Origin of the sequence: Caballeronia sp. SL2Y3 (assembly GCF_022879575.1) — a bacterium.
Classification (GTDB): Bacteria; Pseudomonadota; Gammaproteobacteria; order Burkholderiales; family Burkholderiaceae; genus Caballeronia.
This window is the reverse complement of record NZ_CP084263.1, coordinates 567016-623257: the sequence shown is the minus strand read 5'-3', so window position 1 is coordinate 623257 and position 56242 is coordinate 567016. Positions and strand designations below refer to the sequence as shown.

Annotated in this window: 56 protein-coding genes (1 of these 56 cut by a window edge); 18 read left to right on the top strand and 38 right to left on the bottom strand. The window is 63.4% G+C overall.

The annotated features are described in order from the left end of the window. Positions 1-33 precede the first annotated feature (33 nt). The 9 genes from LDZ26_RS25230 to LDZ26_RS25190 form a co-directional block, all read right to left on the bottom strand. Positions 34-1341: a hypothetical protein gene (locus tag LDZ26_RS25230; RefSeq protein WP_244851447.1), complete on the bottom strand. Its 1308-nt coding sequence runs from the start codon at positions 1339-1341 to the stop codon at positions 34-36. A 305-nt stretch (positions 1342-1646) separates the two neighbouring features. Then, positions 1647-3593 carry a bifunctional diguanylate cyclase/phosphodiesterase gene (locus tag LDZ26_RS25225; protein WP_244851446.1) on the bottom strand — a complete coding sequence of 649 codons (1947 nt, stop codon included), beginning with the start codon at positions 3591-3593 and terminating at the stop codon, positions 1647-1649. Then, positions 3590-4030, bottom strand: a complete 441-nt coding sequence (locus LDZ26_RS25220; RefSeq protein ID WP_244851445.1) for a YfiR family protein — start codon at positions 4028-4030, stop codon at positions 3590-3592. The genes LDZ26_RS25225 and LDZ26_RS25220 overlap by 4 nt, the downstream gene beginning before the upstream one ends. An 83-nt stretch (positions 4031-4113) precedes the next feature. After that, a complete protein-coding gene (locus tag LDZ26_RS25215; RefSeq protein WP_244851791.1) occupies positions 4114-5985 on the bottom strand; it encodes a TonB-dependent siderophore receptor in 1872 nt (623 codons plus the stop codon). Positions 5986-6342: 357 nt separating this feature from the next. Further along, positions 6343-7041, bottom strand: a complete 699-nt coding sequence (locus LDZ26_RS25210; RefSeq protein ID WP_244851444.1) for an SDR family NAD(P)-dependent oxidoreductase — start codon at positions 7039-7041, stop codon at positions 6343-6345. A gap of 45 nt (positions 7042-7086) precedes the next feature. Continuing rightward, positions 7087-7431, bottom strand: a complete 345-nt coding sequence (locus LDZ26_RS25205) for a PleD family two-component system response regulator (RefSeq protein ID WP_244851443.1) — start codon at positions 7429-7431, stop codon at positions 7087-7089. 414 nt (positions 7432-7845) lie between these two features. Then, the gene (locus tag LDZ26_RS25200) at positions 7846-8958 is read right to left on the bottom strand and encodes a hypothetical protein (protein WP_244851442.1); all 1113 of its coding nucleotides are present in this window, start codon (positions 8956-8958) and stop codon (positions 7846-7848) included. 197 nt (positions 8959-9155) lie between these two features. Next, a complete protein-coding gene (locus LDZ26_RS25195; RefSeq protein WP_244851441.1) occupies positions 9156-10655 on the bottom strand; it encodes a SulP family inorganic anion transporter in 1500 nt (499 codons plus the stop codon). A gap of 176 nt (positions 10656-10831) precedes the next feature. Then, positions 10832-11836 carry a serine protease gene (locus tag LDZ26_RS25190; RefSeq protein ID WP_370650769.1) on the bottom strand — a complete coding sequence of 335 codons (1005 nt, stop codon included), beginning with the start codon at positions 11834-11836 and terminating at the stop codon, positions 10832-10834. A gap of 424 nt (positions 11837-12260) precedes the next feature. Between LDZ26_RS25190 and LDZ26_RS25185 the strand changes: the two genes are divergently transcribed. The 3 genes from LDZ26_RS25185 (at position 12261) to LDZ26_RS25175 (ending at position 13706) form a co-directional block, all read left to right on the top strand. Next, a complete protein-coding gene (locus LDZ26_RS25185; RefSeq protein ID WP_244851440.1) occupies positions 12261-12542 on the top strand; it encodes a hypothetical protein in 282 nt (93 codons plus the stop codon). Positions 12543-12583: 41 nt separating this feature from the next. Continuing rightward, on the top strand, positions 12584-12883 hold the full coding sequence (locus LDZ26_RS25180) for a hypothetical protein (protein ID WP_370650768.1): 300 nt from the start codon (positions 12584-12586) through the stop codon (positions 12881-12883). 100 nt (positions 12884-12983) lie between these two features. Further along, positions 12984-13706: a TetR/AcrR family transcriptional regulator gene (locus LDZ26_RS25175; RefSeq protein WP_244851439.1), complete on the top strand. Its 723-nt coding sequence runs from the start codon at positions 12984-12986 to the stop codon at positions 13704-13706. Between the two features lie 45 nt (positions 13707-13751). On the opposite strand, the gene LDZ26_RS25170 is transcribed toward LDZ26_RS25175, so the two are convergent. Then, positions 13752-14624: a LysR family transcriptional regulator gene (locus LDZ26_RS25170; RefSeq protein WP_244851438.1), complete on the bottom strand. Its 873-nt coding sequence runs from the start codon at positions 14622-14624 to the stop codon at positions 13752-13754. A 96-nt stretch (positions 14625-14720) separates the two neighbouring features. Between LDZ26_RS25170 and LDZ26_RS25165 the strand changes: the two genes are divergently transcribed. Beyond that, complete coding sequence (locus LDZ26_RS25165) at positions 14721-15920, top strand: YbfB/YjiJ family MFS transporter (protein ID WP_244851437.1); 1200 nt, start codon at positions 14721-14723, stop codon at positions 15918-15920. A gap of 47 nt (positions 15921-15967) precedes the next feature. Here LDZ26_RS25165 and LDZ26_RS25160 read toward each other — a convergent pair whose 3' ends face one another. The 5 genes from LDZ26_RS25160 to LDZ26_RS25140 form a co-directional block, all read right to left on the bottom strand. Then, positions 15968-16486 (bottom strand): DUF2934 domain-containing protein, encoded by a 519-nt coding sequence (locus tag LDZ26_RS25160; protein ID WP_244851436.1) that lies wholly within the window; start codon positions 16484-16486, stop codon positions 15968-15970. Positions 16487-16644: 158 nt separating this feature from the next. Further along, the gene (locus tag LDZ26_RS25155; RefSeq protein ID WP_305038326.1) at positions 16645-17064 is read right to left on the bottom strand and encodes an organic hydroperoxide resistance protein; all 420 of its coding nucleotides are present in this window, start codon (positions 17062-17064) and stop codon (positions 16645-16647) included. 47 nt (positions 17065-17111) lie between these two features. After that, positions 17112-17330, bottom strand: a complete 219-nt coding sequence (locus LDZ26_RS25150; RefSeq protein ID WP_244851435.1) for a DUF4148 domain-containing protein — start codon at positions 17328-17330, stop codon at positions 17112-17114. Between the two features lie 69 nt (positions 17331-17399). Then, positions 17400-17618, bottom strand: a complete 219-nt coding sequence (locus LDZ26_RS25145) for a DUF4148 domain-containing protein (RefSeq protein ID WP_244851434.1) — start codon at positions 17616-17618, stop codon at positions 17400-17402. Positions 17619-17687: 69 nt separating this feature from the next. Then, positions 17688-17906, bottom strand: coding sequence for a DUF4148 domain-containing protein (locus tag LDZ26_RS25140; protein ID WP_244851433.1), 219 nt, complete (start codon positions 17904-17906; stop codon positions 17688-17690). Between the two features lie 397 nt (positions 17907-18303). Here LDZ26_RS25140 and LDZ26_RS25585 point away from each other — a divergent pair, with 397 nt between their 5' ends. The 3 genes from LDZ26_RS25585 to LDZ26_RS25130 are packed head-to-tail and all read left to right on the top strand — an operon-like array spanning position 18304 to position 20514. Then, positions 18304-18426: a hypothetical protein gene (locus tag LDZ26_RS25585; RefSeq protein ID WP_255775099.1), complete on the top strand. Its 123-nt coding sequence runs from the start codon at positions 18304-18306 to the stop codon at positions 18424-18426. 7 nt (positions 18427-18433) lie between these two features. Further along, complete coding sequence (locus LDZ26_RS25135) at positions 18434-19174, top strand: response regulator (RefSeq protein ID WP_244851432.1); 741 nt, start codon at positions 18434-18436, stop codon at positions 19172-19174. Further along, complete coding sequence (locus tag LDZ26_RS25130; protein WP_244851431.1) at positions 19171-20514, top strand: HAMP domain-containing sensor histidine kinase; 1344 nt, start codon at positions 19171-19173, stop codon at positions 20512-20514. The genes LDZ26_RS25135 and LDZ26_RS25130 overlap by 4 nt, the downstream gene beginning before the upstream one ends. 770 nt (positions 20515-21284) lie before the next feature. On the opposite strand, the gene LDZ26_RS25125 is transcribed toward LDZ26_RS25130, so the two are convergent. Together LDZ26_RS25125 and LDZ26_RS25120 are read right to left on the bottom strand one after the other, a co-directional pair. Continuing rightward, a complete protein-coding gene (locus LDZ26_RS25125; protein WP_244851430.1) occupies positions 21285-21581 on the bottom strand; it encodes a DUF4148 domain-containing protein in 297 nt (98 codons plus the stop codon). Between the two features lie 162 nt (positions 21582-21743). After that, on the bottom strand, positions 21744-23513 hold the full coding sequence (locus LDZ26_RS25120; protein WP_244851429.1) for a cytochrome c biogenesis protein DipZ: 1770 nt from the start codon (positions 23511-23513) through the stop codon (positions 21744-21746). Positions 23514-23720: 207 nt separating this feature from the next. Between LDZ26_RS25120 and LDZ26_RS25115 the strand changes: the two genes are divergently transcribed. Continuing rightward, positions 23721-24284, top strand: coding sequence for a thioredoxin family protein (locus LDZ26_RS25115; RefSeq protein ID WP_244851428.1), 564 nt, complete (start codon positions 23721-23723; stop codon positions 24282-24284). Between the two features lie 61 nt (positions 24285-24345). On the opposite strand, the gene LDZ26_RS25110 is transcribed toward LDZ26_RS25115, so the two are convergent. From LDZ26_RS25110 to LDZ26_RS25085, 6 genes are all read right to left on the bottom strand, one after another. Beyond that, positions 24346-24792, bottom strand: a complete 447-nt coding sequence (locus LDZ26_RS25110; protein WP_244851427.1) for a hypothetical protein — start codon at positions 24790-24792, stop codon at positions 24346-24348. Further along, positions 24776-25441, bottom strand: coding sequence for a M35 family metallo-endopeptidase (locus LDZ26_RS25105; protein WP_244851426.1), 666 nt, complete (start codon positions 25439-25441; stop codon positions 24776-24778). Before LDZ26_RS25105 ends, LDZ26_RS25110 begins: the two co-directional genes overlap by 17 nt. A 553-nt stretch (positions 25442-25994) precedes the next feature. Then, positions 25995-26786, bottom strand: a complete 792-nt coding sequence (locus LDZ26_RS25100; RefSeq protein WP_244851425.1) for an SDR family oxidoreductase — start codon at positions 26784-26786, stop codon at positions 25995-25997. A gap of 58 nt (positions 26787-26844) precedes the next feature. Then, positions 26845-27585 carry a 3-oxoacyl-[acyl-carrier-protein] reductase gene (fabG, locus tag LDZ26_RS25095; protein WP_244851424.1) on the bottom strand — a complete coding sequence of 247 codons (741 nt, stop codon included), beginning with the start codon at positions 27583-27585 and terminating at the stop codon, positions 26845-26847. A gap of 22 nt (positions 27586-27607) precedes the next feature. Beyond that, on the bottom strand, positions 27608-28957 hold the full coding sequence (locus tag LDZ26_RS25090) for an MFS transporter (RefSeq protein WP_244851423.1): 1350 nt from the start codon (positions 28955-28957) through the stop codon (positions 27608-27610). 76 nt (positions 28958-29033) lie between these two features. Further along, complete coding sequence (locus tag LDZ26_RS25085) at positions 29034-29972, bottom strand: 3-keto-5-aminohexanoate cleavage protein (protein ID WP_244851422.1); 939 nt, start codon at positions 29970-29972, stop codon at positions 29034-29036. Positions 29973-30119: 147 nt separating this feature from the next. Here LDZ26_RS25085 and LDZ26_RS25080 point away from each other — a divergent pair, with 147 nt between their 5' ends. After that, positions 30120-31145: an AraC family transcriptional regulator gene (locus LDZ26_RS25080; protein WP_244851421.1), complete on the top strand. Its 1026-nt coding sequence runs from the start codon at positions 30120-30122 to the stop codon at positions 31143-31145. 15 nt (positions 31146-31160) lie between these two features. Here LDZ26_RS25080 and LDZ26_RS25075 read toward each other — a convergent pair whose 3' ends face one another. From LDZ26_RS25075 to sdhC, 5 genes are all read right to left on the bottom strand, one after another. Then, entirely contained in the window at positions 31161-32042 is an 882-nt protein-coding gene (locus LDZ26_RS25075; protein WP_244851420.1) for a LysR family transcriptional regulator, read from the bottom strand. A 319-nt stretch (positions 32043-32361) separates the two neighbouring features. Beyond that, on the bottom strand, positions 32362-33063 hold the full coding sequence (locus LDZ26_RS25070) for a succinate dehydrogenase iron-sulfur subunit (RefSeq protein WP_244849783.1): 702 nt from the start codon (positions 33061-33063) through the stop codon (positions 32362-32364). 21 nt (positions 33064-33084) lie between these two features. Continuing rightward, positions 33085-34860 carry a succinate dehydrogenase flavoprotein subunit gene (gene sdhA, locus LDZ26_RS25065; protein ID WP_175940908.1) on the bottom strand — a complete coding sequence of 592 codons (1776 nt, stop codon included), beginning with the start codon at positions 34858-34860 and terminating at the stop codon, positions 33085-33087. A 5-nt stretch (positions 34861-34865) separates the two neighbouring features. Next, positions 34866-35234, bottom strand: a complete 369-nt coding sequence (gene sdhD / locus LDZ26_RS25060) for a succinate dehydrogenase, hydrophobic membrane anchor protein (RefSeq protein ID WP_175940907.1) — start codon at positions 35232-35234, stop codon at positions 34866-34868. 1 nt (position 35235) lies between these two features. Further along, positions 35236-35646, bottom strand: a complete 411-nt coding sequence (sdhC, locus tag LDZ26_RS25055) for a succinate dehydrogenase, cytochrome b556 subunit (protein WP_244851419.1) — start codon at positions 35644-35646, stop codon at positions 35236-35238. Positions 35647-35871: 225 nt separating this feature from the next. Between sdhC and LDZ26_RS25050 the strand changes: the two genes are divergently transcribed. Together LDZ26_RS25050 and LDZ26_RS25045 are read left to right on the top strand one after the other, a co-directional pair. Continuing rightward, positions 35872-36774 carry a LysR family transcriptional regulator gene (locus tag LDZ26_RS25050; RefSeq protein WP_244851418.1) on the top strand — a complete coding sequence of 301 codons (903 nt, stop codon included), beginning with the start codon at positions 35872-35874 and terminating at the stop codon, positions 36772-36774. Positions 36775-36848: 74 nt separating this feature from the next. Next, on the top strand, positions 36849-37220 hold the full coding sequence (locus LDZ26_RS25045; protein WP_244851416.1) for a hypothetical protein: 372 nt from the start codon (positions 36849-36851) through the stop codon (positions 37218-37220). A gap of 48 nt (positions 37221-37268) precedes the next feature. On the opposite strand, the gene LDZ26_RS25040 is transcribed toward LDZ26_RS25045, so the two are convergent. The 4 genes from LDZ26_RS25040 to LDZ26_RS25025 form a co-directional block, all read right to left on the bottom strand. Next, positions 37269-38210, bottom strand: a complete 942-nt coding sequence (locus LDZ26_RS25040; RefSeq protein WP_244851414.1) for an ABC transporter substrate-binding protein — start codon at positions 38208-38210, stop codon at positions 37269-37271. A gap of 67 nt (positions 38211-38277) precedes the next feature. Next, complete coding sequence (locus tag LDZ26_RS25035; RefSeq protein WP_244851413.1) at positions 38278-39303, bottom strand: ABC transporter permease; 1026 nt, start codon at positions 39301-39303, stop codon at positions 38278-38280. A gap of 17 nt (positions 39304-39320) precedes the next feature. After that, positions 39321-40832 (bottom strand): sugar ABC transporter ATP-binding protein, encoded by a 1512-nt coding sequence (locus LDZ26_RS25030; RefSeq protein WP_244851412.1) that lies wholly within the window; start codon positions 40830-40832, stop codon positions 39321-39323. Positions 40833-40884: 52 nt separating this feature from the next. Beyond that, the gene (locus LDZ26_RS25025; RefSeq protein ID WP_244851410.1) at positions 40885-41643 is read right to left on the bottom strand and encodes a GntR family transcriptional regulator; all 759 of its coding nucleotides are present in this window, start codon (positions 41641-41643) and stop codon (positions 40885-40887) included. 142 nt (positions 41644-41785) lie between these two features. Here LDZ26_RS25025 and LDZ26_RS25020 point away from each other — a divergent pair, with 142 nt between their 5' ends. The 6 genes from LDZ26_RS25020 (at position 41786) to LDZ26_RS24995 (ending at position 49545) form a co-directional block, all read left to right on the top strand. Next, complete coding sequence (locus tag LDZ26_RS25020) at positions 41786-43087, top strand: L-fuconate dehydratase (protein ID WP_244851408.1); 1302 nt, start codon at positions 41786-41788, stop codon at positions 43085-43087. Positions 43088-43145: 58 nt separating this feature from the next. After that, on the top strand, positions 43146-43928 hold the full coding sequence (locus LDZ26_RS25015; RefSeq protein ID WP_244851407.1) for an SDR family NAD(P)-dependent oxidoreductase: 783 nt from the start codon (positions 43146-43148) through the stop codon (positions 43926-43928). Between the two features lie 112 nt (positions 43929-44040). Further along, complete coding sequence (locus LDZ26_RS25010) at positions 44041-45333, top strand: sugar efflux transporter (RefSeq protein WP_244851405.1); 1293 nt, start codon at positions 44041-44043, stop codon at positions 45331-45333. Between the two features lie 113 nt (positions 45334-45446). After that, positions 45447-46913: an esterase-like activity of phytase family protein gene (locus LDZ26_RS25005; RefSeq protein ID WP_244851403.1), complete on the top strand. Its 1467-nt coding sequence runs from the start codon at positions 45447-45449 to the stop codon at positions 46911-46913. 24 nt (positions 46914-46937) lie between these two features. Next, positions 46938-48608, top strand: coding sequence for a metallophosphoesterase family protein (locus LDZ26_RS25000; RefSeq protein WP_244851401.1), 1671 nt, complete (start codon positions 46938-46940; stop codon positions 48606-48608). A gap of 112 nt (positions 48609-48720) precedes the next feature. Next, the gene (locus LDZ26_RS24995; protein WP_244851399.1) at positions 48721-49545 is read left to right on the top strand and encodes a CHAD domain-containing protein; all 825 of its coding nucleotides are present in this window, start codon (positions 48721-48723) and stop codon (positions 49543-49545) included. A 51-nt stretch (positions 49546-49596) separates the two neighbouring features. Here the strand turns inward: LDZ26_RS24995 and LDZ26_RS24990 are convergent, their stop codons facing one another. The 6 genes from LDZ26_RS24990 to LDZ26_RS24965 form a co-directional block, all read right to left on the bottom strand. Continuing rightward, positions 49597-50553: a TauD/TfdA family dioxygenase gene (locus LDZ26_RS24990; protein ID WP_244851397.1), complete on the bottom strand. Its 957-nt coding sequence runs from the start codon at positions 50551-50553 to the stop codon at positions 49597-49599. A 54-nt stretch (positions 50554-50607) separates the two neighbouring features. Continuing rightward, positions 50608-51621 carry an ABC transporter substrate-binding protein gene (locus tag LDZ26_RS24985; protein WP_244851396.1) on the bottom strand — a complete coding sequence of 338 codons (1014 nt, stop codon included), beginning with the start codon at positions 51619-51621 and terminating at the stop codon, positions 50608-50610. Positions 51622-51748: 127 nt separating this feature from the next. After that, positions 51749-52009, bottom strand: a complete 261-nt coding sequence (locus tag LDZ26_RS24980; protein ID WP_244851394.1) for a hypothetical protein — start codon at positions 52007-52009, stop codon at positions 51749-51751. Positions 52010-52110: 101 nt separating this feature from the next. Further along, complete coding sequence (locus tag LDZ26_RS24975) at positions 52111-52656, bottom strand: DUF4142 domain-containing protein (RefSeq protein ID WP_244851392.1); 546 nt, start codon at positions 52654-52656, stop codon at positions 52111-52113. 8 nt (positions 52657-52664) lie between these two features. Beyond that, the gene (locus LDZ26_RS24970) at positions 52665-53552 is read right to left on the bottom strand and encodes an ATP-grasp fold amidoligase family protein (protein WP_244851788.1); all 888 of its coding nucleotides are present in this window, start codon (positions 53550-53552) and stop codon (positions 52665-52667) included. Positions 53553-53716: 164 nt separating this feature from the next. After that, positions 53717-54844, bottom strand: a complete 1128-nt coding sequence (locus LDZ26_RS24965) for a hypothetical protein (RefSeq protein ID WP_244851390.1) — start codon at positions 54842-54844, stop codon at positions 53717-53719. 503 nt (positions 54845-55347) lie between these two features. Between LDZ26_RS24965 and LDZ26_RS24960 the strand changes: the two genes are divergently transcribed. Then, positions 55348-56242: the 5' portion of a glycosyltransferase gene (locus LDZ26_RS24960; RefSeq protein WP_244851389.1), read on the top strand. 299 nt of this gene lie beyond the right edge of the window; 895 of the gene's 1194 nt are visible here — the first part of the coding sequence; its start codon is at positions 55348-55350; the stop codon falls past the right edge of the window.

Here is a 56242-nt window from a genome sequence, read left to right as displayed (position 1 = left end):
GACGTCTAGCTTTTCTTCTTCTCGTATTCGTCTCTATAACGTATCGACCTCGGTGCAGTATGGCGCAATCGCAGCTTCCTCGCTACGAACCAATGTTGCCCGCGGCATTGGTCTAAGGGTTGCGATCACGTCAGCCGCCGCAGCGGTTACGCCCGTCCATCGTCGCTGTCCCTTCCGTGCAGCGTCTCTAGACCGCAGAGGCGCGTCCGGCGCGCGTCCATAAAAGCTCATGAATGGGCCTAAGTCGGCTCGGGCCTGCGCATACATTCTTCCTTTCTCCGTCAGCGTTTGCAGCTTCTTATCATTGACGGAACCTGCACTTCGCCGCAATCGATCGAGAGCGACATTGGCCGCGATCAGTGACTGGGCAAGCACAGGTAAGCCGCGCCCGAGTCCGACGTCCAGCAATCGAATCACCTTCGGAAGATCAGTTGTGCCTTCCGCAATGGCTCGCGTCGCCAGAAGAATGGCCGCGTCAGAGGAACCGCGCGCCATTTCGAAAAGACATTCCGCGTCCACCTGGGAGAAGAGATCCAACGCACTGAGCCTTAACGCGGCATAGCCCAACGCACATCCGCTTAGCGTGTCCTGTCCGATGGCGGCCCAGTCGAAGTTGTTCGAGAGTTCCCTTGCCACATCGGCCGAGTATATGTTCTGGTTTATAGAAAGAAGAGTCAGCAGTACATTCGTCGAGGGAGACGAACATCGAGTCACGACGATTCGCAGTGGCTCCTCGGTGGCGGTACATTCGCTGTTTACCGTGAGCAGTACCTTGCTCCGTCCCTCGGGAAGCGCGATGAACATTGAACGAAGCTCTGGACCACCGATTTCCAGGACCGCTGGCTCGGATACGGTCAATTCAAACTGCGCCGCGTATGCATTTCGCTTTTCACGCTCGATGTTTAGGCTGCCTGGGCGCCATGCAGTCAATCGCCGCGTCCAGAGGCGTCCCCAAACGTCGTGCGCACGGGTGTCGATGAAGCGCGCCCTTGCCCGTTCCGACAAATCGATCTCGCCCGCCGCCCACTGTAGCCAGCAAGGAAGATCATCGGGCGGGAGCCGTACTGTGTGTGTGACGAACTGACCAATGAGAGGGATTCGATATGAAAAGCGACTGCCGTCTCGTCTGATCAGTTCGAGCGATAGGTACGTCAAGGCAGACGAACACGGGATCGCACCGCGAGACGCTTGAGTTAGCGTAATGCGTTTGGTCCGCTTCGAGGAGAGAAGCCCTTGATCTACGATTGATCCGCTCTCATCGCTCAATCGAAAGGGAATGGCGCAATCCCCGTCGGTGTCTTCGGTTAATCTCGCAAGGCTCAGAATGACTACATGGACCATAGCCAAAACCTCCGCGCGCCAACTTCATTTCATAAGATGAGCAAGTGGAATAGCGATGTTTCACTTCTGGCTTTCGGGGACGAAAGCTGACGCAGGACGGACGGTATCAACGAGAGGTGACAGCAAACAAGCAGTGACGCATTAGCATAACGCCAGCGCTTGTCCTGAATGTAAGCTATCCAAAAAAATTTGTCGGTTCATCCGTGACTGTCGACAGCTTACGAGTTCAAGGTCGAATCCCAATGTCGTTCGCAGTCTGAAGCAAAACATCGTATTGTTTCTGCGCCAATACGAGTTTCCAACAGTCAGCCAACGACAATTCCGGCGCTCCGTGCATCGGGCACGCACACAAGCGAATCCCCCCGAGCACGCCCCTCGCCCTCCCTCGCCACCAGCTCACGAAACTGCTGCAACGACATGGGCCGCCCCGTCAGGAAACCCTGCACCACATCGCAACCCGCATCGACGAGCCACTCGAGTTGCTTCGGGTCCTCGACTCCTTCGGCCACCGCGTCCAGCCCGAAGCTATGCGCCATCGAAAGAATCGCGGTCACGATCGGCTGACCGTCTTCGGGTAGCCGCTCGATGAAGGAGCGGTCGATCTTGAGTGCGTTCACCGGAAACGCATGCAGATAAGAAAGCGACGAATAGCCCGTGCCGAAGTCGTCGATCGAGAGCAGCACGCCCGCTGACCGAAGACGATTCATCACGGCAATGCCCGTCTCGCGATTCGCAATCAGATGGCTCTCGGTCAGCTCCAGTTCGAGCAGTGCCGGCGTAAGGCCGCTCTTGGCAAGCGCCGCCATCACGTCGCCGACGAAGGCCGGATGCCGCAACTGACGCGCCGACACGTTCACCGCCACGCGCACGGCAACGGCGGGGCACGCGGCATTCCACGTCGCGGCTGCAACGCACGCGCGCTGCAGCACGGAGCGCCCAAGCAGCACGATGAGGTCGCTGTTCTCCGCAATCGGTATGAATTCGCCCGGCGACACCGCGCCCTCTTTCTTGTGCGTCCAGCGAGCCAGCGCCTCCGCGCCCACGAGCGTGCCGCTGCGGCAATCGAACTGCGGCTGAAACACGAGTTCGAGCGCATCGCTGTCGACAGCCTTGCGCAACTCCGCTTCGAGATACGCGCGCCGCTGCGCGGCGTGCATCATCTCCGGCGAGAAGCCGACCACCGTATTCTTACCAAGCGCCTTTGCTTCGTACAACGCAATATCCGCGCTCGTGATGAGACTGCCGCTGTCGTCGCCCGCATCGGGAAAGCTCGCATACCCCACGCTCGCCGTCACGTTGATCTCGCGGCCGAAGAAGGTCGCCGGGCGGCACAGCGCCGTGCCGATCTCGCGCGCCAGTTCCGCGACCGCCGTGCGCTTCCAGGAGGTCGCGAGGGTCACCGCGAACTCGTCGCCGCCCATGCGGCTCACGATAGCGCGGCCTCCTACCGTGTCGCACAGCACGCGCGCGACGTGTTGCAGCAGTTCATCGCCCGCGCCGTGACCGAGCGTGTCGTTCACTGTCTTGAAGTCGTCGAGGTCGATCAACACGATGCCGAAATAACGGCTCGGGTCCTTCGCGCTGGCAAGGCGCTCCTCCAGCATTTCATAAAACGTGCGACGGTTCGGCAGATTCGTGAGCGGATCGGTGCGGGCGAGACGCTCCAGTTCGCGCTCGGCTTCGCTCACGCGCCGCCGCATCCGGTTCATCACGAGCGACGAGATCCACATCGCGCCGAGACAGGCAACGCCGAGAAAGCACGCGTATTGCGCGAGGTGCCGGTGCACGAGGTCGCTCGTCGCGACGAGCACCACATGTCCCAGCACGTGGCCGTTGTGTTCGATGGGCGCGCGCACGAAAGCGTCGCCGAGCGAAAGCGCGGGACGATGCTCCGTCGACTGCAGCGTGCCTTCCTCCTCTTCCTCCGGGGTGATGCCCGCGCGCGCATAGCGTGTGTAGAGCCGTCCGTCGCTCTTGTAGACACTGAGAGATTCGACATAAGGAACGCGGCCGAGCGAGCGCAAGACGTCCTGCATCGACGCTTCGTCGTCAAACATCAGCGACGCGCTTACGTTCTCCGCAATCACCGACGCCTGCAAGGACGCATCGTCGTAAAGCGCGCTGCGAAAGGCCACGGCCTGATACAGCAGCAGCACCACGCTCGCGACCACGAGCGCGATTCCCACGCTCACCAGATTCGCGCGGACAGTGAGGCGGCTCGTGTTGCCACTGCGCATTTTGATGGCGGTCACTTGAGCCTCCTTGCAAGCCGCAGCAGTTTGGAACTGAGCACGAGCTTGCGGCGCAGCGCCTCGGTATTGTTGATGTCGAACCGCAGGTGATCGTCCTGCGCGATCAGCACGACGACCGGCTCGCCCGGCGGGGTGGCGCCCACGCCCGCGACGACGAGCAGCGCATCGTCGGATGCGAGCGCATCGCGGAGCGCCGCGTTCATGTTGTCGCCGTCGTCGAGGGCGAGCACGTCGCAATCAGCCAGGCGCTTTTCCGCGAGCGCGATGAAGCGCCACACGCGCGCGCCGACCGCGCGCCCGTCGAGTGCGGCGAGCGCCTCGCGCATCGAACTGCGCGCGCTCGCGCAGACGCGCAGCTCGCCGTTGTGCATGCGGTCGGCGGGCCATTGCGTGAACTGCGTGAAGTTGAAGATGTACGCGCTCTCGAGCTTACGCATGTCCGCCTGTGCGTGCGCGTGCCATGCCGCGACCGATCCGGCCGTGCAGAGAGACAACGCTATGCAGCGACGCATCCACATCATCAGAACCCGTAGACCATTTTGGCGAGCAACGTGCGGCTCTGCTGCGCGATCACGTTCTGCACGAAGCCCGGACTGGCGGGATCGGCATAGCGGCGATCGAACACGTTATAGACGGACAAGGACAGGTCCGCGCGAGGCACGAGCTTGCGGCTATGAACGGACACGTTCGCCACGCAGTAGCCGCCAGCCGAACCGGCTTGTGCGAGCCGCGACGAGATGCACTGCGCTTCCGCGCCCACGCGCGCCCACTTCGCGAACAACGGTGCGCTGACGTTGAGCTTGCCCATGTGGCGCGGCGAATTCTGCAATGCGCCACCGCTGATGGAATCGCGCGAGAACTGATACGAGTAGCTCATGCGGGCGCGCACGCCCGAGGCGAACTGCTGCTGCCACGCGAGTTCCGCCCCGCGTGCCTGCGCGCGATCGACGTTGCGAAAGACGTAGAGGCCCGTGTCGGGATCGACCGACTCCGTGATCAGGTCGCGCAGCCTGTAGCGAAAGAGCGTGACGGTCGCGCGTCCCAGAGTGCCGAGCGCGCGCTCGTAGACGATCTCCTGCGTGTCGATATGTTCGGACTTCAGCAACGGATTCGCGAGCTGGCCGCCATCGCCGGGAAACGCGTAGTACATCTCGTACGCGTTGGGCGCGCGATAGGCGCCGCCATAGATCAGCTTGAGCGTATCGCTCGCGGTCGGCTGCCAGATCAGCGCAATGCGCGGGCTGAAGTTGCCGCCCACGTGCGTCTCGGTATCGAAGCGCCCGCCGATATCGAGCGTGAGCGGTTCGGCGAGCTTGATTTCATCGTCGATATAGAAGCCCGCGCGCTGGCTCACGCGATGATCGTCGAGCAGTTTGGCGTACGGCGCGACGTTGTAGTTCCATTGATCGCGCGCCGCGTTCATCGTGTAGTCGACGCCCACCATGATGCGATTGCGCGGCACGGTGCGCACGGTTGCGTGGACATCGCCGCCATACCAGGCCGCGTGATCGCCGTCGACGTTGGCGGTTCCGGGCGCTGGCGGCTGTAACGCGCGCGTCGAGTAATCGTAGCGGCCCGCATAGAGTTCGTAGTCGATCGCGATGTCGTCGCGCACGGTCTGCGTGTACGTGGCATCGGCGAAGGAATGCGTGTCGCTCACGCTGAACGGCGCGTTGAACAAGGCGTCATACGGCGCGCCGGGCACGTCTTTCGTCCGGTTGCCGTAGCCCGCGCTGATGCGAAAGCCGCCCATGCCGAACTTGGCGAAGACCGTCTGGTTGCGCTCGCCGTCGAGATTCTGCGCGACGCCGTGGTTCTGGTCCGGCGTATCGAACTCCGGATAGTAGAGGTCTTGCCCGTGGCGTTCGTAGGCCGTGGCGGACAGCACGAGATCGGCGCCGTTCGCGCCGTGCCAGCCGTATGTGCCGCGCGCTTCCTTCTCGCCGAAGCTGCCGACCGCGCCCGCGACCTGCACGCCGCCGATTGCGCTGCCCTTCTTCGTGATGACGTTGACCACGCCGAACAACGCGTTCGAGCCGTATACGGCCGATCCGGGACCGGGTATGTACTCGATGCGCTCGACGAGATCCATGTCCACCGGAAAATCGAGTCCGACGGGCGCCTGGCCATAGACGGCATCGTTCACGCGCATGCCGTCGATCAGCAGCAGGAAGCGGCTGTTGTAGTCGCCCGGACGCTGGAAGCCGCGCGCACCGAGATACGAGTACATGCGGTCCGAACTGACATAGAGCCCCGGCAGCGTCGCGAGTGCGTCGGCGAGCGTGCGCCAGCCGTAATCGCGGATGTCGGTCGCGGTCAGGACCATCACGGCGGCAGGCGCGCTCGACGCGGACTGCTCGATGCGCGTGGCGCCGCTCACGGTCAGGTTCATCAGCGATTCGAGCGGCAGCGACGCGAGGTCATCGCTCGCGCCGCCGTCGGCCTGTGCGGAAGCGCCCGCCAGCGATGCCGCGGACGCGGCATCGACGGGCGAGGTCCATGCGCTCAATGCTGCGGCCAGGACGGTTCCGGCAAGCAAAGGCACCGACGCTGCGGCGAGGCAAGCGCGTCGCGATGGGGCACAGGGGATCAACATCTCTTGCGGCTTTCTTATGAACGTTTCCGTTCGTTTTTATCGGCAAGGATGCGGGGGCGCTTTAGCGGGATCTGCTTGTGCCGCCTGGCGCGCCACGTCGAATCGGCAATTCTTCCCTGAACCTGCGCGTATGGCTGCGCAGGGCCGTTCGCTTCAGAACCGCTCGACCCACGGCCTCAGTTCGATCTCCCATGTCCAGGCACTGCGATGCTGCCGATGAACGTGAAGATATTCCCGCGCGATCGCATCGGGGTCGAGCAGCGCGTCGTGCGCATCCGCGCGGTCGCGCTGCATCGCGCCGCTCGCAATGCCGCCGTCGATGACGAAGTGCGCGACGTGAACATTCTTCGGAGCCAGTTCCCGCGCGAGGCATTGCGCCATGCCGCGCAGCGCGAACTTGCCCATTGCGAACGGCGTCGAGCCGGGCAGGCCCTTGACGCTCGCGGTTGCGCCGGTCAGAAGGATGGAGCCGCTTGCTCGCGCCAGCATGCCCACGGCCGCCGCCTGGGCGACCAGCAGCCCGCCTATCGCTGTGACGTCGAGCGCATCGCGCAGCCGGCCGGCGTCGATCTGTCCGATGGGCGAACGATAACGGCCGCTCGCGTTGTACACGACGAGGTCCGGAACACCCAGCTTGCCGCTCACTTGTGCGAAAAGATTCTCGACGTCGCCCGCCCGGCTCGCGTCGCACGCGACGGCGAACGCGCCGGTTTCATCGACGAGTGGCGCGAGCTTGGTCGTGTCCCGTGCGGCGAGCGCGACCTGCATGCCCTCGTTCGAGAAGAGCCGGGCCAGCGATGCGCTCAGGCCCTGCCCGGCGCCGACGATCAGCGCCGTTTCCGTTCGATTCATGGCGTCTTCTCCGTTTCGACACATCGGGCCGCGACGAACGTTCGACTAGAACCGCCGGAAGATCGGTTCGAGCAGGCGAAAGTCCAGCGGCTTCTTGAGGAATACGTCCCACGCTTGCGGGCCATCGGCAGGGCGCATTTTTCCGGACGTAAGAACGACAGGAATGCGCGCCAGTCCCGGAACGGAGCGCAGTCGCTCGCACAGCGTCACGCCGTCGAAAAGGGGCATTTCCCAGTCGGTCACGACCAGGTCCGGCAGCGTGCGAATAGCGGTGGCGAGCGCGTCGACGCCGTTTCGCGCCAGAAGCACGTGAAAGCCGCGCGACTCGAAGACCGCTTCGAGCGCGTGAAGGGAGAGTGTGTCGTCATCGACCAGAAGAACGCAAGTCATGAGGCCGCCGGCGTGAAAGTCATCTCGGCTTACGCAACCCTTGTGCCGCGACTCGGGCGGCTCGTTGCGGCTTTCGGAAAGCAGCGTCGCGCTTTCGCCAGCGGCTTGCGCAGGATGACTGCGTTGCCAATTCAATCGTGTGCGAGGGTATTTCGGTTGCCGGTAGGGAGCGTGATCGGGGTGGCGTTGCAATCGAAGCTGTAATCACCGCGAGCGCGATGCGCGTCGGTAGCGCAAGCGCGGCAATTGCACGGCCGCTACGCGTCCACCTTCTGACCTTTCTTGCCGCTTGCATCGGCGACCGTGAGCGTCGACAAGGTAGCTCGATGCGCGCAGGCGGCGGACATCATCAGTCCAACCGCCGCCCATGTCGCCACCGCTCGGGATTCAGTCCGGCGCCGCGACGTTTTGCAATCAGACGTTGGGCGTGCCGCTTTGCGGATCGGCCGGCGTGGCCGGGTCGGCCGTGGTAGCCGCAGGCGCGTAGTTGACGATGTTGGGCAGTCGCGGGCTGCTCGAATTCGTGCTGTCGAGTATGCGTGATTGAATCGTCGTGTTGTCCGTCACGCCCCAGAAGTTGTTCGAGAAGTCGAGCGTATGGATCGTCGACGCGTTATACGTGCCGTGCGCCGCGATGACCTGGCGATTGAGATTCGGCGAATCCTTCTTGAACAGGAAAGAATTGTTCTTCGCGATGCCGGTGGGCGCGCCCGTCGCCGGGAAATCGTCGATCAGCACGAGTCCGTCCACCATGTTCACGAACACGTTGTTCTGCATGACGACCGAAGGATCGAATGCAAACGCGGCCGAGTCGACGAACGTGTTGTACTTCAACGTGGCGTTCTTGAAGCTCGGATAGCCGTTCGTTCCGGCCTGATAGGTGGTGACGCCCGCGCGAACGATTTGCGTGACGTTCATCCGGTACGCCTGGCTGTAGGTCATCGAGAACGGCGCTGCGGGGCTGATCTGCACGAACGCGTCTTGCAGCAGCGTGTGCTGAATGCTGACCGTGCCGCCGCCCACGGTGCCGTCCACGTTGCTGACGGTCACGCCGAGCAACTGCGCCTGATTGCTGCCGCCGACGTTCAGTTGCCCCGCCACGTCGATGATGCCTGTGTTCGGCACCGTGCCGATGCAGTCGGCCTTGCAAGGCACGGGCTTCAGGCCCTCGACGACGACGCCATCCGGAATCGTGAGCGTCGCGCCCTTGGCGACCTGCACCGTTCCCGCGATGTAGTACGGCGAGCCGCTCGCGGGCCACGTCGTATTGGCGGAGATGATGGTGCCATCGGCGATGACGGTTTGCGGCTGCGCGTACACGTAGGCCGTGACGACCTTGCCGGACGCATCGGAACACACTTTGGTCGCGTCCGCGGTGAAAGGACCGCCCGAGCAGACCGTAGCCGTGGAACCGGACGCAGGCGCGGCCGACGCCGCCGTCGTTCCACCGTTCGATGCACCCCCGCCGCCACCGCCGCCGCACGCAGCCAACACGACACTCAACGCAACCGCTGCACGTGATTTCATTTGCTTCCCCGTATGTGTTTTCGCTTGTTCCGCCTCTCGAGTCGGGCGGTGAGGGAGAACAGTACACGCTGGGCAAATGCGCAATTGTGCGGTGTTTAACGTATCGAACGAATTCGTCTTACCTTTGACTTCGGCGTGTCATTCGACGGCGGATCGCACGCCTTTCATGCGGCATTCAACCGGTATTCAACCGGCATTCAACCGGCATTCAGGTTCCCGCTCAACCGCGCATGAAATGCCCGGCTGCGCTCGTCCAGGCCGACGAACTGCACGGCTGCATCGCGCTGCCGATACTTGTTCTGGATGGAATCCAGCACCGCGACGGTCGATGCATCCCAGACCTGCGATTTCGCGAAGTCGATGACGACCGAGCGCGGATCGGCCTCGTACTCGAACTGGTCCACGAGATCGTTGCTGCTGCCGAAGAAAAGCGGTCCGTGCACTTCGTAACGCACGCTTTCGCCGTCGTCCGATACGGCGCGCGTCGTGCGGATCACGTGAGCGACGCGGCGCGCGAACAGGACCGTCGCCAACAGCACGCCGCCGACCACGCCGATGGCGAGATTGCCTGTGTACACGGTCAGCGCAATGGAAGTGAGCATGACGGACGTCTCCATGAGCGGCATGCGGCGCAGCGTGGCCGGGCGCAGGCTGTGCCAGTCCACCGTCTTGACCGCGACGACCATCATCACGCCGGCGAGCGCGACCATCGGGATGCGCGCCATCACCGAACTCAGGCCGGTGATGAGCAAAAGCAGCGTGGCCGCCGCCGCGAGCGTGGACACGCGCGTGCGCGCCCCGCCGATCTCCACGTTCACGACCGTCTGCCCGATCATCGCGCAGCCGGCAATGCCGCCGAACGCGCCCGCGCCGAGATTCGCGAGCCCGAGCGCCCACGATTCGCGCGACTTGTGCGAACGGGTCGCGGTCACTTCGTCGACGAGCTTCGCGGTCAGCAGCGTCTCCAGCAAGCCGACGAACGCAATCGATACCGCCGTCTGCCAGACGATCTTCAACGTGCTCAGATCGAACGGCGCGGACCAGAGCGTGAGGCCGGGCAGGTCCGACGACATGGGCCGGTCGCCGCCGACCGTCGGCACCGACCAGTGCAACGCAATGGCGAGCACGGTGGCCACGATGATCGCGATGAGCGGCGCCGGCACCGCCCGCGTCACGCGCGGCCCGATCACGACGATGGCGAGCGTAATCGCGAACAGCACGTACACGGCAAGCGGCTTGTCGACGAGGTGCGGAATCTGCGCGCAGAAAATAAGGACGCCGAGCGCGTTGACGAAACCGAGCATGACCGAGCGCGGAATGAAGCGCACGATGCGCGCGAAGCCCAGCGCGCCGAACGCGATCTGTATCAAGCCCGCGAGCAGCACGGCGGGCAGAATGTAGCCCGCGCCGTGCGCGTGGACCATCGGCGCGACGACGAGCGCCACCGAACCCGCCGCGGCCGTCACCATGGCGGGCCGTCCGCCGAGCAGCGACGTGACGATCAGCAGCACGACCGAGGCGAACAGCGCCGAACGCGGCTCGACGCCCGAAATGAAGGCGAACGAAATGACTTCGGGGATCAGCGCGAGGCTCGTCACGACACCCGCGAGAATCTCCCGCACCCATTCGGCGCGTGAAGACGGCAATGAGAGGCGCGAGACGACGCGCGTGTGAGTCCCGGTCGCGGGTTGGGTCATGACGGTATGGATTCGGACGAAGACGTGCGGCGCGAGTGCGCCGGACACGAAGACAACAGAGGCTCGGCCCGCTGGCAACGCGATGGCTGCGGTTCGCGCATGCGATGCGTCGGGACGCGACGAAGAGCGCGTATTTTAACAGGATGGTGAAAATCGCGTCCGGACGGGGCGCTCGCTCAACGCGTCAGCGTCATGAGGATGTCGGAGTACCACGCGCTGTTCAGGCCGAGCGTTTCATCCACCTGCACATCGCGCGAGCCCATGTCGATCGTCGATGAGTGAATCCCCAGCAGCAGCCACGGCAGGCTCAATTCATCAGGACTCCCTACCTTCGACGGGTCGCGCGTGACGACCGGCGCGCCGCTCGTGCCGCGATGCGTGCGCGCATCGGTGATGAAGCATCCCTTGCCCTGGAAGCGCAGCCCGAACGCCGACGCGATGACGCCCTGCCTCACGACCGGCAGATGATGCAGCGAATCGTGAAAGCCCAGCGGAAAACCGACGATCAGCACCGAAGCGCCGACCGGCAGCTCGCCGTCGGGCCTCGGCAGATGCTCGGGACCGAACGCATCGAAGCGCGCGGTTTCAGGCAGGCGATCCCGCTGCAGTTCGAGCACCGCGACGTCGATCGCGCCGCCGTCATCCGCGCCTTCTCGCCAGAGCGCCACGCCATCCGCATACAGCGGCAACGAGAACCACGTCGAAGCGCCGAGGTTGTCGGCGTCGATGTGCAATTCGATTTCGAGCCGATCCGGAAAGTGTTCGCTCGGCGCATCGCTCACCACATGACGGCTCGTCACGAGAAAGAGCCGTTCATCGCGGGCGAAGAAGAATCCGCTCGCATTCGTCAGATGCGCTTCCTGCGCGAAGGTCCTGACGCGCGCAGCGGTGAGCAGCAGCGCATCGACAGCGGGCTTGCGCGGCACCGGGCGTTCATCCGAGGCATGCGTGCCCGGTTGCAGGGCATCGCGTCGCAGTTGGCCGAGCAGGACGACCAGCGCGTCGCGTTGCGGCGTTGCTTCGTCGGACGATAAAAACGCCTCCACCGGCATCTCCGATGCCTGCCCGCCCGAAGCCGCGTTAGGGACATGCTGAACGACGCGCGATTCGTCGGCGCCGATACGCAAGCGCCATGTATCGCCATTGGGGCTCGAATAGACGTCGAGGATCTGCGCTTGCATGAGTGAGTGTCCTGTTGAAGCGCCATTGCGCATTGCGCTGATGACGACTGTGCGGCGAGCGACGCGAGCGCCCGATGTGAGTCTTTGATTCGAAGCCGCGGTGAATGCTAATGCGGACCATGAGGCGCCAGGGAATCACGCGCCTCTTGCAGGAAGGATGTGTCGAGTGCGGTCCATTATAGGCACATCGTGCGGCAACGTCGTGGCCTCTTTGAACGCTTCGAGCCGTTCGGGACGCCAGCCGGAAATTTCGCTGTACAAAGTCTCCGAAGCGCGTACGATGGACTGGCTGAGCGACTCGTGACCGACGGCGAATGACCCCCGCATGGATTGCGGCCGTGCAACGCGGCCAATGCGTCATCACTACCGATACTTTCCACGCCCACTACTTATTTGCCGCCACCGCGCGGCGCGAGAGCCTCTTATGACAGTCGACTTCCGTCTCTACCGTGGTCTGGAAATTTATCCGCTCGTGTTTTCGCACCGGCCGGCGGTCTCGGGCCGCGCGCACAATTACGACGACGGTTTCGACGCCGCCGTGCGCATTCAGGAGCCGGGCGTCGCGGACGGCGTGACGCGAAGCCGCGTGTTCAGGCTCGACGCGCGAGAGCCGTTTCGAAACGCGGGGGATGCGCGGCGCGCATCGACCGCGTATGCCGAGACTATGATCGACACGTGCGCGAAGGATCGGACGCTCTTCGATTGACGCGCACAACGGCTGACACGCCGCATCGAAGGAAGAGCATCATGCAACCGACTTCATCCCGCTATCGCATCGACCCGACGCCCCGCAGGGCGGATGGCGAATACATCGCTCACGCGCGCATCAGTGCGACCAACGCGGACGGCAGCGAGACCGACGTCCTCATGAGCGGCGATCTCGCAGGCTTCGACTTGCGCGACGACGCGGTGGCCTTCGCGCGGCAATGGGCGCAGGAATGGCTCGCCGCGCGGTTCGGCTCGTTCGCGGACGAAGCGCCCGTTGCAGGCGCGCATCGCGCGATGACGGATGAACGCCCATCGCGCGGTGAGTCTTCTTTGCCGTGACCTGACAGACCGCGCGCACTCGCCATGCGCAGCGGTCTTTGACATTTCGCCGTGAATGCATCACCATAAGTTTCCAATGTAAATATGCGATGCAACCGTCATGATCGACAAGAGCGAAAGCGGTCTCGCCGAGCCGACGCGCGCGAGAAAGCGCGCGACGAAGCCAACGGCAGAAGAACAGCACAAGCCCTATCACCACGGGTCGCTGCCGCAAGCGTTGTTGCAGGCCGCCGAAGTGGTTCTGAAGCGCGAAGGCATCAGCGGATTGAGTCTCAGAGCCATCGCGCGCGAGGCGGGCGTGTCGCATACCGCGCCTCAGCATCACTTCGGCGACACAGCGGGCGTGCTGAGCGAACTCGCGGCCGATGGCTTCATGCGTCTGTCGGCGTGCATCGCGAATAGCGCGCGGGACGTGCAAGACGCGTCGGAGAGGCCGAGGGCCATCGCGCGTGGCTATATCGATTTCGCGAAGAAGAACCCGGATCTCATGCGGCTGATGTCGCGCGGCGAGATGTTCGATGCCGAAAGGCCATCGCTCATCGAGGCGCGACGAACCGCTGGCCTCGCGTTGGCCGGCGTGTTTGGCGACGTGCGGACCGCGCCGCTCGGCCCGCCATCGGGCAAGCATACTTTCGGGCCGATGGACGCCTCGCGCGCCGTCGCGCTCACCGCAGCGTGGGCGTATGTGCACGGCCTCGCCTTGCTGTTGATCGATGGTCGTCTGGACGGACTCGCCGCATCCGCCGAAGGCATTCGCCATGCAGACGATCTCGTCATGGCGGCGATCGATCAGGTGCAGTTGAGCATCGGCAAGGCCTCGTGACGAGCGACGCTGGCGGCGCGGGCGACGCGGGCGACGCGTAGGCGCTCACGACCGCGCGAGCAGCAAGTCGCGCAATGCGCCGAGCGCCGCCGAGAAGTGCCCCTTGCGCCACACGAGCAGCGTGCTCACCCGGCCGAGATCGCCGAGCGAATGCAGTTCCACTTCGTCGGCCAGTCCCGCCAGTTCGAGCACCGAGCGCGGCGCGACAGCCACGCCCGCGCCCGCTGACACGCACGCGACGATGGCGTGATACGAACCCAGCTCCAGCACGCGCGCCGGCCGGATGCCTTGCTCCTCGTACCAGCGCATCGCATACGCGCGATACGCGCAGCCGCGCTCGAACGCGACGAGCGTGAGCCCGGCGATCTGCTGCGCCATGGCGGTCGGATGCTGCCCGCGCGGCGTAACCAGCACGAGTTCTTCCTCGAACACGGGAACCGTTTCGAACTGTTCGGCGGGAAGCGCGTTCGGCTCGATCGGACGCGCGAGCACGGCGGCATCGACTTCATAGGCGCGCACGCTGTCGATGAGCGCGCGGGTCACGCCCGTCGCCAGTTCCAGCGTCACGTCCGGCCAGCGTTGATGGTAGGCCGCCAGCACGCGCGGCAGCCGGCTCGCGGCGGTGCTTTCCATGGTGCCGAGACGCAAACGCCCTTGCGGACGGTTTTCCCGCACCGCGTGACGCGCTTCGTCGGCCAGCGCCAGCAGGCGTTCGGCGTAGGGCAGCAGCGTCTCGCCCGCGGGCGTGAGCACGAGCTTTCGGCCGTTGCGCTCGAAAAGCTCGGTGCCGAGCGTCTCCTCCAGCTGGCGAATGCGCGTGGTCACGTTCGACTGCACGCGATCGAGCTTGGCCGCCGCTTTCGTCACGCCTGCTTCGCGCACGACAGTCCGGAAAATCGCCAATGAGCCGAGGTCCATGATCTGCATCCGAGATTGATCGCATCTTGATTATTCATTTTTCAAGATGCGGCGGTCAAGCTAGCATCGGGTGACTGCTCGTCTTTTTTGATCCTCATGGCTACGTCTGCTGAAGCTCACGCACCGTCAAAGCATTCCGCGCGCGATGCCGCGCTCGCCTGTGCCGTCGCGCTCGCCGTGGCGCTCGGCGTCGGTCGATTCGCGTTCACGCCGCTCTTGCCGTTGATGCTCAAGAGCGGCGCGCTCGATATTCGTCAGGGCGGATGGCTCGCATCGGCGAATTACGCGGGATATCTGATCGGCGCGCTCACGTGCGCGGCGATCCGCGTCGATCACGGCCGCATGGTGCGGCTCGCGCTCGTGACGACCGCCGTCTTCACGCTGGCGATGGGCGTCGTGCACGCCTTCTGGGCGTGGACCGCGATCCGCTTCGCGGCGGGCGTCGTCAGCGCGTGGGCGTTCGTGTTCGCATCGCAATGGGGCCTGCGACGCCTCGCGGAATTGAACGCGCACGGCATGAGCGGCGTGATCTACGCGGGACCGGGTGTCGGCATCGTTGCGACAGGGCTGCTCGGCGCGGGTGCTGCCGCGTACGGCGTCAGCGCGCCGTGGGTCTGGGCGGGCTTCGCGGCGTGCTCGGCCGTGGCGATCGCGTTCATCTGGCAGGCATTCGCGCTGACGCCTTCGCCGGCCTCCGGGCACGCGCACGCTGCAAGCGCCACCGCGCACGCCTCGACCCGTGGCGATGCGTTCTGGCTCGTCAGCCTGTATGGTCTCGCCGGTTTCGGCTACATCATCACCGCGACGTTTCTGCCGGTCATCGCGCGACACGCGTTGCCGGGGTCGCCGTGGCCCGATCTGTTCTGGCCGGCGTTCGGGCTGGCGCTGATGGTGGGCGCGGTCTTCGGCGCGCGTCTGCCGATTGCATGGGATAACCGGCGCTTGCTGGCTGCGTGCTATCTCGTGCAGGCGGCGGGCATATGTCTCGGCGTCGTGTCGCCGACCGCCATCGGACTCGGCGCGGGCACCGTGCTGCTCGGCTTGCCATTCACCGCGATCACCCTCTTCGCCATGCGCGAAGCGCGCCGCTTGCGCGGCGATGCGGCAGCCGGCCTGATGGGCTACGCGACGGGCGCGTATGGCCTCGGACAGATCGTCGGGCCGATCGTCGCCGCGCCGATTGCCGAGCGAACCGGATCGTTCTCGTACGCGCTCTGGATCGCGGCTGCGGCGCTGGCGCTGGGCGCGGTCGCGTTGGCAATCGTGAGCAGGCGCGGCAGCGGCGCGGACGCTTAGCGAACCGCGCCCCGCGTCGTTATGCCTATTGGACGCTCGCCGCAGGCCTAGTTCGACTCGGCCTGCCCTTCGGCGGCCTTGGTCCTGCGCGGCTTCTTCGCGGGCTTGGGAGCTTCGGCCTCCGCCGACTTGCTGCCGCGTTTGGCTTTCGGTTCGCTCGTGCTCGCAGCGGAGGCGGACTTTGCCTTCGCTTCCGTCGCCGGTTCCTTCGCCTTCGTTGGCTTCTTCGCGGCCGACTTCGCCGCAGTCTTGGTCGCGGTCTTCGCTGCGGTCTTCACCGACGGCGTCTTCGTCTTGGCTTTCGTCTTCTTGTCGGCCTCGGACGTGTCGGAAGTATCAGAGATCGCGGAGGCCGCAGCGCCCTTCTTGCCCTTCGCCGGCTTCTTTGCGCTCGAGCCCGCATGCTCGTCGGTGACCGCATCGCGCGACGGCGCGACGCCTTCTTCCTTCAGTTGAGCGATGGCCTGCTGCCAATACACGTGATCGCGCCCGGAATGACGGCCATCGGCCTCCCAGAGGAGATAGGCACGGGTTCGGATATCTTCTTCGCGCAACTTGGACTGCATCGTGACTCCGAGAGCTGAGTGAGGTTCAAGCGAACATATCAGGTCGTCTCGCGCCCATCAACCGCGGACCGCGCAATCGACGACCGTTCTCGCTCAAGGCACGCGCCATGCCCGCTTTCGCGCGTTGCGGCGGCGAGCGCATCATCGCGCCGCCGCGCTCACACAACCGTGATCGTCACGTCGATGTTGCCGCGCGTCGCCTTCGAGTACGGGCAGGTCTGATGCGCGCCCTCGACGATCGCGTGCGCCGTATCGCGGTCGATGCCCGGCAGGCTGACCGCAAGCCGCGCGCGCAGCAGGTACGCGCCGTCGTGCGTGCCGAGATCCACTTCAGCGTCGACGGCCGTATCGTCGGGCAGCTTCACTTGCAACACGGCGGCGGCCTTGCGCATTGCGCCGATGAAACACGCCGACCAGCCTGCTGCGAACATCTGCTCGGGGTTGGTGCCCGCGCCCGCCGCGCCGGGCGTCGAGAGCTTCACGTCGAGCCGGCCGTCGGAGCTGCGCGCGTGTCCTTCGCGGCCTCCGGTCACGCGCGTCTTGCCGGTATAAAGCACAGTGTCCATGTGTGTCGTCATGGTGATCCTCGAATGTTTGAAAATCAGGCGATGCGATGCGCGAGTCTTCAGCTACCGCGATAGAGACTCGCCAGCGCCGCAATCTGTCCGCTCTTTTGCGCCTGCACGAGTTCGCTGCGGACTTCAGCGCGCGTCTTGCCCATGACGCGATGCACCGCCGACGACTGTGTATCCTGCGACGCGGGCGCGATATCGTTGACTGCGGCTTGCGCGGCTCCCGCAAAAGCGCTGGCGGCGACGAACAAAGCGATGATCGAGGTTTTCATGATTAAGCTCCTTGAGGTTGGAAGTGATCTTCGAATGATTGGAAATCAGGCGATGCCCAACGCAGTCACTCAGCTACCGCGATAGAGACTCGCCAGCGCCGCAATCTGTCCGCTCTTTTGCGCCTGCACGAGTTCGCTGCGGACTTCGGCGCGCGTCTTGCCCATCACGCGATGCACCGCCGCCGACTGCGTATCCTGCGACGCGGGCGCGGTATCGTTGACTGCGGCTTGCGCGGCTCCTGCGAATGCACTGGCGGCGACGAACAAAGCGATGATCGAGGTTTTCATGATTAAGCTCCTTGAGGTTGGAAGTGATCTTCGAATGATTGGAAATCAGGCGATGTGCAACGCAGTCACTCAGCTACCGCGATAGAGACTCGCCAGCGCCGCGATCTGTCCGCTCTTCTGCGCCTGCACGAGTTCGCTGCGGACTTCGGCGCGCGTCTTGCCCATCACGCGATGCACCGCCGCGGACTGCGTATCCTGCGACACGGGCGCGTTGTCGTTGACTGCGGCTTGCGCGGCTCCCGCGAATGCGCTGGCGGCGACGAACAAAGCGATGATCGAGGTCTTCATGATTAAGCTCCTTGAGGTTGAAAGTGACGACGCTTATCAGGTGCCGGCCCGCGCTCAATTGCCTGTTATTTGCGTCAGTACTTGCGTGTGTACTTGCGTTGTCTGCACCGTCTGCTGCCGTGACGCCATTGAAACGCGCTCGTGTATCCGCCATGTTTCAGATGAGCGCCCTCTTCGAATCGCTCTGTATCAGGCCGCCGTCGGATACATGCCGATACAAACGCGGCGCCGCGCGCTTCTCAGCTCGATCGACGCATGAGCGACGCATGACCGACGCCTGCAACGCTATGTATCGCGCAAAGCCGCGGATACACTGCGATACAAAACGCGCCGCCCGTGTGTCGAAACCGCGCGCGTTCTGGGCTATAAAGCTTGCATGTCAACGCTGGAGTCATCCGTGAAACGCATGCTGGCAATCGTCGCCTTCCTCGCGGGCGGACTGGCGGCCGAACTCGCGCATCCGGTGCAGTGCCTGTTGCTCACGCCCGCCCGGGTGCAATTCAAGCGCAAGAAGCCATGAGCGATCGATGGAAACCACCGACCACATGCTGATCGTCGACGACGACCGCGGCATCCGCGAACTGCTCGCGACGTATCTGGAGAAGAACGGCATGCGCGTGTCGCTTGCCGCCAACGGCCGACAGATGCGCGCCGTGCTCGAACAGGGCGCGCCGGATCTGATCGTGCTCGACCTGATGCTGCCGGGCGAAGACGGACTCGTGCTATGCCGCGAATTGCGCGCGGGCAAGTTCCGCTCCGTTCCGGTGCTCATGCTGACCGCGCGCAACGAGGAAGCCGATCGCATTCTCGGCCTCGAAATGGGCGCGGACGACTATCTGCCGAAACCGTTCGCCGTGCGCGAACTGCTCGCGCGCATGCGCTCCGTTCTGCGCCGCACGCGCATGCTGCCGCCCGGCATGCAGGTGACGGAGACCGCACCCGTGCTGGCTTTCGGCGACTGGCGGCTCGACACGACCGCGCGCCATCTGCTCGATGCCGACGGCACGATGGTCGCGCTCTCCGGCGCCGAATATCGCTTGCTGCGCGTGTTTCTGGATCATCCGCAGCGCGTGCTCACGCGCGATCAGTTGCTCAATCTGACGCAAGGCCGTCAGGCCGATCCGTTCGACCGCTCCATCGATCTGCTCGTGAGCCGCCTGCGTCAGCGCCTGAAGGACGAAGCGCGCGAGCCGCGCTACATCAAGACGCTGCGCAGCGAAGGCTATGTGTTCTCGGCGGCGGTGACGCCGCTCGGCGGTACGCCATGAGCGCGCGCATCGGGGTATCGGACGAAGCGCCGCGGGCAGCCGCCGCGTGGCTGCGCCTGCCGCGCACGCTCTTCGCGCGGCTCGCCGTCATCCTGCTGATCGGGCTCGCGGTGGCGCAGGCGGCCGCGTTCTGGCTCACCATGACCGAGCGCGACCGGAGCATGACGAACGTGATGACGGGCTACGTCCAGCGCGAAGTGGCGAGTTCGGTCGCGCTGCTGGATCATCTGCCGCCCGGCGAGCGCGCCGCGTGGCTGCCGCGGCTCGCGCGGCGCACGTACGATTTCATACTCGGTCCGGGCGTGAGCGGCGCGCCGCCGGACGCCGCGTTGTCCGAGCGATTCGCGCAGTCGATCGCCGAGGGCATCGGCAAGCGTTATCCGCTGACGGCGAACGCGGTGCCCGGTCACGCCGAACGGTTCCAGATTCACTTGCGCCTCTCCGACGGCTCGCCGCTCACCATCGACATGCGCCCGATGCAGGGCACGCCGCTGTCGAGCTGGCTGCCCTTCGTGCTTGCGTTGCAACTTGTCGTGGTCGTTGCGTGTTGCTGGCTCGCGGTGCGCCTGGCCACGCGCCCGCTCGCGCAACTGGCGCAGGCGGCCGACACGCTCGGTCCCGATCTCAAGGGACAGCGCCTGCCCGAAGAAGGCCCGGACGAAGTGCTGCGCGCGGCGAAGGCGTTCAACGCGATGCAGGATCGCGTCGCGATGTACATGGCGCAGCGCATGCAGATCCTCGCTGCCATCACGCACGATCTGCAAACGCCGATCACCCGCATGCGCCTGCGCGTGGACGTGATGGACGACGCCGCGACCGGCGCGAAGCTGCGGCAGGACCTGCAGGAGATGGAAACGCTCGTGAAAGAAGGCGTGACGTACGCGCGGACCTTGCACGGCACGCAGGAAGCGCCGGTGCGTATCGATCCGGATGCGCTGATCGAAAGCATCGTCGACGACTACCGCGACGCGAGAAAGAGCGTGTCGCTCGAAGGCCGCATCGGCCATGCGATGGTGACGCGACCGCAGGCGTTGCGGCGCATCGTCGGCAATCTCGTCGACAATGCGCTGAAGTTTTCGGGCGCGGCGGAGATCGAGATGAAGGCGCTCGCCGATGGCCGCGCGTGCATCTCGGTGATGGATCGCGGACCGGGCATTCCGGAAGCGTCGCTCGAAGCGGTATTCGAGCCTTTCGTGCGGCTGGAAAGCTCGCGCAATCGCGATACGGGCGGCACGGGACTGGGACTTGCGATTGCGCGGCAACTCGCGCGGGCAATGGACGCCACGTTGACGTTGCATGGGCGCGAGGGCGGCGGGTTGGAGGCGCGGCTGGTGGTGTGAGTGGTGGTTTCGCGTTGTGGGCTGCGCGGCTTGTTCCCTGCGATCGAAGCTCGCCGGAAGTTTGAGCATGGCGGCGGATGCTTGGGATTGCGCCGGCTATTGACGCGACGTTGACCTCGAATTGCGTGAAGGCGGCGGTTTGAAAGCGCCGCTGGTTTCGTGAACGGCCGTTACGCGTTGCATCCTGCACGACGTGCTCGCGCGATGCGATGCGGGTGGAAAGCTCGGTCAATCGGGACACGAGCGGCACGCCGCCGGCGCTTGCGATCGCGCGGCGAGTCGCGCGGGCTATCAACGGCAACTTGGATTTGGATCGCGCGAAGGCGGCGGTTTGGAAGCGCCGCTGGTGTCGCGAACGGCGGTTATGCGTTGCATGCTGCACGAGTTTCTTGCGCGATGCGACGCTCGCGGGAGGTCGAGCAATCGGCATGTCAGCGTGGCGCGGGAATTCGCGCGGGCTATCAACGGCAACTTGAGCTCGAATCGTGCGGAGGCGGCGGTTTGAAAGCGCGACTGGCGTGATTAACACCGGTTAGAAGTATGAGCAGACGCATCGCCAAGACGCGACGTCGAGTGGAAGCTTGAAGCAATCCAGACGCGACCGGCACACCGCTGAAACTCGCAATCGCGCGACAACTCGCGATGAACGCCACGACGAACTCGCATCCGCGCAAAGGCGGCGGTTCGAAGGCGCGGCTGGCGTCGTATCGCGCGAAGGCCCGGCGTTCGCACCGCGCAACCACTTCCGCGCGATACGAACGCCATCCACATCACGGACGCGCGTACAACGAGCCCAGACCAACGACCTCACCCTGTCGCGCGCCCGCCTGCGACGCGCCGGCCACTGCGCCGCCATATGCGGCATCGCCCGAATGCAGGCGCGCAACGGCGGCCTCTATGTTCTTCGGATACTGCGAATGATCGCTTGCCGGGTTATAGCCGGCCTGCTCCAGTTGAACGAGTTCCGCACGCACTTGCGCGCGCGTGATGCCGTCCGCGCTCTGCGCAAAGGTAACGATGGGCGCGACGGCAAGCGCGGCGGCAGCACTCAGTTGCATGGCTTTCATGATGTTCTCCGAAGGTCGAGGGGTTGACTGCAAGACCGGAATCGAACCGGCCTTGCATGAGACGTATTGAAACGCGCGAACGTATCTGGCTTGTTTCCGCTTTGGCTGCGCAGTGCAAGCGCATATGTCACGCGCCGCGCCGGATACACAGCGATACAGAGATCAGCCGAAGGTGAATGCATAAGCTCGCGCGCCGCCGTCGAGAAACTCGATCTGGAACGTGCGGTCATCGACGGTTCCGCTCTGGCGCACGAGTTGATAGAGGCGCGCGGCATCGACGACGCCGTTGCCGTTCGCATCGACGTCCGCGCCGTGCGACGCGCCCGGCGCCGCGCCATCCACGGTCACGCGAAAGCGCACCGGCTTGCCGTCGGCGGCGGGCGCGAGCACGAGATGAAGATCGCGCGCATGAAAGCGATACGCGATGCGCGCATGCGGCGCCGCCGGCACGGCCGCCTCCGCGCCGACGGTCCACTGCCCGCCGAGCGCCCATTCGTTCAGCGCAAGACGGGGCGGCAGCGCGTAGTCGGCGGCGGCATCGCGCACGACTTGCTGGCTGGACGCCTGTCCTTCTGCCTCGCGATAGCCGACATACGTTTCGCTCGACGCCTCGTGCGCCGGATCGGCGGCCACTTGCGTGCCGCTTGCGACGACGGCCGGGCGCGCGCTCGCGTCCGGCGTGCTGGCCGCATCGCCGAGCAATTGCCGGATCACATGCTCGGCCTCCTGGTAGCCGCCTTCGCCGAAGTGGTGATAGCGGATGCGCCCTTCCTGATCGACGATATAGAACGCCGGCCAATAGCGATTGCCGAACGCTTGCCAGATGCGGTAATCGTTATCGACCGCGACGGGATACGACACGCGCAGATCCCGCAGCGCGCGCCGAACGTTGCCGGTGTCGTGCTCGAAGGCGAATTCGGGCGTATGCACGCCGAGCACGACGAGCCCGTTGCCGCCGTACTGCTGCGCCCACGTCCGCAGATACGGCAGCGTGCGCAGGCAGTTGATGCACGAGTACGTCCAGAAGTTGACGACGACGACCTTGCCGCGCAACGCATCGCGCGAAAGCGGCGGAGAGTTGAGCCACTGCGTCGCGCCGTCGAGCGCGGGCAGCGCGCCTTGTACCGGAAGATTCGCCGATGCGTTCGGAGACGACATCCCCACGCGCACGATGCGCGGCTTTTGCGCATCGCCGGTCGACGGCGTGCGCGCGGACAAGAGCGCGACGAGCCGGCTTTCGATGCCATCGGTCGAGACGCCATTGACGAGCGCGAGCACGCGCGTGTCGACGCCCGAAGCGATAGCGGCGACGGTCAACAGCACGAGCGCGCCCATCGCGCGGCGCACGTGCTCGCCGATGCCGAACGATCGCTTGAGGCCGTCGAGCGCGCGCTTGCCGAGCGACGACGCCACCGCGAGCGCGCACGCCGCGCCTGTCGCATAGGCCGCGAGCGCCGCGCCGGTGTGCCAGTTCGCGCCATTGAGCGCTGCGCCTGAGAGAATCGCGCCGAGTATCGGACCGGCGCACGGCGCCCAAAGCAGGCCGGTGGCCGCGCCGAGCAGCATCGCCGGAAGAATGCGGCGCGATGCGCTTTGCGCCTGAGACCGCGCGATGAAGCGATCCGCCAGCGCCGAGAGCGGCAACGCGAGGCGTGCGGCGATAGCGGGAAAGAGCAGCGATGCGCCGAACAGCGCGAACAGCCCGAGCGCGAGCCAGCGGCCGTACTGACTCAACTGCGCCGCGCCCGCGAGACCCGCCGCGCCCACGCCGGTGACGAGCGTGAACATGCCGGCGAGGCCGGCGAGCAACGGCAGGCGATCGGTGAGAAACGGCCGGTCGGTGCGTGCGAAGATGAGCGGCACGACCGGCAGAATGCAGGGACTGAGCACGGTGAACGCGCCGCCCAGAAAAGCCACGATGATCAGCAACATGAGACTGGCCTCCATGAAATAAGCGATGGCGCTATTTCACGGCTGACATGTATCGCGCGAATGTCTCGATCAGGGCGTTATGTATCGCAATGTATCCGCGGCGCGCGGCGATACATGACGACGCGATTCGCTTCGACGCGGGACACAGTGCGGATACATCGGCGCGCTGCAATACGGGCTGACATCAACCACCCAAGGAGAGTCACCATGTACGGTCGTCTGAGGATTGCAGCAGTCGCGCTCGGCATCGCGGCGACGGCGGGCTTTGCGGCATTCGCGTCGAACGGCGCGTCGGCGCTCGGCTCCGCGGCTATCGCGAACGGAGAACAAGCGCCCGAGTTCACGGGCATCGACAACTGGTTCAACAGCGCGCCGCTGCAATTGAAGCAGTTGCGGGGGAAGGTGGTGCTCGTCGATTTCTGGACCTTCGACTGCATCAACTGCGCGCACACGCTGCCGTATATCAAGGAGTGGAACGCGCGCTATCGCGACAAGGGGCTCGTGGTGATCGGCGTGCATTCGCCGGAATTCGCATTCGAACGCGATACGGGCAATCTCAAGAAAGCGATTGCGAAGAACGGCATTACGTATCCGGTCGCGCAGGACAACCAGTTCGCGACATGGCAGGCTTACGGCAATCAGTACTGGCCCGCGCTGTATCTGATCGATCAGAACGGCAAGCTCGTGTACAGCCACTTCGGCGAAGGGCAGTACGCGCAGACGGAGGAGAAGATCAAGAGCTTGCTGGGGGATGGGGAGAAGTGGGAGTGAGCGGGACTGATCCGCGAGCCGCTCAGAATCTTGTGAGCGGCTCTCGCATGCGGGATTCTCTTTAGTCGCTAGGCCGCTGACAGCAATTGTCCGGGCAGCCCGGACTTAGCTGCAAAGTGGCCGAATCCTCTTCTGGGAGGTAGCTCGACGGATTCCCAAGAGAACCGACTTCGCTCTTTACCTCAATCGGCGCTCTGATCAAACCCGCGTCTAACGCTGCTTTGGCCGTGTTCACTGCACGCCGGGACGCGAGCGTTTGGGGTGTGTCTTCATTGGGCGTCGCAGCGCCGTCGACCAATAACCACTGATGCAGCGGAAATCGCGCGTTCATTTCCGCAGCCCAAGCGTTCAGGCGGGCTTTCTCCTCAACCGACGGCTCTGAGCTTCCCTTGCCGAAATGGACAATATAATGCTGCGCGGGCATATTCAACGACCCGTTGCAAGCCGCTTCGCTGGAAGCCGAAACCACCAGTGCGCCAATGATCGTCCAGTTAATCAATGCTTTCATCGTAGACGACGAACCCCGCGAGAGAGTCAGCGTTACTTAATGCCAATGCAGAGTTGCGTTGTCCCCAAAGGGCCAATGGCGTCGAAATCGAATACATTTCATCGGTACTGTCGAACGTATCGACGAAATGCGTCACCTCGTGAATTAGCGTCGAGACGCGAGAATCGGCGAACATCTTGAAGTTGGTGAGCGTAGTGCAGAATTGAATGGCAATTGCAATTCTTCGGGTGGTAATGTTGGGCTTGCACACGTGCGCCGCCTCACCATCCAGATTCTTCAAGTTCGGCGCGCAACCCAGGGAACGGTCCTCATCGGATAGTGAACGAATCAGATTAGTCGGTCTCAGATCACCCAGGACCCGACTGACTTTCTCAAACCCGGCTATCAGATAGCGGCGACTAGACTCATCGCTAGTTCCAAACCAAAAAGTCATTCTCTCTTTGGTCTTAGCGTCGTACCGTCTCAAATCAGCCAGCCGTCGCTCGACCAGGCCTTGCGAAGATTTGAGCAGCCTGGCGGCGAGTTCACGAAACTCGCGGTCCGTCATATTGGGACAAATAGGCGTCGAATCGATGAAGACTGTGGTCGATGATCCCTCCACCGTGTTTGTCGTTGCGCTTCCTACTTCAAAAAATTCCTGATCCGCCATGCTCATACACCTTCTACATGCAGCCGAAGTGTTTCGGGACCCGAGGCCGCGATCCGTTGGGTTCTGCCGAGCGCGTCTGTCGTTCCCTCAGTCACTCGCCCCGATCCGCAATGGATGCGATAGCGACAACCTGCGAGCGGCTCGCCACTCCCAGCGTCGCAGAGGATGAACTGCTCGTCGTAGCTTCGCCAGTACTCCGCCGTGCCCCTAATGCAAGACATATCGCGGAAAACCAAGCCTTAGTCATAAACCACTGAGGTGCCCAACTTCAGGTCAACGTCCCGCCGATTGACCCGCACCACTCGACTTATTGTACTCCTAACGTTTATTTCCGAAAGCTACTAAGGCCGCTCTCTTGGGCCTATGGCGCGACGGATAGTCGGAATCGCCAGGTTAGCGCGGGTACTCTTCGAAGTGTGTGCCAGTCATGGCGATAGGCACCGTCCTCTTGGTCGGCGGGGCGACGTGTATGGACCGCTATCTCGCTGAAGTTATTCGTTGCGGTAAACGCTGCATCCCGCAGAAGGCGGCGCTAAGACAATAACACCCCGCCTCACAAATACTCCACGTTCCCATCCACGCTGATAGCCTGCCCCGTGACGTTCCCCGCCGCAGGCGAAGCAAGAAAAAGCGTCATCGCTGCGATGTCCTCGACCGTCACCATGCGACGCAGCGATATCTTCTTCAGATACTCGTCGCGCATGGCATCGAACGTAGCGCCGACCGACTGCGCGCGCGCCGCGATCACGCGATCCATCCGTTCGCCCTGCACCACGCCGGGCAAGATCGCGTTGACGCGAATGTTGCTCGGGCCCAGCTCGATAGCGAGCGACTTCATGAGGCCCACGAGCGCCCACTTCGTCGCGGCATACGGCGTGCGAAACGCATAGCCGAGCCGCCCCGCCACCGACGACATCGTGACGATGCTCGCCCGCTCCGACGTCTCTTTCATAAGCGGAACGGCCTTGCGCAAGAAGTAGAACTGGCTGTTGAGATTGGTCGTGACCGTGCGCTCCCATTGCGAGGGGTCGAGTTCTTCGACCGGTCCCGTCGGACCCGCGATGCCCGCGTTGTTCACGAGCACGTCGAGGCCGCCGAGCGCGGCGCGCGCTTCGTCGATGACGTGATCGACCTGCTGCGGATCGCTCACGTCGGCCACGCAGCCATGCAGCGACGCATGCGTGGCCGTGAAGCGTTGGACCGCCGCGGCATCCACATCGCAGATGAATACATGGGCCTGCGTCTCAAGAAAGGCTTGTGCAATGCCCGCGCCGATGCCCGACGCCGCGCCGGTGACGAGAACGCGCAAGCCCGGCTGCGGTTTCAAAAGTTCGAATGTGTTCATGTTCAGGTGGACCATGCGTTAGCGCGGGACCGTATCGAAGCATCGAGGCATCGAAGCATCAAAGCGTCATGCCGCCCGATACCTCGATGACCGCGCCGTTGATATAGCTCGCTTCGTCGCTTGCGAGAAAGGCGTAGACGTTGGCGACTTCTTCAGGGCGCCCGAGCCGTCCGAGCGGCACTTGCGCGCGCATCTTGCCGAGCACGTCGTCGGGGATCGTCGACAGAATCGGCGTCTCGACGAAACCCGGCGCGACCGCGTTCACGCGAATGCCCTTGGGCCCCAGTTCACGGCTCCAGGTCTTCGTAAAGCCGATCACGCCGAACTTGGACGCCGCGTAATTGGTCTGCCCGAAGTTGCCGTAGATGCCGACCACCGAACTCGCGTTCAGAATCACGCCCGAGCCTTGCGCGATCATGCCGTCCACCACCGCCTGGCTTGCATGGAACACGGCGCGCAGATTCACGTCGATCACGGCATCGAACTGTTCGATGGTCATCTTCTGCAGACGCGCATCGCGCGTGATGCCCGCGTTGTTCACGAGCACGTCGATTCTGCCGTGCCGCTCGCGCACGGCGGCGACCATCGCATCCACGCTGTCACGGTCGGACATGTCGACGCGAAACGCCGAAGCCTCAGCGCCGGCCTCGCGGCATTGTGCGATCACGTCTTTCGCGGCTGAGTCGTTGATATCGCACACGACGACGATCGCGCCTTCGCGCGCGAACTTCAATGCCGTGGCCGCGCCGATGCCCTGTCCCGCGCCCGTGATGATCGCTACTTTGTTCTGGAGTCTCATCGTTCAAGTCTTCTCGTGTCAGTCAGGAGTGGATGGCCGCCTTGCCATTGCTCATTGCCGACCCCGCGCCCGCTTCGCGCCGGATCGCTCGCGCGAAGACCGGCACGAGCGCAAGCCCGAGCACCGAGGCCACGACGATCACGAGGAAGCCCGAATCGCTGCGCCCCGTGACGGTCTCCGTCATGCCGAACAGATACGGTCCGACGAATCCGCCGATCAGCCCGATCGTATTGATGAACGCGAGGCCCGCCGCTGCCTGAATGCCTTGCAGCCGCTTCATCGCAATGGCCCAGTACGAAGGCAGGACGCCGCCGCCGAAGAACGCCGTGACCGCGAGCAATGTCATGCGCGCCGCCGGATGGGCCGTCGCCACGAACGCACAGGCGCCCGCGACGAGCCCAGCCGTGAGTATGCCCAGATACACGCAGTCGTTGCCATAGCGACGATGGATGCGCGGCAGGATCAGCACGCCCAGCAGAAAGCCCACGCCCACGCTGCTCGACAGCAGCCCGACGATGAACGGCGAGTCCACGTGCATCTGATGAATCATCGCGGGCGTGAAGAAGTACAGCCCGACGAAGGCGACCTGATTCAGGAAGTAGATGAGCCCGATGAGCACGGTCGTCGGCCGCTTCAGAGCCGAAAGCCAGTCCGCCGACGTGAGCTCGGGATGCCCGTGTGTGTCGATGACCGCGCGGGCTTCGAGGGCTTGCGCTTCATCGGACGAGAGCCAGCGTGCATTGTGCGGACGCTCGGGCAGCTTGAAGTACAGCAGCACGCCCGCGAGCACGCTCGGGATGCCTTCGATCATGAACATCCACTGCCAGCCGTGCAGGCCGCCGATGCCGCCCAACTGCATCAGCGCGCCGCCGATCGGATTGCCGAGCACCAGCGCGAGCGCCGGCGCCGTGTAGATCCAGCCCACCGCGATAGGCCGGTCAGCGGGCGCGAACCACAGCGTCACCATGTACATGAGCGCGGGAAAGAGCCCCGCTTCAGCGATGCCCAACAGCACGCGCAGCACATAGAACGACCACTCGCCCTGCACGAACATCATGGCCGTCGAAAGAATGCCCCAGCTCACCGCGATGCGCGCGATCCAGCGGCGCGGCCCCACGCGATGCGCCGCGAGATTGCTCGGCACTTCGAGCAGCGCATAGCCGATGAAGAAGATGCCCGAGCCGAGCCCGTATGCGGCCGCGCTGATGCCCACGTCGGCGGCGAGTTGCACCTTCGCGAGCGCCACGTTCGTGCGGTCGAGAAAGGACATGAAGTAGATCGCGCACATGAGCGGGATGAGCCGCAGCATCGCCTTGCGCGTTGCGGCGCGATGGATCGCGTCGACCGTGTCGTTGAGAGCGCCGGTGTCCATGTTGTCTCCTGAAAGATTGGCTGCCGTTGTTATGTGTTGCTTGAGGCAGGCCGTGTGGATTCGATAAGTGCGTTAATCAGAGCGTGACGTGATCGCGTCCTTTGAGGCCGAGCATGGCGCGGGCGTCCGCGGGCGTCGCGATTTCGAACGACAGGTCTTCGAGAATGCGGCGGATTTTCCTGACCTGCTGCGCGTTGGATGCGGCCTTCACGCCCTTCGCAAGATAGATGCTGTCTTCCAGCCCGACACGCACGTTGCCGCCGAGAATGGCGCTCATCGTGACGAGCGGCATCTGATGGCGACCCGCGCCGAGCACCGAGAACAAGTAGTTTTCGCGTCCGAACAGGCGGTCCGCGGTGGCGCGCATCACCGTCATGTTCTCCGGGTCCGGGCCCATGCCGCCGAGAATGCCGAACACCGACTGGACGAAGAACGGCGGCTTGACGAGCCCCTGATCCACAAAATGCGCGAGATTGTAGAGATGCCCGAGGTCGTAGCATTCGAACTCGAAGCGCGTGCCCTTGCCGCCCAGTTCGAGCAGGATGTGCTTGATGTCCTTGAAGGTGTTGCGAAAGATCATGTCTTCCATGCCTTCCACGTAGCCCTTTTCCCATTCATAGCGCCACGTCGATATCTTCGATGCCAGCGGATGAATCGAGAAGTTCATCGAGCCCATGTTGAGCGAGCACATCTCAGGGGCTGCTGCGAGCGGATACGCGAGCCGTTCTTCGAGCGTCATGCGCGTGCTGCCGCCTGTCGTGATGTTGATGACGGCATCGGTCGCCTCGGCGATGGCGGGCACGAACTGCCTGAAGATGTCGGGGCTCGGCGTGGGGCGTCCGTCGATGGGATCACGCGCATGCAGATGGATGATCGCGGCGCCCGCTTCGGCGGCTTCGATCGACTGTGTTCGGATATCGTCGGGCGTGAGCGGCAGATGCTCCGACATCGAAGGAACGTGCGTGGCGCCCGTGACGGCGCACGAAATGATGACCTTGCGGCCCGGATTGCTCATGATGCTGTCCTCGTCTCCATGTTGCCGCCGCGCTTCGCGCAACGGCGGCTTGTGACACTGATGTTAGTGAGTTAGCATCGGGCCGGAAAGGTCATTTCCGGACAGGCGAAAGTCCTGCGAGGACATAGCGAATCCAGCGAGCGAGTCATGGCGACGATCCGGCCCCCACTCAACGAACGCATGTACGCGCCGTACAAGATCGCGGCGCTGGTCGAGGTCCTGGCGGAGCAAGGCATCGCGCCCGCCGATAGTTTGCGCGGCACGGGCCTGAGCGTGGAGGCGTTGCAGGATGCGTCCGTGCTCACGTCCATCGGCCAGTACGCGGCCGTGTGCAGGAACGCGATCTCGCTATCGTGCGATCCCGCCACGCCGTTCATGGTCGGCAGGAAGCTGCATCTTTCGGCTTACGGCATGTACGGGTATGCCCTCATGTCCTGCCTCTCGCTGCGCGACTACTTCAAGCTGGGCGTGAAATATCATCGGCTCGCCACGCCTACGGTTGCCATCGAATGGACCGAGTATCCGGACCGCATGGTCTGGACCTTTCCCGACGCGTTCATCTCTAGCCCGTCGCGCGAGTTGCGAGAGTTCATCATCGAGCAGCAGTACACGCAGCATGTCACGCATCTGCAGGATGTCGCGGGCGGGCTGTGTCCGCCGATCAAGGCATGCTTCTCGTATCCCGCGCCCGCGCATGCGGACATTTACCCGGAGTATCTCGGCTGTCCTTGCTATTTCGAGCAAGAGCAATGCGAGTTGATTTACGACAGCGCCATTCTCGATCGCAAGCCGCAACTCGCGCATCAGCTCACGGCATCCCTCTTGCAGGAAACGTGCGACAGGCTAATCGGTCAGGCGAAGACATCGAGCGGCGTCTCGGGCGAGGTCTATCAGATACTGATGAGCACGCCCGGCGTCTTTCCCGGCATGGAGGCCACGGCCGAGCAGATGCACATGACGACGCGCACGCTGCGGCGGCGTCTGCAAGCGGAAGGCACGTCGTTTCTCGCGATCGTCGACGATGTGCGCCGCTCCCTCGCGCTCGAGTATCTGAAGACGACAAAGATGAATACCGACGACGTCGCCATGCTGCTCGGCTTCAGCGACACGGCGAACTTCCGTCGCGCGTTGAAACGCTGGACGGGTAAGGGACCGGGCGAACTTCGAAAATAACGTTCGGCATCCTTACTATGTTGCCGCGTCCTTCAATGCCTCGCGCACATGGCGCACGAAGCGCGCCGTGACCGCATTCTCTTTCGCCGATGGCCACGCCAAACCCACGCGCCACTTCGCATGTTTGCCGTTCAGCGGCAGGACGGTTGCATCGCGTAGCAAATGCTGCGCGCGCGACGGAATGAACGCGACGCCCACGCCCGCCGCAACCGACGTGAGCACTGATTGCACGTCTTCCGCGTGCTGCGTGACGTGTGGCACGAAATGCCGCTCGCCGCACCATCGGTCGATCTGCGCCGCGAGACCGGGACCGCGTGCGTGCGACAACGCGATAAAGCCGATGTCATTCAGCACGCCGAGGTCGGTGGGAAGCCGCTTGTAGCGGCTATCCGCGGGCATCGCGAGCGCGAGACCTTCGTCGATTACTCTGAACGACGTCAGTCCGCTCGCCGCCGGCAGGCGCATGAAGCCTGCATCGAGCTTGCCGGCGAGAATGCGACGGCTCTGCTCAGACGATGAGAGATCGGAGAGCGTGATCGCCACGCCGGGATTCTGCCGGCGAAAGTCCGCAATGAGCCGCGGCACCAGCGTCAGCACCGAAAGGCAAATGCCGATGCGCAAATGCCCGGTTCTGCCGCTGCTGGCATCGCGGGCGCGGGCGAGGATATCGTCGGCGTCGCGCATCAGTGCCTGCGCATCCGGCAGAAACGCTTCACCGAAGAGCGTCAGCTCAGCCCCATGCCTGCCGCGTTCGAACAGCTTGCCGCCGAGGCTCGCTTCCAGCGCGCCGATCTGCTTGCTGAGGGCGGGCTGGCTCAGGTACAACGCCTCCGCCGCGCGGCTGAAATGACGCAGTTCCGCCACCGCGAGAAACGTCTTCAACAGTTTCAGTTCCATTCGATGCCGTTATCAGATGCGGAAAATCATTCATTTTACAAATGGATCGCGGAATCGTTGAATGAGGGCTCGAATCGAATCCAAGGAACGGACATGACATCTCGCACCACCATGCGTCGTCGCGCTGCGCGTCGCGGCAACGACATGCAGGCTGAAGCGGCTTCGGTGAAAGATGAAAGGAAGACATCGTCTCGACCGCCGCGTTACCGGGCGGTCGAGAGCGAAGAAGAGGATAGACGCGCGACCGGATCGATCGCGTTGAGCTTTGCGGTAGTCAGACGCGGCCCACGATGAGCCGCAAGTCAAAACGATGCGTGTATCAAACCGCCCGCCGCACCAGCATTTCCCTGATCTTGCCGATGGCCTTCGTCGGGTTGAGTCCCTTCGGGCACACGTCGACGCAGTTCATGATGGTGTGGCAGCGGAACAGGCGATACGGGTCTTCCAGATTATCGAGCCGCTCGCCGGTGGCCTGATCGCGGCTATCGGCGATGAAGCGATACGCCTGCAACAAGCCCGCCGGTCCCACGAACTTGTCCGGATTCCACCAGAAGCTCGGGCACGACGTCGAGCAGCTTGCGCACAGAATGCACTCATACAGCCCGTCCAGTTCGTCGCGCTCCACCGGCGACTGCAAACGCTCCTTCTCCGGCGGCGGCGTGTCGTTGATCAGGTACGGCTTGATCGAGTGATACTGATTGAAGAACTGCGTGAAATCGCAGATCAGATCGCGCACCACCGGCAGCCCCGGCAACGGACGCAGCACGATGCGCTGCGGCAGATCGTTCAGGTTCGTGAGACACGCGAGACCGTTCTTGCCGTTGATGTTCATCGCGTCCGAGCCGCACACGCCTTCGCGGCACGAGCGACGGAACGACAGCGTTTCATCGAGCTCCTTCAGCTTCACCAGCGCGTCGAGCAGCATGCGTTCATGCGTCAGATCGAGCTCGTAGCTCTGCATGCGCGGCGCGGCGTCCTTGTCCGGATCGTACCGGTAGACCTCAAAAATTCTCTTTGCCATTTGGATATCCTTGCCCTTGCCTTAGAAGGTACGCGCCTTCGGCGGCACCGATTCGACCGTCAGCGGCTTCATCTGCACCGGCTTGTAGTCGAGGCGATTGCCTTCGCTGAACCACAGCGTATGACGCATCCAGTTCTCGTCATCGCGATGTTCGTAGTCGCTGTGCGCATGCGCGCCGCGGCTTTCCTTGCGCGCCTCGGCCGAGACCATCGTCGCGCGCGCCACTTCGATCAGATTCGCCAGCTCCAGCGCCTCGACCTTCGCGGTGTTGAACACCTTCGACTTGTCCTTCAGATGCACGTGCTTCACGCGCTCGGCCAACTCCGCGATCTTGCCGACGCCCTCTTCCAAGAGCTTCGAAGTGCGGAACACGCCCGCGTGCGATTGCATCGTCGCGCGAATGTCGTTGGCGATGTGCTGCGTGTATTCGCCCGAGGTCGACTTTTCCAGCACCGCGAGCCGTTCCATCGCGAAGTCGGCGGCGTCCGCCGGCAGCGGCTTGTGCTCCTTCATCTCGGTCGCGTGCTTGATGATGTGATTGCCCGCCGCGCGGCCGAACACCACGAGGTCGAGCAGCGAGTTCGTGCCCAGACGGTTCGCGCCGTGCACCGACACGCACGAGCATTCGCCCACTGCGTAGAAGCCGTTGACCGGATCGTCGTAGCCCTTGGCCGTGCCGACCACTTGTCCATGCATGTTCGTCGGAATACCGCCCATCTGATAGTGGATGGTCGGCACCACGGGAATCGGCTCCTTGATGCAGTCGACGTTGGCGAACTTCAGCGCGATCTCGCGAATCGACGGCAGACGCTTCATGATCGTCTCGGCGCCGATGTGCGACAGGTCCAGCAGCACGTGGTCCTTGTTCGGACCCACGCCGCGTCCTTCCTTGATTTCCTGGTCCATCGAGCGCGAAACGAAGTCGCGCGGCGCGAGGTCCTTGAGCGTCGGTGCGTAACGTTCCATGAAGCGGTCGCCGTTCGCGTTACGCAAGATGCCGCCTTCACCGCGCACGCCTTCCGTGATCAGCACGCCCGCGCCCGCCACGCCCGTTGGGTGGAACTGCCAGAACTCCATGTCCTGCAGCGCGATGCCCGAGCGCGCGGCCATGCCGAGACCATCGCCCGTATTGATGAACGCATTGGTCGATGCCGCGAAGATGCGACCCGCGCCGCCCGTGGCGAACAGCGTCGTCTTGCCTTCGAGGATGTAGACGTCGCCCGTTTCCATTTCGAGCGCGGTCACGCCGAGCACGTCGCCGTCGGCGTCGCGGATCAGGTCCAGCGCCATCCACTCGACGAAGAAGTGCGTCTTGGCCGCGACGTTCTGCTGATACAGCGTGTGCAAGAGCGCGTGACCGGTGCGGTCAGCAGCCGCGCACGCGCGTTGCACCGGCTTCTCGCCGTAGTTCGCGGTGTGGCCGCCGAACGGGCGCTGATAGATGGTGCCGTCCGGATTGCGGTCGAACGGCATGCCCATGTGTTCCAGCTCGTACACGGCATTGGGCGCTTCGCGGCACATGAACTCGATCGCGTCCTGATCGCCGAGCCAGTCGGAGCCCTTGATCGTGTCGTAGAAGTGGTAGTGCCAGTTGTCTTCGCTCATGTTGCCGAGCGATGCGCCGATGCCGCCCTGCGCGGCCACCGTATGCGAGCGCGTCGGAAACACCTTGGAGAGCACCGCGACGGACAGGCCCGCACGCGCGAGCTGCAGCGACGCGCGCATGCCCGAGCCGCCCGCGCCCACGATCACCACGTCGAAACGACGACGCGGCAAGGAAGTCTTGATTGCAGCCATGTTCTTTAAACTCTCCAGAGAATCTGTGCAGCGTAGCCGGCGCATCCGATGAGCCACAGGACGGTGAGCACCAGCAGGCCCAGGCGCAATCCGACGGGCTTCACGTAATCCATCCAGATGTCGCGCATGCCGACCCACGCGTGATAGAAGAGCGAGAGCAAGGCGACGAAGGTGGCGAGCTTCATCCACTGCATCGCGAAGATGCCGGCCCAGCCTTCGTAGGAGAAGTTATGCGCGCCGAAAAAGAGCACGAGCAGCAAGAGCGTGTACACCGCCACGGCGACGGCCGTCACGCGTTGCGCGAGCCATTCGCCTGTGCCGTAATGCGCGCCCACGACGAGGCGCTTCGGGCCGACCCGGTTTTGCGTTCCCATGTTAGAAGGCTCCGAAAAGTTTCAGCGCGACGACAAGCGTCAGCACGAGCGACACGACCAGCACCGCGATGGCGGTCTGCCGTCCGCCTTCCTTGTTCACGGCGACGTGCATGTCGAGCACGAGGAAGCGGATACCCGCGCAGAAGTGATGCAGATACGCCCACGACAGCACGAGCGTGATGATCTTGACGATGGGGTGCGCGAGAAAGCCCTTGAATGCGTCGAAGCTGATCTCGGACGTGAGGCTCTGGTCCAGCAGATACAAGAGAAAGGGCAGCGCGATGAAGAGCAACAGACCGCTGATGCGATGCAGAATGGACACCTTGCCCGCCCACGGCAAGCGATACTTCGCGATCTGTCCAAGCCCGATGTTCCGGTACTCGGGCCTTGGTTTTTTTACGGCTTCAGCCATGCTAGACCCCTTCTTTCTGAATTCCGATGAACGCAGACGCTGCCGGCACGCGATTTGTGCGATCCGTCGCGCGTGCCTCTGGACGGGCGGGCTGACGGTGATCGTGGGGCGCGTAACGGGCGCGTAACAGACGCGCGGACTGCGCGACAGCGGTATTTTGTCGCGCGATTGTTATACTGTCCAATATCTATCTCCTCTATCTGAAATACGTTTCACGTATATCGCATGGAACTGCGTCACATCCGGTATTTCCTGGCCGTCGCGGAAGAGCGAAACGTCACGCGCGCAGCCGAACGCCTCGGCATCGGCCAGCCGCCGCTGAGCCAGCAGATTCACGCGCTCGAAGACGAAATCGGCGTGCGGCTTTTCCGCCGGACGGGGCACGGCGTCGTGCTCACGGAGGCTGGCGAAGCGTTCGCCACCGACGCGCGGCGCATTCTGGAAGACGCCCGCGCCGCCGTGGAGAACGCGCAAAGCGCGGGGCGCGGCGAGATGGGGCAACTGAACATCGGCTTCACGGGATCGGCCGCGTTCAATCCGGTCGTGTCGAAGCTGATCCGCGCGTATCGCCAGTCGTATCCGAACGTCGTGCTGACGCTCGCGGAAGGCAACACGGCGCAGTTGCTCGCGTGGCTCGATGCAGGCACCGTCGATGTCGCGTTCGTGCGGCTCGGCAGTCAGTCGCCCGCGGGCGTCGAGTTCAATCACATCGCCATCGAGCCGATGCGCGCCGTGCTGCCCAGCACGCACCCGCTTGCCCGGAAGAAAAAGCTCGCGCTGTCCGCGCTCGCCGACGACCCGTTCGTGATGCTTCCGCGCGTCGCGAGTCCGACGCTGCACGACGTGATCGTCGGCGCATGCAGGGAGGCCGGGTTCGAGCCGATTGCGGGCCAGCAGGCGCCGCAGCTTTCGTCGGTGGTCAACTTGGTGGCGGCCGGCTTCGGCGTATCGCTCGTGCCCGCGTCCGTCTGCCAGATTCAGGTGGAAGGCGTCGCGTACCGCGAGGTGTCGGGCAAGGTCATTTCGATCCGGCTCGCGCTGGCCTCGCGGATAGAGGCGACGCGCGCCAAGACCGCGAACTTCATCGAGACGGCGCGCGCATTCGCTTCTTCCGTCGACGCGCTCTAACGCACTGCTGCGTCGCAATGGCATGCGCATTGCGGGCAACGAAGGCAGTCAAGGGCAGTCAAGGGAGAACGCACATGACGAACGTATCGAGGACACTGGTCGCAGCCGCGATCGTGTCGCTTTCCAGCGCGGCCTTCGCCGCAGGCAGCGCCGGCCTCGGCGGCATGGGCGACGCGAAACATACAGGCGGCGTCAGCGCGGGCGAATCGACGGGCGGCAACGGCGGGACCAGCGCCGCGGCCACTGGCGCGACAGGCGGACCGGGCGGGACCACAGGCGGCGTCGGCGGAACGGGCAATAGCGGCGGCACGGGCGGCGGCAGAACCGCCGCGACGCCGGGCAGCGGAAACGGCAACGGCAACGGCAGCGGCAACGGCAGCGGCGGCACGCCGACCGGACGCGAATCGTCCACCGGGTCGACGAGAAACGGCGGCACGGGCCAGTAGCAAAGCAGCGCATCGCATGAAGCCGCGCGATGCGCCGCTATGCCACGATCAGTCGTAAAGCACAGCCGCGATCTTCGGATCGGTCATGTTGCTCTTGTCGTACCAGTAGAAGCCGGTATCGACCTTTTTCGGCAGCTTCTCGCCCTTGAGCGCCTTCACCGCCGAATCAACCACGCATCTGCCGATGCCGATCGGGTTCTGCGTGATCGCGCCATACATCAGCCCCGAAGTGATGTCCTCCTTCTGCTCCTTGCCCGAGTCGTAGCCGATCAGCACGAGCTTCTTTCCCGACTCCTTGATGCCGATGGCCGCGCCTGCCGCCGAGCCCTCGTTCGCGCCGAAAATGCCCTTGATGTTCGGGTTCGCCTGAATCATCGCCTTCGCGATTTCAGCCGACTTCAAGTGATCGCCACCGCCGTACTGCACCGACACGATCTTGATGTTCGGGTGCTTCGACTTCATCCCGTTCAGAAAGCCGTCGCGGCGGTCGATGCCCGTGCGGCTCGTCTGGTCGTGCACGATCACGCCGACTTCGCCTGAATTGCCGATGGCGTCGGCCATCTTGTCGGCCGCGAGCGCGGCGGCGGCGAGGTTATCGGTCGTGCAGGTCGTGAGCGGAATGTCGCTGTCGACGCCCGAGTCGAACGCGATGACCGGAATCTTGTTGTTCTGCGCGCGCCGGAGCAGCGGGACGGACGCCTTGCTGTCCAGCGCCGCGATGCCGATAGCCTGCGGCTTCTTCGAAAGCGCGGCCGAAAGCATGTCGATCTGCTTGTCGACCATCGCTTCGGTTTCGGGACCTTCGAACGTCACCCTGACGTTATGCTCCTTCGCCGACTGCTCCGCGCCCGACTTCACCGCTTGCCAGAACTGGTGCTGAAACCCCTTGGAGATGAGCGGTATATACGCTTCGTCCGCATAGGCCGTGCTGGCCGCCGTGGCGATCGCGCCGAAACCGATCAGGACACCGATGATTCTTCTTTTGAACATGAAGGTTCTCCTCCTGGATAGACTGTCTCTTTGATTTGCTGATACGTCTTCTTTGCGCGCCTGATGCTCAACGCTTCCTGCGACGCAGAATATCCCCATACACCGCGAGAATGATGATGAGTCCGGTTACGACGATCTGCCATTCCTGCGCGACCGACATGATGCGCAGACCGTTGGTCAGCACGCTCATGATGAACGCGCCGATGATGGTGCCGAGGATCGTGCCCGAGCCGCCGCTCAACGACGTGCCGCCGATCACGACGGCAGCGATGGCATCGAGTTCATAGCCTTGTCCGAGCGCAGGCTGCGCCGAGTTCAGACGCGAAGCGATCAACAGGCCCGCGATGCCGCAGATCGCGCCGCCCAGCCCGTAAATGGCGATCTTCCAGCGATCCACGTTCACGCCCGAAAGACGCACCGCTTCCTCGTTGCTGCCGAGCGCGAACGTATAGCGGCCGAGCGCCGTGCGGTTCAACGCAATGGAACTCACGATCGCCACGACGAAGAGGATCAGCACCGCATTCGGAATCGGCACGCTCGGCAGAAAGTAGCCGATGAGCGAGTCCTGCGAGATCATGTAGAAGTTCTCGGTGTCGGTGAAATAGATCGGCTTGTCCGACGACACCACGAGCGAAAGACCTTTGAGCAGCATCATCATGCCGAGCGTCGCGATGAAGGGCGGGATCTTCATCTTGGCCGTGAGCGTGCCGGAAATGGTGCCGCACACCGCGCCCGTCACAAGGGCCGCGATGATGCCCACCCACATCGGCATGTGCCAGTAGGTGAGAAACACGCCGCAGATCACGGCGGTAAATGTCATGAGCGTGCCCACGGACAAGTCGATGCCGCCCGTCACGATCACGAATGTCGATGCAATGGCGAGCACGCCGTTCACGGCCGTCGCCTGCAAGATGCCGAGGATGTTATCCATCTGCATGAAGGCGGGCGACGCGAAGCTGAAGAACACGAGCAGCACGATCAGGCTTGCGAATGCAAGGAGCTTTTGCAGCGCGGTCGGCGAGAACACGCGTGAGCGCAAGCCGTTGGCGGGTTTGTCGCTGGCGAGCGCGGCGGTATCGGTAGGCTGTGTCATCTTAAGTCCTTGGCGGCTCATGCCGCTTGTAGAGTCGGGCGTTGCGTCGCAAGCTGCATGATGCGTTCTTGCGTCGCTTCACTTGCGGAAAGTTCTCCCGTGATGCGCCCTTCGCACATCACGACGATGCGATCACTCATGCGCAGGACCTCGGGCAGTTCGGACGAGATCATGACGATGGCCTTGCCCTGTTCGGCGAGCGAGCGCAGCAAGCGATAGATCTCGCTCTTCGCGCCGACGTCGATGCCGCGCGTGGGCTCGTCGAAGAAGAGCACGTCGCAGTCGCGTTCGAGCCACTTCGCAATGACGATCTTCTGTTGATTGCCGCCGGATAGAAGCCGCACGGGCTGCGTCGCGGAAGGCGTGCGAATGCCGAGCAGCTTGATGAAATGCGTTGCCGTCTTGCGGATCTTCGAGCGCCGCAGAAACACGCGCCCCGAAAGAAACTTGCCGAGATTGGACATGACGATGTTCGATTCCACGTCCATGCCCGTCGCGAGGCCGAACCGCTTGCGGTCTTCGGACAGATAGCCGATGCCGCGCGCCACCGCGTCGCTCGGCTTCTTGATGGTCGCCTTCGCGCCTTTCACGATGATCTCGCCGGAATCCACCGGATCAGCGCCGAACACCGCGCGCGCCACTTCCGTGCGGCCCGCGCCCATGAGTCCCGCGAAGCCGAGTATTTCGCCCTTGCGCAGCGTGAAGCTCACGTCTCGCACGAGCGGCCCGGCGTTCAGATGCTTCACTTCGAGCGCGACTTCGCCTTGATGCGCGCCGCCGAGGAACGAGGTCAGGTCGGTCAACGTTCTGCCGACCATCATGCCGATGATGCTTTCGACGCTCGTATCGCGCGCGCTGACGGTGGCGACGTATTCGCCGTCGCGCAACACCGTGACGCGATCCGCAATCTGCTTGAGCTCGTCCATCTTGTGCGAGATGTAGACGATGCCGACGCCGCGCTCCTTCAACTGACGAATGATGCGGAACAGCTCGGCGATCTCGGCATCGTTGAGCGCGGACGTGGGCTCGTCCATGATGAGCACGCGCGATTCGAACGACAACGCCTTCGCGATCTCCACCATCTGCTGACTCGCGACGGTCAGCGTGTCGACCACCGCGCGCGGATCGAGCTTCACATGCATGCGTTCGAGTATCTCGCGGGCTTGCGCATTGAGCCTGTCTTCGTCGAGCAGCAGGCCCATCAACTTGCGCGGCTCGCGCCCGATGAAGATGTTTTGCGCCACCGTCAGATGGTTCATCAGATGCAGTTCCTGATGAATGATGCCGATGCCGAGCGCCTGTGCCTCGCGCGGACTCGTGAACTCGACGGGCTTTCCATCGACGAGCATCTCGCCCGAATCGCGGTTATAGACGCCCGCGAGAATCTTCATGAGCGTGGACTTGCCTGCGCCGTTTTCGCCCATGAGCGCGTGGACCTCGCCCGGCATGAGTTCGAACTGCACTTCATGCAGCGCGCGTACACCGGGAAAACGCTTGCTGAGATTGCTGACGGAAATGAGCGGGGTCATGGAGTCGTCTTGAATGAGCGTTCAGAGTGCGACCGCGAAGCCGGCAGGCGGGTCATGGCTCGAAGAGGTCCGGTCTGTCCTTCGCCGAGCGGTGCAATTCGGCGACGACCTGATCCAGATGGTCGTGCATCGCTTTAGCGGCGGCATCGGCCTTGCCTTTCTTGAGCGCGTCGAAGATGCGTTCGTGTTCGTCGAGCGTATGTACGAGGCGCTCGGGGCTCGCGAGCAACTGCCGCGCGCGGTCGAGCGCGTTGCGCGACACCGCGACGATCTCCTTCACGCGTGGCAGTGCAATGGCATCGAGCAGAATCTCGTGAAACGCCAGATCGAGTGCATGAAACGCGAGGCGCGCGCCGTTCGCCATGGCTTCGCGTTGTTGCGCGAGGTTGGTGTCGAGCGCCTCGAGTATGGCGGGGTCATGCATTGCAGCGACGCCGCGCACGGTTTCCACTTCGAGCGCGCTGCGAATGAACAGATGCTGACGGATATCCCGTAGCGCGATGGGTTTCACGCGCGTGCCGCGCTGCGGCAAGACTTCGACGAGACCGGCGTGCTCCAGCCTCGCGAGCGCAGCCGATACGGGAAAACGCGAGACGCCCATGCGCTCGCAAACCGCTATCTTGTCTATCATCATTCCCGGTTCGAGCGCCAGCGTGACGATGGCTTCCCGCAATGCCTCTTCCACCGCGCCGGTCAGACTGCCGCGCTGGCCGGCGGCAATCTTGTGCAGCGCATCATACGGACTACTCACGATGACCGCATCGGATGAAGGGCTCACGGCGCGCTTGATTTCCGTTGAAGATGCTAGCATGCTAGAAAGCAGATTCGACGTTGTCAACGCGTGCAAACGCTTAAAGACTCGCAAAGCTGCCTGCATCGCCTTGCTGCGTCGAAGCTCATCAGTGTTTTCCCGCAGACCGTAGTCGATCGCACATTGCCCCGGAGGCATACCCATGACAACGATCACCAAGCTGTCCGTTCGGGACATCCGCTTTCCCACTTCGCGTTCGCTCGACGGTTCAGATGCAATGAACGCCGCGCCCGACTATTCCGCCACGTACGTCACGCTCGAAACAGATTCATCCGCCGGAATCAGCGGACACGGACTCACGTTCACCATCGGACGCGGCAACGAAATCTGCGTGGCCGCCGTCGAAGCTCTGAGTCATCTCGTCGTCGGCAAGAAGCTCGAAGACATCGCGGCGAACATGGGCGCGTTCTGGCGCGAGATCACCTCCGACAGTCAATTGCGCTGGATCGGTCCGGACAAGGGCGCGATTCACCTCGCGACGGCGGCCGTCGTCAATGCGGTATGGGACCTGTGGGCGAAGGCCGAAGGCAAGCCGGTGTGGAAGCTGCTCGTCGACATGACGCCCGAAGAACTCGTGCGTTGTCTCGACTTCCGTTACGTGACCGATGCGATCACGCCTCACGAAGCCATTGCGCTGCTGCGCCGCCACGCCGGCACGCGCGGCGAGCGCGAGAAGGAGATGCTCGCGCAGGGCTACCCGGCCTATACGACATCGGCAGGATGGCTCGGCTATGACGACGACAAGATCCGCCGCCTGGCCCGCGAAGGCGTCGCCCAAGGGTGGACGCACTTCAAGCAGAAAGTGGGCGGCAATCTCGAAGAAGACGTGCGCCGCGCCCGCATTCTGCGCGAAGAAATCGGCGCGGACGCGAAGCTGATGATGGACGCGAATCAGGTATGGGAAGTCGATGAAGCCGTCGCGAACATGCGGCGTCTCGCCGAATTCGACCCGTGGTGGATCGAGGAACCGACGAGCCCCGACGACATACTCGGGCACGCGGCCATTCGGCGCAGGCTCGGTTCCATCGGCGTGGCGACGGGCGAGCATTGCCAGAACCGCGTCATGTTCAAGCAGTTGCTGCAAGCAGAGGCGATCGACTTCTGTCAGATCGACAGTTGCCGTCTCGGTGGTCTCAATGAAGTGATCGTCGTGCTGTTGATGGCGGCGAAGTTCGGCGTGCCGGTGTGTCCGCATGCAGGCGGCGTCGGTTTGTGCGAGTACGTGCAGCATATTTCGCTGTTCGACTACATCTGCGTGTCGGCATCGCTCGAGAATCGCGTGCTCGAATATGTGGATCACCTGCACGAGCATTTCATCGATCCGGTGGTGATCCGCCATGGCCGTTATATGCCGCCGCAGCGGCCGGGCTACAGCATCGAAATGCACGCGGCATCGCTCGACAAACATCACTTTCCGGACGGAGAAGCGTGGCGCGTGAAGTGACTGACGCTGGAATGAAATCTGCGCGTTCGGGTGATTCGTTTAACGAGGAACCATCACCATGAACGCTTCCACACAGTCCTCCCGCTTCGCTTCGAAAGTCGTCATCGTGACAGGCGCGGGCTCCGGCATCGGCGAAGGCGCCGTGCGCCGGTTCGCGGCCGAGGGCGCATACGTGGTGCTCGCCGGCCGCACGCGGGAGAAGCTTGAACGCGTGGCGCGCGATCTCGATGCCTCGCGCACGCTCGTCCACGCGTGCGATGTCTCGCGCTTCGAAGACGCGCAGCAGCTGATCGACGCCACCATCGCGCGCTTCGGGCGCATCGACGTGCTCGTGAACAATGCGGGCGTCGCGCCGACGGGCCGCATCGACGAGGCATCGCTCGACGACTGGCGCGCGATCATGTCGACCGATCTCGACGGCGTCTTCTATTGCAGCCGCGCCGCCATTCGCCATCTGATTCAGGCGAAAGGCTCGATCGTCAACGTATCGTCGGTGTCGGGCCTCGGCGGCGACTGGGGCATGAGCTTCTACAACGCGGCGAAAGGCGCCGTGACGAACTTCACGCGCGCGCTCGCAATGGATCATGGCCGCGACGGCGTGCGCGTGAACGCGGTCTGCCCGAGCCTGACCGCCTCGGAACTGACCGAAGACATGCTCGGCGACGAACAACTCATGGCCAAGTTCCGCGAGCGCATTCCGCTCGGCCGCGCCGCGCAACCGGACGACATCGCCGCCGTCATCGCGTTTCTCGCGAGCGACGATGCGCGCTTCGTGACGGGCGTGAATCTTCCCGTGGACGGCGGCCTGAGCGCATCCAACGGACAGCCGCCGCAGGCGTGATCCCTTCTCCTCCAACTAGAATCGCTCACTCTTTTACGCGCGGAATGTCGATTGCGCTACTGTTACGCGCACGCATTTTCGCGCCTGCATTTTCCGAAGGATTTCCCCGTTGATGGACGCTCGCTTTTTTCGTCTTGCGCGCCTGCATTCTTTCATGCCGCTTGCCGGCGTCACGCTGATGCTCGGCGTCGCCATGTCATTCACCGCGCCGTTTCTGTCGCTCTTCGGCGTGCAGGAGGCGGACATGACGCCGCTGCAACTCGGGCTCTTCATGACGCTCATTGCGGCAAGCGGCGTGCTCGCGAGCGCCTTCGCGGGCAAGTGGTCGGATAAGCACGGTCATCATCGCGTGTTGCTGATGGGCGCATTGGCCGCGTCGGCACTCGGCTTCGTGCTGTTGTGCGTGCTGCGCAGCTATGCGTCGCTCGTGACGGTGGGCATCGTGTTTCTCGGCGTCGGCAGCGCCGCGATGACGCTCGTGTTCTCGTTCGGGCGCGCGGCGTTGCCCGTCACCGATGACGCCGAGCGTTCCTTCGCGCTCGCCACGCTGCGCACGGTGCTCTCTATGGCGTGGGTCTTCGGTCCGTCCGTCGGCGCGCTGGTGCTGGCCACTGCGGGCTTTCACGGCCTCTTTCTGTTCGCGGCGGCATCGTTCGCGGCGTGCGGCGCGATCGCATGGCGCATCAAGGACAAGGAGAAGCCCGCTGCGCCGCACGCGCACTATGCGGGCGATCCTGCCTCATTGCTCGAAGTCACGACGATGACCGAGCACGACGAACCGCATGATGCGGCGAAGCACGTGCCCGCGAGCCGCGCGCAGATCTGGCGTGCGACCATTGCCTTGACGCTCATCGGTCTTGCGGCCAACGCGACGATGATCGTGCTGCCGCTCTATGTCGTGCAGGGACTGCGCGGCACGCAGATCGAAGTGTCGATCATGCTCGGGCTCGGCGCGTTCCTCGAGATTCCGATGATGCTCGCGCTCGGCGCGCGCGGCTCGAATCTCGACAAGCAACGCTGGCTCGCGGCATGTGCGGCCGTGCATATCGTGTACTTCGTGGCGGTCGCGTCCTCCCGATCCATTCAGTTTCTCATTCCGATGCAGGCGTTCAACGCGTTCGTCGTCGCGGTGACCTCGTGCCTCGGCATGACTTACGTACAGGACCTGATGCCGCGCAATCCCGGCGCGGCGACAGCGCTATTCTTCAACGCATCGCGCGTCGGCTCCATTCTTTCCGGCGTGTTATCGGGCGCGCTCGTCGCAGCCATCGGCTATCGCGGCACGTTTCTCGTCTGCGGGTGCCTCGCGCTCGGCGCGCTCGTGCTGTTCGCCAATCCGCCGTTCAGATTGATCGCGCGATACGTATGGGTCCGCGTGAATCAATGGCGCATGCCGGTACGCTGAGGGCGCCGGCTTCGGTATGACGAGCCGTTCATTGCATGAGTCATACAAACGTCACTTCAATCCCGCAATAATGCGAGTCCAATCACTTCGCATGCCGGATGAAGGAGACATCGATGCTTCGAGCCCCCGCTGTTGCGCGTCATGTGACGTTGACCCTCGCGCTGTGCGCGGCATGTTCATCGGCGTGGGCGAGCGTCGATCTCATCGCCATCGGCCAATTGAGCGGCAACAGCGTGGACCGCTCGCAGCAGACCGCCGCGCCGCTCGAAAACGGCGCGCCGGGCAATCTGCTAGGCGGACTCGGCTCGGGGCTCGCGTATGCGGGCTGCGATACGTTTCTCGCCGTGCCCGATCGCGGCCCGAACGCGATCTCGTATAACAAGGCGCTCGACGATACCGCTTCGTACATCAATCGCTTCCAGACCTTGAGTCTGAAGCTCGAACCGTCCGGCAAGAACGGCACGCTGCCCTACACGCTCACGCCCCGTCTGCTCGATACGACCTTGCTTCATACGCGCGATGCGCTCGTGTACGGCGATGGCGCAGCCGCTGGCGTCGGCAACGGCGCACCCGCGCTTAACGCGACGAACCATACGCATTACTTCACCGGCCGCTCCGACAACTTCGCGCCGACGCAGCCGTCCACGTATCCGCTCGATGCGCGTTTCGATCCCGAAAGCATCCGCGTATCGCGCGATGGCGCGAGCGTCTTCATCTCCGACGAGTACGGCCCATACATCTATCGCTTCGATCGCCGCACCGGCGAGCGCACGGCGGTCGTGCGCGTGCCGGCATCGTTCGCGGTCACGACGCTTTCGCCCGTCGGCAGCGACGAGATCAGCAAGAACACGTCGGGGCGCGTCGCGAACAAGGGCATGGAGGGCCTTGCCATTTCGCCCGACGGCGAAACGCTTTTCGGCGCAATGCAAAGCCCGCTGCTGCAAGACGGCGGCACGAGCGGCGGCTATACGCGCATCCTGCGCATCGACTTGCGCACGGGCAAGACGGCTCAGTTCGCTTATCCGCTCAGCAACATCGGCACGACCGCGAAGCCGAACTATCCGACGATCAGCGATATCGTCGCCATCAACGATCACGAGTTGCTGCTCGATGAACGCGACGGCAAAGGTCTGGGTGACGACTCCGCCGCGGTTTTCAAGCGCGTGTACAAGGTCGATCTCGCGGGCGCGCAGGATGTGAGCCAGGCGAGCGGTGCCGCAGGACTCGCGCCGTTCGCGCTGAACAAGACGCTCTTTCTGGATGGGGTCGCGGCGCTGTCCGCGCAAGGCTTCGCGGCCACCGACATCCCCGCGAAGCTGGAAAGCCTCGCGTTCGGCCCGGACGTGCGCATAAACGGCGCGCTCAAGCACACGCTTTTCATCGCGAACGACAACGACTTCATCGGCACGGTGACGGATACGCACCATCCGAACGGCATCGACAATCCGAACCGCTTCTTCGTCTTCGCGGTGGATGCATCCGATCTTCCGGGTTACGAAGCGCAGCGCCTGCCGCATCACGGCGAGGCGTTCTGCCGGATCGACCGCGAAGATCACGACGACCACCATCACGGCCACTGACGCGCCCACGACACCGAGCCTCCCATGACGACACACGATTCGCACGATAACGGGCGCGTTGCATCGCGCCGTGGTTTCCTTAAGCTCGCCGGCGCCTCGGGGCTCGCGACAGCCGCGAACGCCCTTAGCGGCGCGGCAAACGCAGCGGCGGCCTCGCCCGACGGCACGCCCGAGCAAATCCACCTGACATGGGGCGAAGATCCCGCGCATGAAGTGGTCGTGAGCTGGGCGTCGCTTGCGCCGGCCGTCAAGCCGCGCGTTCGCCTCACCACGCACGAAGGTCATGCGAGGCTCATGCACGCAGTGCAGCGCACCTATACCGACGGTCTCAATGGCGAAATCGTCTGCACATATCACGCGCGGCTCGACGGTCTGCATCCGGACACGACATACCGCTACGAAGTCACGGCCGACAACGACAGCAACGCGGCCCAGCCGTTCTGCGCGAGCTTTCGCACAGCGCCGCGCGGGCGTTGCAAATTCCGCTTCACGAGTTACGGAGATCTCGCGACGCCCAACACGGGATGGGTGCTGTCATCGCCGCAAAGCCGCTTCGCCGTGCAGGCCGTCGAACGCTTTCAGCCGCTCTTTCATCTGCTGAACGGCGACCTCTGTTACGCGAATCTAAACCCGACGCATCAGCCGGACGTGTGGCGCGACTTCGGCAACAACGCGCAAGTCTCGGCCGCGAATCGTCCATGGATGCCGTGTCCCGGTAACCATGAGATCGAGTTCAATAACGGCCCGCAGGGCTTCGATTCTTATCTCACGCGCTACACGCTGCCCGACAATGGCACGCGCTTTGGCGGCCGCTGGTACAGCTTTCGGGTGAGTTCGGTGCTGTTCATTTCGCTCGATGCCGACGATGTCGTGTATCAGGACGCCGCCGCGTTCGTCGCGGGACCGTCGCCGCTAGTCCCGGCGGCGAGCACCGGCCATCCCGCGATCGAGGCGGGCACGTCGTTCTACGTGCGCGGCTATAGCGGCGGCGAACAAACGCGCTGGCTGGAGAAGACCTTGCGCGAGGCGAAGCACGATGACGACATCGACTGGATCGTCGTGCAGATGCATCAGGACGCGCTCAGTTCTTCGAAGACGGGCAACGGCTCGGACAAGGGCATTCGCGAAGCATGGCTGCCGCTTTTCGACCGATACGGCGTCGATCTCGTCTTGTGCGGCCACGATCACGACTACGAGCGCAGCCATCCCGTGCGCGGCTGCAACCATCACGCGGGCCGCGATGCCGTGACGGGCGAACGCGTCGACACATTGCAGCCGCGCCCGGTGATCACGACGCAGCGCGCCAACGATCCGATCGACACGACGCACGGCACCGTGCATCTGATACTCGGCGGCGGCGGCACGAGCGCGCCGCTCGACGTGTACGGCACCGATGCGGGCACGGGCAATCCGCAAGCGCAGGTCTTCACCAGGCGGAATCGCCCGGTGCCCGGCAAGACGGCGGGCACCTTCGTGCGCCCTGTCGCCGACGCGGTGGAGGACGCCATCTGGTCCGCACAGCGCGATACCGGCACGGGCTACGGCATCGCCGTGTTCGATCACGATCCGGGCGAACGCGGCGGAAAGACGTCGATCACGATGAACTACTATCACGCGCCGGGCGCGGACAAGACGCCGACCGCCGAGTACGAACTCTTCGAAACCATCGTGCTCGAGAAGCAACGCCGCCGCTGAATATGAACGTCTCGTGACAATTTCCCAAGCGACGGGAAAGGCTCGTACCGCATGGTTGATGCGGTACGAATCTTGCCTCGTAGATGCCGTTGCATCACACCGGGAAACGATCATGAAAAAGGACGATGAGAACGCCGACAATCGCCCGGCGACCGCTGAGACGAACTTTTCGACGTTTGCAGAGCCGCTCGTCGGCGAAGCTATCGCTCAGGCGTCCGCGCTGGAAAACGAAGGCGAGGCGGAACAACTGCACAAGCTGCGCGTGGCGCTCCGACGCCTGCGCACGCTGCTGTGGGCGTACCGGCCCATTCTTCACGAAGACTTCGATACGCAGCAGCGCGCCATTTACAAGTTCCTCGCGAACGCCGCAGGCAACACGCGCGACTGGGACATCCTCATCGGTCTCGTGGAAGCCACCGGCGACCGCGAACTGCTCGACGCATTCCGTCAGAGCCGCTCGGAAGCCTCGAGAAGGAGCCTCGAAACGCTTGCTCATGCGAGTGTCAAGCAGACGCTGCGTGAAGCGATGAGCGAAGCGAATCGCGAGTTGAACACGGCCGCGCAACGCACCCCGCTGACCAAATTCGCTCGACAGCGCGTCGTTGCAGCGCAAAAGCAGTTGAAGAAGCGGATGCGCGTGGCATCACGCAAAGGCCGCTCGGACTATGAGTCGTTTCATGAAGTCCGCAAGGCCGGCAAGAAGGTTCGCTATCTGCTGGAATTCTTCGAGCCGCTTCTGGGCAAGAAGCAGCGCAAGGGCCTGAAAAACCTGAAGCGCGTGCAAAAGCGTTTCGGTGAACTGAACGATGTCGTCGCGAGCCGGGATTTGCTGCTCGAGCACCGCGCGGCATTGCCGGACGGCGCGGCGGATCGCGCGTTGCGCGTCCTCGAAAAAGAACAAAAGCGCAGGTTCAAGGCCGCCGCCAAGCTGCTTTAGCGGACGGCTACCCTGCGATGTGGACGAGCGGCGACCCGGTCGCCGCTGCGCTCAGTTCAACGCGACGGCAGCGGCCGCGCCGACAGGCGAGCCTTCTATAGCAACAGACCGCTTGCCGTCCGGTCCGACGGGCACGTCGCCGACGAGCGTCGTGCGATACAGCTGACGGTCGAAGTCGAGATCGAAGATATCCGTCGGCGCAAGGTGAGCCGTCGTACGGTTGTCCCAGAACGCGATGCTGCCCGGTTCCCACTTGAAGCGGACCGTGAACTCCGGTCGCGTCACATGTTCCCATAGCAATTCGAGCAGCGCCTGACTCTCGCGCGGCGCCAGGCCGACGATGGACTTCAGAAAGCCGGGGCTCACATACAACGCCCGCTCTCCGGTCTCCGGATGCACGCGCACGAGCGGATGTTCGCTGACGAGCGTGTGTTCGTCGACCGCCTTCGCGAAGGCATCCGTGCCGCTCGCGCCTTGCGGCGGCGCGAAGCGATGTATGCCGCGCAAACCGTCGACGAAAGCGCGCAGCGTCGCGGATAACTTCTCGTAAGCGATGACGAGGTTGGTCCACTGCGTATCGCCGCCATACGGCGGAATGGTCACGCCGCGAAGAATCGATGCAAACGGCGGATTGACCGCTGCGGTCACATCCGTATGCCATCCGGTCCACGGCCGCAGCAGCGCCTGACCTTCGAAGCGCGTTGCCTTGCGAAACTTCGAGATGGAGTACAGCTCGGGATGCCCTTGCACATGACCGAATACGGGATGCCCGACCGTCAATTCGCCGAACTGCGCCGAAAACGCGACATGCTGTTCATGCGTGAGAAACTGCTCGCGGAAGAACACCACGCGCCACTTCAGCAAAGCCGCACGAATCGCCGCAACCTCTGCCGGCTGCAACGCACGCGTCAAATCGACGCCGCTAATCTCCGCACCGATATGCGCCGACAAAGGACGCACTTCGATGTCGTGTTCGTTTGTCTGCTGTGCGATGACGGCTGCGTTCATGAGCAAAATCTCCGCTTTGAATGTTGGTCTGTTTGTGCGAGCTACCCGACGACGTTAGCTGCCTTGCGCGTCGGGATCGTCGGTGAAGAAGTAATCGCGCCACGACTTCGGCTCGTGACGAATGACGCCGACCTTGAACAGGAAAGCGCCGAGTGCGAGTGTGTTCTCGGGCGTAGTGGAAAAGCTCACGTCCTTGTCGTTCAGGATGCGTTCGACGAATGTCGGCGACAGTTTCGATGCGTCCTGTCGGATATAGATGGCCGCAGCCTCCGGCTTGTTCGATCGAACGAGCCGCGCCGCATCGACGAGCGCCGCGCGCACGGCCGCATAGGTCCGCGGGTTGTCCTTGCGCCATTTGTCGGATGTGACGGCAACGCTGCTCGTCGCCGGGCCGCCCAGTATGTCCGTCGAACTGATGACCTTGTAAATTTTCGGGTCGTCGAGTTCCTGATACTGATAAGGCGCGTTCGAGAAGTGAAGGTTGATGACCGAACTGCCCGCGAGCATGGCCGTCGTCGCATCCGCGTGCGGCATGTTCACTTCGAACCTGTCGAGACGCGCGTACTCGGCATCGCCGAACGCCTTGGCCGAAGCCATCTGCAACAGCCGCCCCTGCTGCGAGACGGCGACCGACACCACCGCGATGCGGTCCTTCTCGCCGATATCCGCGATGCTGCGAATGCGCGCATCGTTCGATACGAGATACACCGGCACCGCGCTTTGCGCCGACATCGCGCGGAAATCCTGATGACCGCGCGTGCGGTCCCATATTGTCATCAGCGGACCGATGCCGAGCGTGGCGATATCGGCCGCGCCCGAGAGCAAGGCTTCGTTGACCGCCGCACCGCCGGACAGCGTGGTCCATTGCACGTCGATATGCAGTCCCGCGCGCGCGCCTTCTTTCTCGATCAACTTCTGGTCCTTCGCCACTTTCAGGAGCAAGGAGCCGATGCCATATTGATCGACGATGCGTACCGTTCCTTCCGCGTGCGCGGCACCCGGTGCAACAAACGATGCAACGAGCATAACGAGCACAAGCAGTCGATTGAATGCGGCAGATGCCCTCATGCGCTGAACGTCCGAGCGAAGTGTCAGGAGCGTTCACTGTACAAGCGCGGCGCTTGCGCACAAACGAAGGAAGAATGCTACGAATATGCTTGCGCGCGATATGCGAAACGCGCGGCTCTTGTCGAAATCAATGTGGCGGCAAATCGGCGGGCGCGCTGAACGCGTCTACCGTATAGCCCATGTTGAAGTAGCCCGCGCGCGCGTAAAGGGCGATCTGTTCGAGCCGCTCCTGGCCGCTTGCCTGCTCGTCTCGTTGCTTCGGTTTGCTTGCGTCCGAGCATCCGCACGCTCGCATCGCCCGCTCATAGGCGCGTTGCCGCCAGCGTTGCCGAGCCCGTCCTACGGGCACCCATAACGCTTGCCAGTATTGCGTCAGGATCTGTGACATGGCCGGCTCCGACAGTGCGTGAATGATTCGAATCTATCTCGCCGATAAGGAATCGGCAAACAAGACTTCGTGGAATGCATTGCAGACGCGGCCTGTCGTACTTAATGACCGAAGCCGGGGCGTTGAAACACAAGCTGGAGTCGTCGCGCCTGATCCAGGTGAAGCGTGAATGCCGGCCGGACTCGCACGAGCAGTACCTTCACATCCGCGCTATGCGTGGATCGGATGAAGTCATCGACGGTATTGACGAGCCGCCCGAGAAAATCCACCTCGCGTTCGAGATAGGCTTGCGCGAATGCGTATTCGTCTTCGTCGCCGAGCATCTCGGTATCGTCGCGGCTTTGACGCGCGAGCGCGTCGCTCATGCTGCTCGGCTGCGCGCTCGCGCCGAGCCTTCGCAACATGTCGTTCGTCTCCTGTGCGATCTGTGCGTTTTCATCGACGATGCGCGTGGCGAAGCTTCGCAGGCTGGTTGACCGGGTTCTGCGCAGTGCAATCTGCCCCGCTGCTATCTCAGCCTGATTCGCGGTCAGCAGAACACCGACCATCTGCGCGTCCGAGAGCGACCGGCTCTGCGCACGAGCGCCGACGATGTGCGCCATGAGAAGCAGGCAGCCGCACGCGATCCTCCGTCTTCGTTCATTCACGCTCGCGCCTATCTACTGGATCGGTGTCGCGGGTCCACCTCGAAGAGCCGGCCCCATTCGTAATCGACGTGATCGGGACGCATCGGGAAAACGCCCGCGCCGGGCGTGAACGTTAGTTCCCCGAAGTAAATGTTCCCGTTGGCTTCGTAAAGATCGACTCTCACGTATTCGAACTCTTTCGCCAGCACGCCCGCTATTTCAAGCAGCGAATCGAGCGATTCCGGCGGCGGCGCAGGCGTGTCGCTACGGTGGTAGTGACCCAACCAGATGTCCTGCAACCGCCACTCGGCGTCATACGTATCGCCGCGAGGATGATCGGTGAAGCGGCCCGATATTACCGTGATGAAAATCGTCTGCTGGCCGGATGGCGAGTTGAAGACGTGGAACTTCAGGTCGGCAGGAACCTGGCCATCTTCGGCGAGCAGCAGCGCTTCGAAGAAGATGCGCGGCTCGATCATGCGGTAATGGCGTTCCCGCGCCACTCTGTAGAAGGGCGTGGACAGCCATTTTTCTGCTAACGCCGAGAGTTGCTCGAACGACACGCGGCTTTTGTCCTTCACCACCTCCACGAAGCCGCTGCCGTGATTCGCCTTCATGACGAAGGACGAAGGCAAGGCATCGAAGACTTCTTTCGTGAAAGCACCGGGTTCTGCCAGCAGAGGAATGAGATGTCGCGTGCCGATCTTGTCCGCCACATAATCGCGGACCTTCAATTTGTCGGTCAGATCCATGTAACGCGGGTCCGGATAGAGACAGCGATGCAGGATCTTTTCGTTGAACGTCCTGGGATTCCACATGTTCGGGAATCGTCCGACGTTATGACGGTGCAAAAGGCTTAAGAACACCGAGTCCGGCAGCCACGACTTGGCGCCGTCGATGAGTGTCTTGGCAAACATCCGGGAGCCCTCATGCCTCGGGGGAAGACGGTGGCACGATCTTCTGCTCGTTATGGCTCGTTCCACCAGCGACGATTTCAGCGAACGATTCTTGCAAATGACCGACGTGACCGAATGTGCGGATCGCCACATTGCAACGCGTGAGTCGCGCGGCGCACGCATCGTCAGTGCGCCTCTCCGCGCCCCTTATTGACCGCAGCGGCACCGGCCGGAAACAAGCTGCCGGTGCGCGAATGGATGTTGTCGTTCGGCTCGGCAACGCTGCTCGGCCTCCAGCTTCCGGACGACGTCATCGCGGGATCGCCGGCCGGTGCGATGGCGCCTCCGCCTGGCGCATCCGATGCGTCGGCCTTTTCGCGTGCCGGTGTCGATACGCGCTGCACGCTTCGCACGCGCGGATGCGTTTTGTCGTTCTTCTTCGCATGACGAGCGGAGCGCAAAGCGGGCTGCGCGTGGGTCGTCCTCTCGTTGGCATGCGCATGGGAGCGCGTCGATGCTCGTCGCGTGCTTGCCGACGTGTGATCGGCGCGACGTTGATTGCGCGTCGCCGCCTTCGTGGCTCTCGTCGACGTCGACGCAGTTGAATGAGGCGCTTCAGGAATGACCGTGCTCTTTGTATCGCCAACATCGAGCGTAGAGGGTGACGCTTGCGTTGCAGCCAACGCGTCGCACGCAAGCGCCGATGCAATCACCCCGCATGGTGCGGTGCCTGCCGGCGCCGGCAAATCGAACGTGGCGCGGCCGGGTACACCCCTCATCGCGACGAAGCGTTCCTGAGCGCGCGCAACTGCGTCATCTGACGTCGAGCTTCCGGCCGCATCTCGCGGCTGAGTGCGAGCGGCCGGTGCAACCGGCGGGAGCTTGTGAACCGTCCCCACTGCACTGACGCGGTTCTCATCTCCGTTGCTGGCCCCGGGACTGTGCGACGTTCGCACCCACGCGGAGATACCGATCACGATGCAGATGCCGACGGCCAGCACTGTAATCGAACTCCGCTTGACAGCGAAGGAGCTTGGCATCGAAAGCAACGTTGCCGATCGATCCGCGTGGCCTGCCGCGGTTGCATCGTCCGTTTGATCGCGGCGCATGCCTCCGACTTGCGATGACGCGGCGCGCACCATCGCGCGTGCCGACTCGTCCATCCCGAAGAGCGATGCCTGGGTTCGCGTCAGCACCGCTCCATGTCGATCCGCGCCGCAATAAGGACACGATAAGTTATCCGCCGGCGATACGCTCTCGCAACGAGGACAAACGACGCAGTAAAGCGAGCGCAACTCTTCCCGCTGATTCATGGTCACATATCGGTTAGAGCGCCGTCTGCGACGCGTTGGTGCATCGGACTCGAAAGCGATGTTGCAGACGACGAAACCACCGCACATCGAAATCGACCCGACCTTAGCACACCTATGCACAGTTAGGTAGAAGAGATTGCCTGGGCGATACAGCTGCCTTCGATCCTTCTTTCAGGCATTTTTTTCGGCAGACACCGGTTGCTGTTTTCCTTACACTGAGCGTCGTGGACGACAGTGCGAAGGCATGGCCTGAACGATGCTTCAAGCCTTTCTACAGACAAACGGTGTTGTGACGCGTCGCCGACCGCACATGACTTCAACGGTCCACTCGGTCTGCGCGCGACTGCTAATAATTCATCCCTTTTTTGCCTAAGCTTCCATTGGTGGCGTTCGTGACTCCTTAAGGGCGGCCCATTGCATTCAAGACGAATAGACATGCTCGGCGTTGTCGGCCGCAAGGCCATTAAGAAAGCGCGAGGACGCGCACAAAAACGGAGAATGCCGTGAAGGTTGGGATCTATTGCGATTCGGGCATCAACGGGGGGCACGAGGAGATGCTCAAGCGCTTCATGGTTGCGCTCGTCGGAAACGCGCAGATCGACACCTTGTATATCCTCGCGCCGAAGCAGAACACCGCGCTGTATGGCTTCGTCGAAGACCTCGCGCGCGCTCATCCGAAAGTCCAGACAATTGGCTTGCCATATACGGCCGAATCGATACGCGGCAATCCGTTCGCGCTGCTTCGTGTGACACGCTCGACAAGCTCCGTTCTGCGCAGACTGAAACTCACGCGCCTGCTCGTCGCACAGGGCACCATCGTTTCGGGCCTGGCCGGACTCTTCGCTGCACGGCTGACGCGTACGCGTTCGGTGAGCTATCTGCCGCTCGTCGGCGACGGTCCCGGCAGCGGCCGCCTGATCGACCGAATGAAATGGCTCGTGAAGCGCGGCGTTTATCGCATGCCGGACGAATTCATCACGCTCAACGAACACCTACGCGCCAAGCTGCGCGCGCTCGCGCCGAATGCACGCACGACGATACTCGCAAACTGCGTGGACGACCGCTTCGCACGATCCACGCTCACGCAGTCAGCGGCCCGCGCCATGCTGGGCCTGCCGGACGACGGGACGACCATCATTGCGCATATCGGGCGAATCGACTTCACGCATAAGCGGCAAGACTTTCTGCTCGAAACCATAGAACGGCACCCCGACGCCTTCGCGCGTACGATCGTGCTCATCGTCGGTGAAGGACCGGACGCGCAGCGAACGGCCCACAGGGTGCAGATAAGCCCGATCTTGTCTGCGCACGTGCGCATGGTGGGCGCACAAGCGGACGTGCTGCCGTATATCGCGGCGAGCGACACCTTGGTGTTGCCGTCTGCTTTCGAGGGCGTGC

Excerpts from the sequence above, each read along its gene's own strand:
- LDZ26_RS25020 (WP_244851408.1), top strand. The coding sequence starts at position 41,786 with ATGACAACGATCACCAAGCTGTCCGTTCGGGACATCCGCTTTCCCACT.
- LDZ26_RS25080 (WP_244851421.1), top strand. The coding sequence starts at position 30,120 with ATGGCGACGATCCGGCCCCCACTCAACGAACGCATGTACGCGCCGTAC.
- LDZ26_RS25090 (WP_244851423.1), bottom strand. The coding sequence starts at position 28,957 with ATGGACACCGGCGCTCTCAACGACACGGTCGACGCGATCCATCGCGCC.
- LDZ26_RS25105 (WP_244851426.1), bottom strand. The coding sequence starts at position 25,441 with ATGGCGGATCAGGAATTTTTTGAAGTAGGAAGCGCAACGACAAACACG.
- LDZ26_RS25125 (WP_244851430.1), bottom strand. The coding sequence starts at position 21,581 with ATGAAAGCCATGCAACTGAGTGCTGCCGCCGCGCTTGCCGTCGCGCCC.
- LDZ26_RS25030 (WP_244851412.1), bottom strand. The coding sequence starts at position 40,832 with ATGACCCCGCTCATTTCCGTCAGCAATCTCAGCAAGCGTTTTCCCGGT.
- sdhC (WP_244851419.1), bottom strand. The coding sequence starts at position 35,646 with ATGGCTGAAGCCGTAAAAAAACCAAGGCCCGAGTACCGGAACATCGGG.
- LDZ26_RS25220 (WP_244851445.1), bottom strand. The coding sequence starts at position 4,030 with ATGCGTAAGCTCGAGAGCGCGTACATCTTCAACTTCACGCAGTTCACG.
- LDZ26_RS25160 (WP_244851436.1), bottom strand. The coding sequence starts at position 16,486 with ATGCAGTCCAAGTTGCGCGAAGAAGATATCCGAACCCGTGCCTATCTC.
- LDZ26_RS25035 (WP_244851413.1), bottom strand. The coding sequence starts at position 39,303 with ATGACACAGCCTACCGATACCGCCGCGCTCGCCAGCGACAAACCCGCC.
- LDZ26_RS25165 (WP_244851437.1), top strand. The coding sequence starts at position 14,721 with ATGGCTACGTCTGCTGAAGCTCACGCACCGTCAAAGCATTCCGCGCGC.
- LDZ26_RS25075 (WP_244851420.1), bottom strand. The coding sequence starts at position 32,042 with ATGGAACTGAAACTGTTGAAGACGTTTCTCGCGGTGGCGGAACTGCGT.
- LDZ26_RS24990 (WP_244851397.1), bottom strand. The coding sequence starts at position 50,553 with ATGAACGCAGCCGTCATCGCACAGCAGACAAACGAACACGACATCGAA.
- LDZ26_RS25050 (WP_244851418.1), top strand. The coding sequence starts at position 35,872 with ATGGAACTGCGTCACATCCGGTATTTCCTGGCCGTCGCGGAAGAGCGA.
- LDZ26_RS24995 (WP_244851399.1), top strand. The coding sequence starts at position 48,721 with ATGAAAAAGGACGATGAGAACGCCGACAATCGCCCGGCGACCGCTGAG.
- LDZ26_RS25230 (WP_244851447.1), bottom strand. The coding sequence starts at position 1,341 with ATGGTCCATGTAGTCATTCTGAGCCTTGCGAGATTAACCGAAGACACC.
- LDZ26_RS25215 (WP_244851791.1), bottom strand. The coding sequence starts at position 5,985 with ATGAACCTGACCGTGAGCGGCGCCACGCGCATCGAGCAGTCCGCGTCG.
- LDZ26_RS25155 (WP_305038326.1), bottom strand. The coding sequence starts at position 17,064 with ATGACGACACACATGGACACTGTGCTTTATACCGGCAAGACGCGCGTG.
- sdhA (WP_175940908.1), bottom strand. The coding sequence starts at position 34,860 with ATGGCTGCAATCAAGACTTCCTTGCCGCGTCGTCGTTTCGACGTGGTG.
- LDZ26_RS24985 (WP_244851396.1), bottom strand. The coding sequence starts at position 51,621 with ATGAGGGCATCTGCCGCATTCAATCGACTGCTTGTGCTCGTTATGCTC.
- LDZ26_RS25210 (WP_244851444.1), bottom strand. The coding sequence starts at position 7,041 with ATGAATCGAACGGAAACGGCGCTGATCGTCGGCGCCGGGCAGGGCCTG.
- LDZ26_RS25150 (WP_244851435.1), bottom strand. The coding sequence starts at position 17,330 with ATGAAAACCTCGATCATCGCTTTGTTCGTCGCCGCCAGCGCTTTTGCG.
- LDZ26_RS25180 (WP_370650768.1), top strand. The coding sequence starts at position 12,584 with ATGCAACCGACTTCATCCCGCTATCGCATCGACCCGACGCCCCGCAGG.
- LDZ26_RS25025 (WP_244851410.1), bottom strand. The coding sequence starts at position 41,643 with ATGCTAGCATCTTCAACGGAAATCAAGCGCGCCGTGAGCCCTTCATCC.
- LDZ26_RS25130 (WP_244851431.1), top strand. The coding sequence starts at position 19,171 with ATGAGCGCGCGCATCGGGGTATCGGACGAAGCGCCGCGGGCAGCCGCC.
- LDZ26_RS25015 (WP_244851407.1), top strand. The coding sequence starts at position 43,146 with ATGAACGCTTCCACACAGTCCTCCCGCTTCGCTTCGAAAGTCGTCATC.
- LDZ26_RS25120 (WP_244851429.1), bottom strand. The coding sequence starts at position 23,513 with ATGTTGCTGATCATCGTGGCTTTTCTGGGCGGCGCGTTCACCGTGCTC.
- LDZ26_RS25045 (WP_244851416.1), top strand. The coding sequence starts at position 36,849 with ATGACGAACGTATCGAGGACACTGGTCGCAGCCGCGATCGTGTCGCTT.
- LDZ26_RS25005 (WP_244851403.1), top strand. The coding sequence starts at position 45,447 with ATGCTTCGAGCCCCCGCTGTTGCGCGTCATGTGACGTTGACCCTCGCG.
- LDZ26_RS25145 (WP_244851434.1), bottom strand. The coding sequence starts at position 17,618 with ATGAAAACCTCGATCATCGCTTTGTTCGTCGCCGCCAGTGCATTCGCA.
- LDZ26_RS24970 (WP_244851788.1), bottom strand. The coding sequence starts at position 53,552 with ATGTTTGCCAAGACACTCATCGACGGCGCCAAGTCGTGGCTGCCGGAC.
- LDZ26_RS25110 (WP_244851427.1), bottom strand. The coding sequence starts at position 24,792 with ATGAAAGCATTGATTAACTGGACGATCATTGGCGCACTGGTGGTTTCG.
- LDZ26_RS25000 (WP_244851401.1), top strand. The coding sequence starts at position 46,938 with ATGACGACACACGATTCGCACGATAACGGGCGCGTTGCATCGCGCCGT.
- LDZ26_RS25100 (WP_244851425.1), bottom strand. The coding sequence starts at position 26,786 with ATGAACACATTCGAACTTTTGAAACCGCAGCCGGGCTTGCGCGTTCTC.
- LDZ26_RS25010 (WP_244851405.1), top strand. The coding sequence starts at position 44,041 with ATGGACGCTCGCTTTTTTCGTCTTGCGCGCCTGCATTCTTTCATGCCG.
- sdhD (WP_175940907.1), bottom strand. The coding sequence starts at position 35,234 with ATGGGAACGCAAAACCGGGTCGGCCCGAAGCGCCTCGTCGTGGGCGCG.
- LDZ26_RS25135 (WP_244851432.1), top strand. The coding sequence starts at position 18,434 with ATGGAAACCACCGACCACATGCTGATCGTCGACGACGACCGCGGCATC.
- LDZ26_RS25190 (WP_370650769.1), bottom strand. The coding sequence starts at position 11,836 with ATGCAAGCGCAGATCCTCGACGTCTATTCGAGCCCCAATGGCGATACA.
- LDZ26_RS25070 (WP_244849783.1), bottom strand. The coding sequence starts at position 33,063 with ATGGCAAAGAGAATTTTTGAGGTCTACCGGTACGATCCGGACAAGGAC.
- LDZ26_RS25140 (WP_244851433.1), bottom strand. The coding sequence starts at position 17,906 with ATGAAGACCTCGATCATCGCTTTGTTCGTCGCCGCCAGCGCATTCGCG.
- LDZ26_RS24965 (WP_244851390.1), bottom strand. The coding sequence starts at position 54,844 with ATGAATCAGCGGGAAGAGTTGCGCTCGCTTTACTGCGTCGTTTGTCCT.
- LDZ26_RS25040 (WP_244851414.1), bottom strand. The coding sequence starts at position 38,210 with ATGTTCAAAAGAAGAATCATCGGTGTCCTGATCGGTTTCGGCGCGATC.
- LDZ26_RS24980 (WP_244851394.1), bottom strand. The coding sequence starts at position 52,009 with ATGTCACAGATCCTGACGCAATACTGGCAAGCGTTATGGGTGCCCGTA.
- LDZ26_RS25170 (WP_244851438.1), bottom strand. The coding sequence starts at position 14,624 with ATGGACCTCGGCTCATTGGCGATTTTCCGGACTGTCGTGCGCGAAGCA.
- LDZ26_RS25200 (WP_244851442.1), bottom strand. The coding sequence starts at position 8,958 with ATGAAATCACGTGCAGCGGTTGCGTTGAGTGTCGTGTTGGCTGCGTGC.
- fabG (WP_244851424.1), bottom strand. The coding sequence starts at position 27,585 with ATGAGACTCCAGAACAAAGTAGCGATCATCACGGGCGCGGGACAGGGC.
- LDZ26_RS25195 (WP_244851441.1), bottom strand. The coding sequence starts at position 10,655 with ATGACCCAACCCGCGACCGGGACTCACACGCGCGTCGTCTCGCGCCTC.
- LDZ26_RS25185 (WP_244851440.1), top strand. The coding sequence starts at position 12,261 with ATGACAGTCGACTTCCGTCTCTACCGTGGTCTGGAAATTTATCCGCTC.
- LDZ26_RS25205 (WP_244851443.1), bottom strand. The coding sequence starts at position 7,431 with ATGACTTGCGTTCTTCTGGTCGATGACGACACACTCTCCCTTCACGCG.
- LDZ26_RS25085 (WP_244851422.1), bottom strand. The coding sequence starts at position 29,972 with ATGAGCAATCCGGGCCGCAAGGTCATCATTTCGTGCGCCGTCACGGGC.
- LDZ26_RS25115 (WP_244851428.1), top strand. The coding sequence starts at position 23,721 with ATGTACGGTCGTCTGAGGATTGCAGCAGTCGCGCTCGGCATCGCGGCG.
- LDZ26_RS25175 (WP_244851439.1), top strand. The coding sequence starts at position 12,984 with ATGATCGACAAGAGCGAAAGCGGTCTCGCCGAGCCGACGCGCGCGAGA.